Annotated in this window: 50 protein-coding genes, 7 tRNA genes and 1 pseudogene (2 of these 58 only partly in view); 40 read left to right on the top strand and 18 right to left on the bottom strand. The window is 44.9% G+C overall.

The window, feature by feature from the left end; genetic code table 11:
* The 17 genes from I2F54_RS05315 to nhaA all read left to right on the top strand — a co-directional run.
* A protein-coding gene (locus tag I2F54_RS05315) for a lipopolysaccharide biosynthesis protein (RefSeq protein WP_195500662.1) crosses the window boundary here: on the top strand, positions 1-1,223 show its 3' portion. It extends 196 nt beyond the left edge of the window; the window shows 1,223 of its 1,419 coding nt (coding positions 197-1,419); its start codon lies beyond the left edge, outside the window; its stop codon occupies positions 1,221-1,223.
* 1 nt (position 1,224) lies between these two features.
* Complete coding sequence (locus tag I2F54_RS05310; protein WP_195500661.1) at positions 1,225-2,757, top strand: hypothetical protein; 1,533 nt, start codon at positions 1,225-1,227, stop codon at positions 2,755-2,757.
* A gap of 124 nt (positions 2,758-2,881) precedes the next feature.
* On the top strand, positions 2,882-3,940 hold the full coding sequence (locus I2F54_RS05305; protein WP_195500660.1) for an O-antigen ligase family protein: 1,059 nt from the start codon (positions 2,882-2,884) through the stop codon (positions 3,938-3,940).
* A 559-nt stretch (positions 3,941-4,499) separates the two neighbouring features.
* The gene (locus I2F54_RS05300) at positions 4,500-5,324 is read left to right on the top strand and encodes a glycosyltransferase family 2 protein (protein ID WP_195500659.1); all 825 of its coding nucleotides are present in this window, start codon (positions 4,500-4,502) and stop codon (positions 5,322-5,324) included.
* Between the two features lie 378 nt (positions 5,325-5,702).
* On the top strand, positions 5,703-6,518 hold the full coding sequence (locus I2F54_RS05295; protein ID WP_195500658.1) for a glycosyltransferase: 816 nt from the start codon (positions 5,703-5,705) through the stop codon (positions 6,516-6,518).
* 831 nt (positions 6,519-7,349) lie between these two features.
* Complete coding sequence (locus I2F54_RS05290; RefSeq protein WP_195500657.1) at positions 7,350-7,583, top strand: hypothetical protein; 234 nt, start codon at positions 7,350-7,352, stop codon at positions 7,581-7,583.
* Positions 7,584-7,735: 152 nt separating this feature from the next.
* A complete protein-coding gene (pheT, locus tag I2F54_RS05285; RefSeq protein ID WP_195500656.1) occupies positions 7,736-10,198 on the top strand; it encodes a phenylalanine--tRNA ligase subunit beta in 2,463 nt (820 codons plus the stop codon).
* A gap of 167 nt (positions 10,199-10,365) precedes the next feature.
* Complete coding sequence (locus tag I2F54_RS05280; protein ID WP_009121148.1) at positions 10,366-11,103, top strand: YebC/PmpR family DNA-binding transcriptional regulator; 738 nt, start codon at positions 10,366-10,368, stop codon at positions 11,101-11,103.
* Positions 11,103-11,348 carry a TIGR03905 family TSCPD domain-containing protein gene (locus I2F54_RS05275; protein WP_195500655.1) on the top strand — a complete coding sequence of 82 codons (246 nt, stop codon included), beginning with the start codon at positions 11,103-11,105 and terminating at the stop codon, positions 11,346-11,348. The genes I2F54_RS05280 and I2F54_RS05275 overlap by 1 nt, the downstream gene beginning before the upstream one ends.
* Positions 11,349-11,610: 262 nt before the next feature.
* The gene (locus I2F54_RS05270; RefSeq protein WP_009121146.1) at positions 11,611-12,870 is read left to right on the top strand and encodes an Nramp family divalent metal transporter; all 1,260 of its coding nucleotides are present in this window, start codon (positions 11,611-11,613) and stop codon (positions 12,868-12,870) included.
* Complete coding sequence (locus tag I2F54_RS05265) at positions 12,870-13,457, top strand: methylated-DNA--[protein]-cysteine S-methyltransferase (RefSeq protein ID WP_087411862.1); 588 nt, start codon at positions 12,870-12,872, stop codon at positions 13,455-13,457. Before I2F54_RS05270 ends, I2F54_RS05265 begins: the two co-directional genes overlap by 1 nt.
* Before the next feature lie 22 nt (positions 13,458-13,479).
* Complete coding sequence (locus I2F54_RS05260) at positions 13,480-14,244, top strand: exodeoxyribonuclease III (protein WP_195500654.1); 765 nt, start codon at positions 13,480-13,482, stop codon at positions 14,242-14,244.
* A gap of 6 nt (positions 14,245-14,250) precedes the next feature.
* Positions 14,251-14,709, top strand: coding sequence for a C-GCAxxG-C-C family protein (locus I2F54_RS05255; RefSeq protein ID WP_009121143.1), 459 nt, complete (start codon positions 14,251-14,253; stop codon positions 14,707-14,709).
* Positions 14,710-14,867: 158 nt separating this feature from the next.
* On the top strand, positions 14,868-15,068 hold the full coding sequence (locus I2F54_RS05250; RefSeq protein ID WP_009121142.1) for a winged helix-turn-helix domain-containing protein: 201 nt from the start codon (positions 14,868-14,870) through the stop codon (positions 15,066-15,068).
* Positions 15,069-15,180: 112 nt separating this feature from the next.
* Complete coding sequence (gene lepA, locus I2F54_RS05245; protein ID WP_022218169.1) at positions 15,181-16,965, top strand: translation elongation factor 4; 1,785 nt, start codon at positions 15,181-15,183, stop codon at positions 16,963-16,965.
* 80 nt (positions 16,966-17,045) lie between these two features.
* Positions 17,046-18,233 (top strand): cation:proton antiporter, encoded by a 1,188-nt coding sequence (locus I2F54_RS05240; RefSeq protein ID WP_195500653.1) that lies wholly within the window; start codon positions 17,046-17,048, stop codon positions 18,231-18,233.
* 55 nt (positions 18,234-18,288) lie between these two features.
* On the top strand, positions 18,289-19,611 hold the full coding sequence (gene nhaA / locus I2F54_RS05235; protein ID WP_195500652.1) for a Na+/H+ antiporter NhaA: 1,323 nt from the start codon (positions 18,289-18,291) through the stop codon (positions 19,609-19,611).
* Between the two features lie 51 nt (positions 19,612-19,662).
* Here nhaA and I2F54_RS05230 read toward each other — a convergent pair whose 3' ends face one another.
* The 5 genes from I2F54_RS05230 to I2F54_RS05210 all read right to left on the bottom strand — a co-directional run bounded on the left by I2F54_RS05230 (position 19,663) and on the right by I2F54_RS05210 (position 24,735).
* Positions 19,663-20,982 (bottom strand): nucleobase:cation symporter-2 family protein, encoded by a 1,320-nt coding sequence (locus tag I2F54_RS05230; protein ID WP_009121138.1) that lies wholly within the window; start codon positions 20,980-20,982, stop codon positions 19,663-19,665.
* 9 nt (positions 20,983-20,991) lie between these two features.
* Complete coding sequence (xpt, locus tag I2F54_RS05225; RefSeq protein ID WP_195500651.1) at positions 20,992-21,558, bottom strand: xanthine phosphoribosyltransferase; 567 nt, start codon at positions 21,556-21,558, stop codon at positions 20,992-20,994.
* A 25-nt stretch (positions 21,559-21,583) separates the two neighbouring features.
* Positions 21,584-23,032, bottom strand: a complete 1,449-nt coding sequence (locus tag I2F54_RS05220) for a DNA recombination protein RmuC (RefSeq protein ID WP_195500650.1) — start codon at positions 23,030-23,032, stop codon at positions 21,584-21,586.
* A 172-nt stretch (positions 23,033-23,204) separates the two neighbouring features.
* Complete coding sequence (map, locus tag I2F54_RS05215; protein ID WP_009121135.1) at positions 23,205-24,059, bottom strand: type I methionyl aminopeptidase; 855 nt, start codon at positions 24,057-24,059, stop codon at positions 23,205-23,207.
* A gap of 163 nt (positions 24,060-24,222) precedes the next feature.
* A complete protein-coding gene (locus tag I2F54_RS05210) occupies positions 24,223-24,735 on the bottom strand; it encodes an outer membrane beta-barrel protein (protein ID WP_022218173.1) in 513 nt (170 codons plus the stop codon).
* A 245-nt stretch (positions 24,736-24,980) separates the two neighbouring features.
* Here I2F54_RS05210 and araJ point away from each other — a divergent pair, with 245 nt between their 5' ends.
* From araJ to I2F54_RS05195, 3 genes are read left to right on the top strand one after another with little or no spacing between them, the layout of a single operon-like run.
* Positions 24,981-26,123: an MFS transporter AraJ gene (gene araJ, locus I2F54_RS05205; RefSeq protein WP_087425989.1), complete on the top strand. Its 1,143-nt coding sequence runs from the start codon at positions 24,981-24,983 to the stop codon at positions 26,121-26,123.
* 56 nt (positions 26,124-26,179) lie between these two features.
* A complete protein-coding gene (locus tag I2F54_RS05200; protein WP_022218175.1) occupies positions 26,180-26,620 on the top strand; it encodes a hypothetical protein in 441 nt (146 codons plus the stop codon).
* 12 nt (positions 26,621-26,632) lie between these two features.
* Entirely contained in the window at positions 26,633-27,046 is a 414-nt protein-coding gene (locus I2F54_RS05195; protein ID WP_022218176.1) for a hypothetical protein, read from the top strand.
* Between the two features lie 119 nt (positions 27,047-27,165).
* Here the strand turns inward: I2F54_RS05195 and I2F54_RS05190 are convergent, their stop codons facing one another.
* Positions 27,166-28,077 carry an RluA family pseudouridine synthase gene (locus I2F54_RS05190; RefSeq protein ID WP_022218177.1) on the bottom strand — a complete coding sequence of 304 codons (912 nt, stop codon included), beginning with the start codon at positions 28,075-28,077 and terminating at the stop codon, positions 27,166-27,168.
* 54 nt (positions 28,078-28,131) lie between these two features.
* Complete coding sequence (gene rlmD / locus I2F54_RS05185; protein ID WP_195500649.1) at positions 28,132-29,559, bottom strand: 23S rRNA (uracil(1939)-C(5))-methyltransferase RlmD; 1,428 nt, start codon at positions 29,557-29,559, stop codon at positions 28,132-28,134.
* A gap of 207 nt (positions 29,560-29,766) precedes the next feature.
* On the opposite strand from rlmD, the gene ppdK reads away from it, so the two are divergent.
* Positions 29,767-32,487, top strand: coding sequence for a pyruvate, phosphate dikinase (gene ppdK, locus I2F54_RS05180; RefSeq protein WP_022218179.1), 2,721 nt, complete (start codon positions 29,767-29,769; stop codon positions 32,485-32,487).
* Positions 32,488-32,693: 206 nt separating this feature from the next.
* On the opposite strand, the gene I2F54_RS05175 is transcribed toward ppdK, so the two are convergent.
* Positions 32,694-33,314 carry a superoxide dismutase gene (locus I2F54_RS05175; protein WP_022218180.1) on the bottom strand — a complete coding sequence of 207 codons (621 nt, stop codon included), beginning with the start codon at positions 33,312-33,314 and terminating at the stop codon, positions 32,694-32,696.
* A gap of 123 nt (positions 33,315-33,437) precedes the next feature.
* Here I2F54_RS05175 and I2F54_RS05170 point away from each other — a divergent pair, with 123 nt between their 5' ends.
* From I2F54_RS05170 to I2F54_RS05135, 8 genes are all read left to right on the top strand, one after another.
* Entirely contained in the window at positions 33,438-35,783 is a 2,346-nt protein-coding gene (locus I2F54_RS05170; protein ID WP_195500648.1) for an ATP-dependent helicase, read from the top strand.
* A gap of 32 nt (positions 35,784-35,815) precedes the next feature.
* Positions 35,816-36,961, top strand: a complete 1,146-nt coding sequence (gene nspC / locus I2F54_RS05165; RefSeq protein WP_195500647.1) for a carboxynorspermidine decarboxylase — start codon at positions 35,816-35,818, stop codon at positions 36,959-36,961.
* Between the two features lie 110 nt (positions 36,962-37,071).
* Positions 37,072-37,144 (top strand) — tRNA-Gly (locus I2F54_RS05160).
* Between the two features lie 33 nt (positions 37,145-37,177).
* Positions 37,178-37,259, top strand: a tRNA-Leu gene (locus I2F54_RS05155).
* A gap of 42 nt (positions 37,260-37,301) precedes the next feature.
* Positions 37,302-37,385, top strand: a tRNA-Leu gene (locus I2F54_RS05150).
* 11 nt (positions 37,386-37,396) lie between these two features.
* Positions 37,397-37,469, top strand: a tRNA-Gly gene (locus tag I2F54_RS05145).
* A gap of 20 nt (positions 37,470-37,489) precedes the next feature.
* A tRNA-Leu gene (locus I2F54_RS05140) sits at positions 37,490-37,571 on the top strand.
* 26 nt (positions 37,572-37,597) lie between these two features.
* Positions 37,598-37,670 (top strand) — tRNA-Gly (locus I2F54_RS05135).
* Between the two features lie 83 nt (positions 37,671-37,753).
* On the opposite strand, the gene I2F54_RS05130 is transcribed toward I2F54_RS05135, so the two are convergent.
* Both I2F54_RS05130 and yihA read right to left on the bottom strand, forming a co-directional pair.
* Positions 37,754-38,350 (bottom strand): DUF4923 family protein, encoded by a 597-nt coding sequence (locus I2F54_RS05130; protein WP_009121122.1) that lies wholly within the window; start codon positions 38,348-38,350, stop codon positions 37,754-37,756.
* Positions 38,351-38,364: 14 nt separating this feature from the next.
* Positions 38,365-38,973 (bottom strand): ribosome biogenesis GTP-binding protein YihA/YsxC, encoded by a 609-nt coding sequence (gene yihA / locus I2F54_RS05125; RefSeq protein ID WP_195500646.1) that lies wholly within the window; start codon positions 38,971-38,973, stop codon positions 38,365-38,367.
* A 115-nt stretch (positions 38,974-39,088) separates the two neighbouring features.
* Between yihA and recR the strand changes: the two genes are divergently transcribed.
* The 3 genes from recR to I2F54_RS05110 are packed head-to-tail and all read left to right on the top strand — an operon-like array spanning position 39,089 to position 40,731.
* A complete protein-coding gene (gene recR, locus I2F54_RS05120) occupies positions 39,089-39,706 on the top strand; it encodes a recombination mediator RecR (RefSeq protein WP_009121120.1) in 618 nt (205 codons plus the stop codon).
* Positions 39,707-39,727: 21 nt separating this feature from the next.
* Positions 39,728-40,177 (top strand): hypothetical protein, encoded by a 450-nt coding sequence (locus I2F54_RS05115; protein WP_195500645.1) that lies wholly within the window; start codon positions 39,728-39,730, stop codon positions 40,175-40,177.
* Positions 40,177-40,731 (top strand): GNAT family N-acetyltransferase, encoded by a 555-nt coding sequence (locus I2F54_RS05110; RefSeq protein WP_022218787.1) that lies wholly within the window; start codon positions 40,177-40,179, stop codon positions 40,729-40,731. Before I2F54_RS05115 ends, I2F54_RS05110 begins: the two co-directional genes overlap by 1 nt.
* 26 nt (positions 40,732-40,757) lie before the next feature.
* On the opposite strand, the gene I2F54_RS05105 is transcribed toward I2F54_RS05110, so the two are convergent.
* Together I2F54_RS05105 and I2F54_RS05100 are read right to left on the bottom strand one after the other, a co-directional pair.
* On the bottom strand, positions 40,758-41,351 hold the full coding sequence (locus tag I2F54_RS05105; protein WP_009121117.1) for a YqgE/AlgH family protein: 594 nt from the start codon (positions 41,349-41,351) through the stop codon (positions 40,758-40,760).
* Positions 41,352-41,502: 151 nt separating this feature from the next.
* Positions 41,503-42,819, bottom strand: a complete 1,317-nt coding sequence (locus I2F54_RS05100) for a pyridoxal phosphate-dependent aminotransferase (protein WP_195500644.1) — start codon at positions 42,817-42,819, stop codon at positions 41,503-41,505.
* A gap of 163 nt (positions 42,820-42,982) precedes the next feature.
* On the opposite strand from I2F54_RS05100, the gene I2F54_RS05095 reads away from it, so the two are divergent.
* The 7 genes and pseudogenes from I2F54_RS05095 to I2F54_RS05065 all read left to right on the top strand — a co-directional run bounded on the left by I2F54_RS05095 (position 42,983) and on the right by I2F54_RS05065 (position 50,109).
* Positions 42,983-43,056 (top strand) — tRNA-Asp (locus I2F54_RS05095).
* Positions 43,057-43,603: 547 nt separating this feature from the next.
* Positions 43,604-44,734, top strand: coding sequence for an aldo/keto reductase (locus I2F54_RS05090; protein ID WP_195500643.1), 1,131 nt, complete (start codon positions 43,604-43,606; stop codon positions 44,732-44,734).
* A gap of 10 nt (positions 44,735-44,744) precedes the next feature.
* Entirely contained in the window at positions 44,745-45,740 is a 996-nt protein-coding gene (locus I2F54_RS05085; protein WP_118468327.1) for a flavin reductase, read from the top strand.
* Between the two features lie 7 nt (positions 45,741-45,747).
* Positions 45,748-46,788, top strand: a complete 1,041-nt coding sequence (locus I2F54_RS05080) for a cyclophilin-like fold protein (protein WP_195500642.1) — start codon at positions 45,748-45,750, stop codon at positions 46,786-46,788.
* Between the two features lie 78 nt (positions 46,789-46,866).
* Positions 46,867-47,733, top strand: a complete 867-nt coding sequence (locus tag I2F54_RS05075) for a DUF3737 family protein (RefSeq protein WP_195500641.1) — start codon at positions 46,867-46,869, stop codon at positions 47,731-47,733.
* Between the two features lie 31 nt (positions 47,734-47,764).
* The gene (locus tag I2F54_RS05070) at positions 47,765-48,928 is read left to right on the top strand and encodes a MalY/PatB family protein (protein WP_195500640.1); all 1,164 of its coding nucleotides are present in this window, start codon (positions 47,765-47,767) and stop codon (positions 48,926-48,928) included.
* An 81-nt stretch (positions 48,929-49,009) separates the two neighbouring features.
* A pseudogene (locus I2F54_RS05065) lies at positions 49,010-50,109 on the top strand (aldo/keto reductase).
* 108 nt (positions 50,110-50,217) lie between these two features.
* Here the strand turns inward: I2F54_RS05065 and I2F54_RS05060 are convergent.
* The gene (locus I2F54_RS05060; RefSeq protein ID WP_087426018.1) at positions 50,218-50,769 is read right to left on the bottom strand and encodes a hypothetical protein; all 552 of its coding nucleotides are present in this window, start codon (positions 50,767-50,769) and stop codon (positions 50,218-50,220) included.
* A gap of 250 nt (positions 50,770-51,019) precedes the next feature.
* Here I2F54_RS05060 and I2F54_RS05055 point away from each other — a divergent pair, with 250 nt between their 5' ends.
* A complete protein-coding gene (locus I2F54_RS05055; RefSeq protein WP_195500639.1) occupies positions 51,020-52,234 on the top strand; it encodes a sugar MFS transporter in 1,215 nt (404 codons plus the stop codon).
* An 8-nt stretch (positions 52,235-52,242) separates the two neighbouring features.
* Here I2F54_RS05055 and I2F54_RS05050 read toward each other — a convergent pair whose 3' ends face one another.
* The 5 genes from I2F54_RS05050 to I2F54_RS05030 form a co-directional block, all read right to left on the bottom strand.
* Entirely contained in the window at positions 52,243-52,767 is a 525-nt protein-coding gene (locus I2F54_RS05050) for a chromate transporter (RefSeq protein WP_009121074.1), read from the bottom strand.
* Positions 52,764-53,315 carry a chromate transporter gene (locus I2F54_RS05045; RefSeq protein WP_195500638.1) on the bottom strand — a complete coding sequence of 184 codons (552 nt, stop codon included), beginning with the start codon at positions 53,313-53,315 and terminating at the stop codon, positions 52,764-52,766. The genes I2F54_RS05050 and I2F54_RS05045 overlap by 4 nt, the downstream gene beginning before the upstream one ends.
* An 89-nt stretch (positions 53,316-53,404) precedes the next feature.
* The gene (locus I2F54_RS05040) at positions 53,405-54,847 is read right to left on the bottom strand and encodes a DUF3868 domain-containing protein (RefSeq protein WP_195500637.1); all 1,443 of its coding nucleotides are present in this window, start codon (positions 54,845-54,847) and stop codon (positions 53,405-53,407) included.
* A gap of 25 nt (positions 54,848-54,872) precedes the next feature.
* Positions 54,873-56,447 (bottom strand): DUF5723 family protein, encoded by a 1,575-nt coding sequence (locus I2F54_RS05035; RefSeq protein WP_022218804.1) that lies wholly within the window; start codon positions 56,445-56,447, stop codon positions 54,873-54,875.
* Between the two features lie 14 nt (positions 56,448-56,461).
* Positions 56,462-57,671 carry the 3' portion of a hypothetical protein gene (locus tag I2F54_RS05030; protein WP_195500636.1) on the bottom strand. 608 nt of this gene lie beyond the right edge of the window, so the window shows 1,210 of its 1,818 coding nt (coding positions 609-1,818); the start codon falls outside the window, past its right edge — the gene reads right to left on this strand; it ends in the stop codon at positions 56,462-56,464.

Genomic DNA, 57,671 nt, shown 5'->3' with positions numbered 1-57,671 from the left:
ATAATTCGTATTATGAATATGGTGACAAATATAGGGTTGTTTGGGGACGTATATTATATTTATTGCTTTTGTTATCAACTCTTTTTTCTTGTATTTTATTCTTTATTATTTGGAAGACGTTTGATGATTTAGATTTTGATAATCGCATTATATTAGCTGTATTGTCTGTATTTAGTTTACAGTTTAATGCTAATAATCTGATAGGTCAATGTTTATATACATTGCGTGGGACTCCGGTTCCATTTGTTTCAAGGACTCTGATGGGCGGTTTAATAGGAGTTACAACAGCTTTTATTTCTATTCGATATTTTAAAATTGGTTATTTGGGATTTGTTCTTGGATCTGCTTTTAATTATCTGTTTTGTTTTTTTTCTTTTATCTATCCTTTATGGTTGAAAGAGAAACTTTATCCAAGAATAGAAATATCAGGAATAAGAATTTTGAGATTACTGAAGATATCGTTACCTGTTGTTCCTCATGCTTTGGGGTTTATATTATTATCTTCTTCAAGTAGAATAATTATGGATTTATATGGAGTACCAATAGCTGACATTGGCATATATTCTAATGGCTATATTTTAGGTGATTATATTACGATTGTGACAACGGCTTTGGCTTCTGCACTTACCCCTTACATGCAGACTACTTTTAGAAATGAAAATTATCAGAGTTATCGTTTCTTATTTATTTTGTGTCAATCTATAGCATTAATATCTATTTTTATTTTTTGTTTGTGGATGCCGGAAATATATAGTGTTTTGATAAAAAATAAAAGTTTACAGGAAAGTATGATGATTTCTCAAATATCATGTTTTGCTAATTGTATATTCCCATTATATATTTTTATGTCAAATGTGTGTTTTATTCGTAAAAACACTGTACAATTACTTTGGTTGGTTTTTATACCTGGTATTTTGAATATTATTTTACTTTTGATTTTTATTCCATTATTGGGTTATAAAATAGCTGTGGTTACAACTTTGATTTCTTATTGGGTTCAAATATTTATTCCATTTTTTATTAAGTATTATAAAGAGCAGATTTCCTTATGGTTAGGTAGTAGAGATAAATTGATTATATTATTTCTAGTATCTGCTTTAGCATTAGTGATTTCTATTGTATTCTCTCAATTTTTTGTGATGAAGTTTTTGTTGACCTTACTAATCTTGCTAATTATAATTTGTAATATAAATAAAATTTCGTATAAACTCAAATTTTTGTAGAATGAAATATTTATTTTATGGAGGATCTTCTATAACAATGCCTCATATGGGAGTATTGTTAAACGAAGCCTTAGCTTTAAATGACAGAGGTGATGAAATTATATGGGTATATTGTAATGCTAAATGTCAATCTTGTATTTCAAATATGAACTCTAACCCTGTAGTTTGTAGAAATTGTGTAAATAGGACACATCGAATTTTAAATAAATATTCAAAAAAAATGATTCTTATCCCTTTGTTTAATAAAAAAGAGAGTATAAGGATTGATAAAAAGGAATATTTATTCAGTAATATAGATGAGGTGAAAGGTTTTACATACTTGAACTGTAATTTGGGATATTCTATAGCGTCGGCATATATCTCAGCAACAAGAAATGCTATAATGTCCTTTTCTGAGCGACATAAACAGTATTATTCAAAATTAGTTTCGCAAACGATTGAAAGATTTATTTGTTTTGAGAAGATTGTAAAGGAATGTAGACCAGATTGTATCATAGTTTTTAACGGGCGTTATTTTGATACGGGGGTATGTGTTGAAGTAGCAAAAAAATATAGTATTGACTATCAGATAAAGGAAGTATTGGACGGCCCTAGATGTGGGAAACCTTTTTTTATTGAAACTTTTTTTAATTGTAGCGCATTTGACATTAATAATAAAACAGAAAGAATTCATGATACATGGCGCAAATCTTTACTCTCTGAAATAGAGAAAAATAAAATAGGAATTCAATTTTATGAGCGGAAAAGAAGAGGAGAGAGTGTAGGTGATAAGTCTTATGTTGAAAATCAGCAAGTTGGATTGTTACCTGTAAAATGGGATATGCAAAAAAAAAATATTGTAATCTTTAACTCTTCGGATGATGAACTAGCTTCCGTTGGAGCTGATTATGACAGTTATTCTTTGTTTCAATCTCAATATGTAGGTATTTGTTCTATTTTAGATCATTTCAAAGAGGAAACGAATATGCATTTTTATTTGCGTATGCATCCTAATTTATCAAAACTAGATAATCCTTTTGTGAATGATTTATTAGGATTGAATGATAAATTTGATAATGTTACAGTCATTGCACCTGCTGCAAAAATAAGTACTTATTCACTATTAGATGCTGCTGATAAGATTATTTCTTTTGGATCTACTATGGGAGTAGAGGCGAATTATTGGGGGAAAATATCTATACTTTTATCTGCTAGTGAATATTATAATTTAGGAGTATGCTATGTTCCTACCAATGTGCAAGAATTGTATGAACTGATAAAATCAGATTTACAACCCTTAAACAAGGATGGAGCTATAAAATATGCATTTTATTTACTGGATAGAGAGGTAAGGTGTCATAAATCAAGCTTTGTTGATATATCATTTGTCAAGTGGTATATATTTTATAAAACAATATATACATTCTCTTATGATAAGTTACTTCACTCATCCTTTTTGTCAAGGTTGGAATCTTTGATTTATCGTAAGATTTTTGCAAAATTTGTTTCTGGTAGAAATAAAATTCCAGAACAAATATTCTTAGATAATATTTAGTAAGATTATAATGTTATCTGAGCGTAAAATTTATTATTGGATACCTTTATTGGTAGAAATATGTGCACTCTATAATAGTGTACTTATTAAATATGGAATACGATATTTGTATCTTTTCTTTTTAATGTTAGGGTTATTTCTTTTGTTTAGAAGAAAAATCTTGTGTAAGTCTAAACTTTATTTTTTTTCCATTGCTATATATATAGTTAGCGTTATATTATCTTCGATTTTATTTTTATTATCCCAAGCAACTATATCTATAATTCTGGGGATGATTATTTATATATCGCCATTACTTTATTGGTTGTTATATGATGAAAGAAAAATAGCTGTATATTTTCCACAACTTATTGTGGGCTTGAAGTATCCGGTGCTGTTAATTGCTGTATTAGGAATAGTTCAGTTTTATATTTCACCAGGATTATTTGGATTAATAAATTTGAATGGACCTGTTGATCCATATGTTTTGAAAGCAGCCTCTGATGCATTTCCTAATTGGATGATTTATTTAAGAGCAACTTCGGTTTTAGCTTCACCTCAGGTTTTTGGTTTGTTCTTGATATTATATGGAGTTTCTTTTTGGTTTTATGCTCCAAAGAGCGTTGTAAATCTAAGTTTAATATTTGTTTATCTTTTTGCGGGAGCCCATTCTGGAAATAAGTCTTTTTTTTTGATACTTTTGTTATTTGGAGGATATTATATTTGGAGAACGGGCGGACTGAAAAGAAAAATATTTGCTGTTTGTGTTGCTGTTTTGTTACTTTCTGTGGTCACTTATTTTTCAGAAGAGGTTTCTTTTTTATCTAGAATTGTTAGCTTGGAAAATATAGCAAACGAAGAAAAGGAAGGTAGGCTAAGTATATATAAGGAATTGCTTGAAGAAGTTTCTTTTATTGGAGAAGGTGCTGGTACGCATCAAACATTGAGTGGAGAGCTAAGTGATGAACCTGCTGAGAGTTATTTCTTGCAGATACTAATAGAACTTGGAATAATTCCGTTTATATGTTTTTTGTTAATATTCTTGTTCCGTTATATTGAGGACGCTAGAAAAATAAACATAATGCTCTTCTTTATAGCTTTATCAATGATATTTGTTCATTGTTTCAATGCATTTGTCTTCTTCATAATGTGGGGATGGTTCTTTGTATCACCTCCATCAATAAGCGGTAATGGAAAATTATAATCCTATTATTTTATTTGCGGCTCTCTTTTTGATATTTTCTAAACAAACAGAATATTACTTATGGCTACTACTAATCAATAAACGTAAGTATCCAAAAATTATTGCCCCTTATCTTAAATAGCCTAACCTTTGCTGCTGTTATCAATTCTAATAATAACATATATAACAGCAATGCTTTTGAGCGTCTGCCCATTCGTTATAAGTCGGAGGCAGTTCTTCGAGGGGGAGTCCCTTTAGGATTTTTGTTTAGGTCATAAGGTTCCTTACAATTTTTTCCATAAATGCTACAAGGATACTCGTCATCTAAAGGTGTTGTTCAATGAAATCGTCAGAGGTCGCAGGGAACTATGCAAATCTGTTACCAATGACTATTGAGATCAATACTAATAGTATTTAAGATACAAGTTCACTTTTTGAATTATTTAAGAGGAAAATGCTTATACGAGGTGTTCCCTAGATAATACGTCAAAATTGGATGTTTACACTAGTTTAAATTTATTAAAACTATAATATGACTTATGACTTGATTTTTATGACTACATGTATTGATAATCGGTACATGGAAAAATTGTTATATTCTATTGCGTTGAACAACAATGTGCTGTCAGTTTGTGTCATTGTATTATTGCAAAATAATGTAACTGCAGATTATGCTGCTTATAAAACTAAAAATACGAATATTATTTTGCTTTATGAATCACAAAAACTGAACTTGTCAGTAGCTCGTAATATACTTGTTAAGTATGTGAGGGATGAAGGAATACTTGCTAATTATGTTATGTTTCCTGATGATGATAGTTCTTTTGATTCTTATTTTTTTAGAAATTTTTCAAGAATAATAGTAGGGAACTCTTTAATAAATGTTTTTTGCACTGGTACAAGAAATATTTATCAGGCTGCCTTTCGGAAAAAAATAAAAGAAGGACAAACATCTGATTTTAAATTAGCTATGTCGGTAAATATGGTACTAACTTATCAAACGTTTATGGAAGTAGGATACTTTGATGAAAATATGGGAGTAGGAGCATTGTATGGAGCTGGAGAAGATGGAGATTATTTTATCAGAGCTTGTCAAAGTTCTGGTACTCCATTTAAGATTGTATATGATTTATGGAATTTTCATCCTGCTTCTAAGGATAAATATAAATTAATGAGTCTGCGTACTCTGATAAAACGATATCGTAGTTATGGGGAAGGGGTTATTTATTTGTGTTATAAACATAAATTATATTCCCAAGCTATGTTATGTATATTTTCAGGTATTGTAGGAGCGTTTGTCGCTTTGCTTAGTCTGAATTTTAAATTATTAGTGGCAAGAGCTAATGGGACATATTGTCGTCTTTCTCTTTTTTTGCATTTGTGCTTTAGTCGAAAATGTATATAATTACTTAATCAACTTTTCATGAGCATTCCCACTATATCAATACTTTTGATAATCTGATAGTAGCTAAAGGATTAATAGGATTTTATGTTCAGTAGCTTGATAAGGTAGGGATTTTTTTACTTGTAGGTATAAATCATATTACACGAAACTACTTTTTATTTATAGTGAGGTCTAGATTATTGCTGTTGAATCATGTGGAAATGTGGAGTATTATAGGGCTTTTTATAAAAAATATATACTAGTTTATAATGGTAGTAATTGCCATTTTGGGTTTTTATGATTATGTGTATAATTTTCTATGCATATGCGTATTTTATTTACGTATAAAGCGAGTCTGAACTGTTCCGTGTTGTAAATTATTTTAGATAATAAAGTTTTATGGTTACTGCATCTATCGTTACTTATCATACTGCTGCCAATGAATTACTCCGTGTTATTAATTGTGCCGTTCATTCTACCATTGAAATTCTTTATATAATAGATAACTCTTCTAATGACAGTTTGCGGGAGTTGAAAGACGTGTCAGAAAAAATAGTATATATACATAGTGACAATTTGGGTTATGGAAGCGGGCATAACATCGGCATAAGAAAGGCTGTGGAAAAAGGAGCGACTTATCATGTGGTGTTGAATCCAGATATTTACTGGAATGATTCCGCCATAGAGACATTATCACGATTTATGGACTCGTATCCCGATTGTGGTTTGGTGATGCCTCAGATTCTTTATCCTAATGGAAATATTCAGTATTTATGCAAACTACTGCCTACTCCAATGGATTTATTTGGAAGGCGTTTTATTCCAATAAGGAAATATCAGGAAAAGAGTGCGGATAGATATGAATTACATTTTACAGGATATGATAAGGTAATGGAGGTTCCGTCGTTATCCGGTTGCTTTATGTTTATGAGAGTAAATATTCTAAAAAAAGTTAGTGGCTTTGATGAACGTTTTTTTATGTATGCAGAAGATTTAGATTTGTGCCGTAGGATAGGAGAAATATCTAAAACAATGTTTTATCCTATGGTCGTTGTATACCATGAATATGAAAAAGGTTCGTATAAGAATTGGAAATTATTAAAATATCATCTCTGCTCTGTAATTAAATATTTTAATAAGTGGGGATGGATATTTGATAAAAAGAGGATGCAGAGAAATAAAGATTGTTTGGCTGCTTTGTTGCAGAAAAGGTAGAAAAAGAAAATAATAATCTTGGTTATTGGGATAATAACTGTATCTTTGTGAAAAAGCCCTAGAACAATGAGTGAAGCGAATCCCATATAAAGAAACAAGAAGCATCGGAAGAATAAGTAGGCCGGTTTATGATAGTGGGATACTCTACGGTGACGGAAAATGTAAGCTATTTGAGTGGTAATATTCTTGTGAATGCTGTATAAAGATACGCAAATAGTTCGTGAGAAGGGGCGTATGATTTCGAATAAGGAAGTGTATAGGGCAGAAAGGATGGGATGGAAGTTATCTGTTCTGATTAGGCTCTTACATGACTTTTAGATATTCTACAATATATTTGGTCCTTTTGAAGAAAGAAAAATAGCAGATAAAGTTGTTTCAGGATTATATCTTTTGTTGCCTTATTGGGAACTTTTCTGTATTTGGGAGACGGTTGGATTATTCAGCCTCATATGGTGAAATAATATGCATTTTTATAAGTAAAATCATAATTATTATCAAATAATAGTTGAAAAATTAAAATAGTAATGTAAGACGGTTGTTAAGAATCACACCATTTACAAAATCTTGTGATTAGCTTTCTCATTAAATAACAGAAAACCTCATAAAACTAGGGAGCCTTTTTTAAGCTTCCCATATTCCTTCACTGCATTAAAGCAAAAACATTCTTTTATTAAGTTCAAGCCATGATACTCCATTATCAAAGCTTATAGAAAAATAGTTTCAGTGCGTGTAGCAGAGTCACTAATGATATGTTGTTGCGGAAATGGCTACATAGAATAGTAAGTAAACTTTAAATCGTATCATTACAGTAAAAAATGAAAGGATAAATTTATGACTATGGATTACAAAGCACTTGACACGCGAAAAATCAGAGATTATATAGACGCCTCGGATGGGATGGTGGCTGTGGATGATATTATCCGCAATTCCGGCGCCGACAAGTTGCGGGTATATCCCGCACTGTTTGAGCTGGAACAAGACGGATATATCGAGGTGGCGGAGCGGGAAGAGCTTGGAGCGCCCATCGCCATTTGCAGAAAAAGAGGCTTGATAAACGACAGGTAACAGCGGTTATTTTGTTTTAGGCGCAGCCGGAATTGCTTTGTTTAGCGGTTCCGGCTGTTTTTGTTTTATTTTCTTCTCTGATAATTCCCTGCCAACCAAAAAATCTTATTAACTTTGCGGGTCACTTTTGGAAACAATAAAAAAATAATGATATGAATATCTCTTATAATTGGTTGAAAGAGTATGTCGATTTCGATTTGACACCGGATGAAGTCGCCGCTGCGCTGACTTCCATTGGATTGGAAACAGGAAGCGTAGAAGAGGTGCAAACCATTAAAGGTGGACTGGAAGGTCTGGTCATCGGAGAAGTGCTGACATGCGAAGCTCATCCTAATTCAGACCACATGCACATCACTACCGTAAATCTGGGACAGGGCGAACCTGTGCAGATTGTATGCGGTGCGCCTAACGTGGCTGTCGGACAGAAAGTGGTAGTAGCTACTTTGGGTGCGAAACTTTACGATGGTGATGAATGTTTTACAATCAAGAAATCAAAGCTCCGCGGCGTAGAGTCCAACGGTATGATTTGCGCGGAAGATGAAATAGGTATCGGTACAGACCATGCGGGTATCATCGTATTGCCGGAAACGGCTGTGCCGGGTACGCTTGCCAAGGATTATTATAACATCAAGAGCGATTACGTGCTGGAAGTGGATATTACTCCCAACCGTGCCGATGCGTGCTCACACTACGGTGTGGCTCGCGATTTGTACGCTTATCTGGTACAGAACGGCCTGCCGGCTTCTTTGAAGAAGCCGTCTGTGGACGCTTTTGCCGTTGAGAACCACGACTTGGACATCAAGGTTACGGTGGAAAACGGCGAGGCTTGTCCGCGTTATGCCGGAGTAACCGTAAAAGGCGTAACCGTAAAGGAGAGCCCGGAATGGTTGCAAAACAAGCTCCGTATCATCGGCCTACGTCCTATTAACAATGTGGTGGACATTACGAACTACATCGTTCATGCGTTCGGCCAGCCGCTTCATTGCTTCGATGCCGACAAGATTAAAGGCGGTGAGGTGCTCGTAAAGACCATGCCCGAAGGTACTCCCTTTGTTACTTTGGACGGTGTGGAACGCAAATTGAGCGAACGCGACTTGATGATTTGCAACCGGGAAGAGGCCATGTGTATTGCCGGAGTATTCGGCGGATTGGATTCCGGTTCTACGGAAACTACGAAAGATGTATTCCTTGAAAGCGCTTATTTTCATCCTACCTGGGTGCGCAAGACCGCCCGTCGTCATGGCTTGAATACGGATGCTTCTTTCCGCTTTGAAAGAGGTATCGACCCGAATGCCACCCTTTACTGCCTGAAACTGGCGGCATTGATGGTGAAGGAACTTGCCGGCGGTACCATATCTTCCGATATAAAGGATGTATGCGCTGCTCCTGCCCAAGATTTCAGAGTGGAACTTTCTTATGAGAAGGTACATTCGCTGATTGGCAAGGTTATTCCGGTAGAAACCATAAAGAGTATCGTGACAAGTCTGGAAATGAAGATTGTCGGTGAAACGGCCGAGGGACTGACGCTGGACGTTCCGCCTTACCGTGTGGATGTACAGCGCGACTGCGATGTAATAGAAGATATTCTCCGTATTTACGGATATAATAATGTGGAGATTCCTACGGCTTTGAAGTCCAGCCTGACAACGAAAGGCGAATGGGACAAGTCCAACAGATTGCAGAATTTGATTGCCGAGCAATTGGTAGGCTGCGGTTTCAATGAGATTTTGAATAACTCGCTGACACGCGCCGCATATTATGACGGATTGGAATCTTATCCCGCTAAAAACCTCGTAATGCTGATGAACCCGCTTAGCGCGGACTTGAACGCCATGCGCCAGTCTTTGCTCTTTGGCGGACTGGAGAGCATCTCTCACAATGCCAACCGCAAGAACGCCGATTTGAGATTCTTTGAATTCGGTAATTGCTATTACTTCAACGAAGAGAAGCGCAATCCTGAAAAGGCGCTTGCTCCTTACTCGGAAGATTATCATCTGGGCTTGTGGGTTACCGGCAAGAGAGTTTCCAATTCATGGGCGCACCAAGACGAGGATAGCTCCGTATACGAACTGAAGGCGTATGTTGAAAATATATTCGCCCGTCTCGGATTGCAGATGCACGATTTGGTAGTCGGCAATCTTACGGACGACATTTATGCTGCGGCCTTGTCCGTACAGACAAGAGGCGGTAAGCGTCTGGCTACTTTCGGTGTGGTGACAAGAAAGCTCCTGAAAGCGTTTGACATCGACAACGAGGTGTACTATGCCGACCTGAATTGGAAAGAGCTGATGAAAGCCGTCAAAAACGTGAAAGTAAACTATACCGAGATTTCCAAATTCCCGGCTGTGAAACGCGATCTCGCCCTGCTGCTCGACAAGAAGGTGCAGTTTGCGGAAATCGAGAAGATTGCCTATGAAACAGAGAAGAAATTGTTGAAGGAAGTGTCTCTCTTTGATGTCTATGAAGGCAAGAATCTGGAAGCCGGAAAGAAATCCTACGCCGTAAGTTTCTTGTTGCAGGACGAAAACCAGACGTTGAACGATAAAATGATTGATAAAATCATGTCCAAGCTGGTGAGAAATCTGGAAGACAAGCTGGGGGCGAAACTTCGTTAAAAAAGGGAATAAAGATGTGTAAAACTTTTTTAGGCACGGATTTTACGGAAAACATACATGAAAATCCGTGTGATTCCGTGAAATCCGTGCCTAAAAGAAATAAATAAGTCTGTTTTTACACATTCTCATATAACTCATAACTTATAACTCATAAATATTTAGTTCCAATGGGAAGAGCGTTTGAATATAGAAAAGCTGCCAAATTAAAAAGATGGGGTCACATGGCTAAGACCTTTACAAGACTGGGTAAACAAATTGCTATTGCAGTGAAAGCCGGCGGACCCGAACCGGAAAACAATCCGACATTGCGTTCCGTTATCGCTACTTGCAAGCGTGAAAACATGCCGAAGGATAACATTGAACGTGCTATCAAAAATGCGATGGGTAAAGACCAGAGCGACTACAAGAGCATGACTTATGAAGGATACGGTCCTCATGGCGTAGCCGTATTTGTTGATACTTTGACCGACAATCCTACCCGTACGGTAGCGGATGTGCGCAGCGTATTCAACAAGTTTGGCGGAAACCTGGGTACAATGGGCTCATTGGCCTTCCTGTTCGACCATAAATGCGTGTTCACTTTCAAGAAGAAAGACGGCATGGATATGGAAGAATTCATTCTCGATATGATTGACTTCGACATTGACGAAGATTATGAAGAGGATGAAGAAGAAGGCACAATCACTATCTACGGTGATCCGAAAAGTTATGCGGCTATCCAGAAACACTTGGAAGAAGGCGGTTTTGAAGATGTCGGCGGTGAGTTTACCTACATCGCGAATGACCTGAAGGATGTTGAGCCGGAACATCGTGAAACTATCGACAAAATGGTGGAACGTCTGGAAGAGTTTGACGACGTACAGACGGTTTATACCAATATGAAGCCGGAAGAAAGCGAAGAATAATGACTTATACTTACAAGACGAAAGGTACGTGCAGTAGCAATATCGAGCTTGAGGTAGAAGACGGAATCGTAAAGGACATCGTGTTCTGGGGTGGCTGTAACGGCAATTTGCAAGGCTTGTCCCGTTTGGTTGCCGGGATGCAGGTAAAAGAGGTGATTTCCCGTCTGGAAGGTATCCGCTGCGGCGGACGTCCGACTTCTTGTCCGGACCAGTTGTGTAAAGCATTGCACGAAATGGGATATTAACCCTGCTCTGATTTAAAAAGGGGGAATTTTAAAAGAGGGTGTGTCAAAACGAATTTCAAGTATTGTTTTGTCATTAGCTTCGCTCAAAACATCTTCTGATTTTTACATTGATGTATAGTCTGAACGGAGTGAAGAAGAGAGTGTGCAAAACTGTGATAGCTGAAATTCGTTTTGGCACGTCCTTTTTGCTTTTGAACCAAGTTATAGTGTATTTGTTTTTTTTATTTGAGTACTTTTACACCCTCAAAATAAGAACAACACAATGAAGAATATTTTTAAAGATTTACAACGGAAAGACCACAAACGCTATCTGGGTGGTTTGGATGTATTCAAATATATCGGTCCGGGGCTATTGGTTACGGTCGGTTTTATCGACCCGGGAAACTGGGCGTCGAACTTTGCGGCGGGTTCTGAATTCGGCTATTCGTTGTTGTGGGTAGTGACGCTTTCCACCGTTATGCTGATAATTTTGCAGCATAATGTGGCGCACTTGGGCATCGTAACCGGATTGTGCTTGTCGGAAGCTGCCACGCAATACACTCCCAAATGGGTGTCGCGCCCCATATTGGGGACGGCTGTGCTGGCATCCATATCTACTTCGCTGGCCGAAATATTAGGCGGAGCCATTGCGCTGCAAATGTTGCTGGATATTCCGATTATATGGGGCTCGGTACTGACTACGGTTTTTGTATCGGTAATGCTTTTCACCAATTCCTATAAGAAGATTGAAAGGGCTATCATCGCGTTCGTGTCCGTTATAGGGCTTTCGTTCATCTACGAACTTTTCCTTGTCAGGATTGATTGGCCTGTGGCCGCGCAAGGCTGGGTGACCCCTTCGTTTCCCGAAGGAAGCATGCTTATTATCATGAGTGTGCTCGGCGCTGTGGTGATGCCTCATAATCTGTTTCTCCATTCGGAAGTGATACAGAGCCATGAGTACAACAAGCAGGACGATGCTTCCATCCGTAAGGTATTGAAGTATGAACTGTTCGACACGCTGTTTTCCATGATTGTGGGATGGGCCATTAACAGCGCGATGATATTGCTGGCAGCCGCCACTTTCTTTAAGAGCGGGATTCAGGTGGAAGAATTGCAACAGGCAAAATCACTGTTGGACCCGCTGTTGGGAAGCAGCGCCGGCGTGGTGTTTGCGCTGGCATTGCTGATGGCGGGTATCTCTTCGACTATTACGAGCGGTATGGCGGCAGGCTCTATTTTTGCCGGTATATTCGGCGAGTCGTATCACATTAAGGACAGCCATTCGCAGGTGGGAGTAATTCTTTCCTTGGGTATCGCATTGCTATTGATTTGCTTTATCGGAGACCCGTTCAAAGGGCTGCTGATTTCACAGATGATATTGAGTGTCCAGTTGCCGTTTACCGTGTTCCTGCAAGTGAGCCTTACCTCGTCCCGTAAAGTAATGGGACAATATGTAAACAGCAAATGGAGTACGTTCGTGCTCTATACGATTGCTGCTATTGTGACAGTATTAAACATTATGTTATTAATATCAAGTTTATAATGAAACGTCACTTATTAAATGAAAAGTTCGTGACAATCGAACAGTTGGCCGATGGCGGATATGCCCATAAACTCCCGGGAGTGACCGTGGAATATTCTTTTGCAGAGACATTTCTGGGAGAAATGTTGGTTGCATCTACGCCCAAAGGTGTATGCTATATGGCATTTGTAACCGGAAACAGAGATGTTTCATTGATTGAAATGGTCAGCAGGTTTCCCGGAGCTCACTTTGAGGAACGTACGGACGAGTACCAGCGCAAGGCATTGGCTGCTTTATCCGCGGATGAGGAAAACGTGGAAACGGTACCTTTGCATTTGAAGGGAACCGAATTTCAGTTGCGCGTGTGGAAAGAGCTGTTGAACATCCCGTTCGGCGAAACAACCACCTACAAGGACATTGCCGCCGCGCTGCAAACTCCCAAGGCTTTCCGGGCAGTAGGCTCCGCCATCGGCGAGAATCCGGTTTCGGTATTGATTCCCTGTCACCGGGTGCTGCGTACGGACGGAGCTCTCGGCGGTTACCATTGGGGGCTGGAGCGTAAAGTCCGACTGCTGGAGTGGGAGAAACAGCATAAGGAAGCCGAATAGATAAACTTAAAAACATACAGACATGAAGATTATAACCTACAACGTAAATGGTTTGCGCGCTGCCGTAACCAAAGGTTTTCCCGGATGGCTGGCAAATGAACAACCGGACGTGCTGTGTCTGCAGGAAACCAAATTGCAGCCGGAGCAGTATCCGGCGGAAGCGTTGGATGCATCGGGATACAAGCATTACCTGTATTCCGCCCGAAAGAAAGGGTATAGCGGAGTAGCCATTCTGACGAAACGCGAACCGGATCATGTGGAATATGGTATGGGTATTGAAGAGTACGATAATGAAGGCCGTTTTATCCGCGCCGATTACGGAGACCTGTCCATTGTGAGTGTTTATCATCCTTCGGGAACAAGCGGCGATGAGCGCCAGGCTTTTAAAATGGTATGGTTGGAAAAGTTTCAGCAATATGTGGTGGAGTTGCAGCGCACCCGTCCGAAGCTGATTCTTTGCGGAGATTATAATATCTGTCATGAAGCGATAGACATTCACGACCCTGTCCGCAATGCTACAAACAGCGGTTTCCTGCCGGAAGAAAGAGAGTGGATGACCCGTTTTCTGAATGCGGGCTTCATAGATACTTTCCGTCTGTTGCATCCCGACAAGCAGGAATATACTTGGTGGAGTTACCGTTTCAACTCGCGGGCGAAGAATAAAGGCTGGCGTATAGATTATTGCATGGTGAACGAGCCGGTACGTCCGATGCTGAAAGAAGCGCGCATTCTGAACGATGCGGTACATTCGGACCATTGTCCTATGATGTTGGAAATTGCAGATTAAAAGACGATGATGAAAGACAGAATAGAGAAAGCCGTTGAGCTGTTCAAGAGCGGTTATAACTGTTCGCAATCGGTGGTAGCCGCCTTTGCCGACATGTACGGTTTTACGGAAGAACAGGCTTTGCGCATGTCCGCCTCTTTTGGCGGCGGTATAGGGCGGATGCGTCAGACTTGCGGCGCTGCCTGCGGCATGTTTTTGTTGGCGGGGCTGGAAAAAGGCGCCGTCGACGGTAAAGACCGTGAGGGCAAAGCCGCTAATTATGCGCTGGTGCAGGCACTTGCGGAAGAATTCAAGAAACGTAACGGCTCGATGATTTGCGCCGAGTTGCTGGGACTGAAGAAGCCCGAAGGCTCTTCCGTTCCCGAAGCCCGTACGGAGCAATACTATGCCAAACGTCCTTGCGCGAAAATGGTGGAAGAAGCCGCGACGATATGGGCTGAGTACTTGGAAAAACAGCGGAAATAAGCCGGCAACAGCCGTTTTTTATGACAGATAAGCGAAAAAAAAGAGAGTTAATGTGTTATGTAACATAAAAATAACTATCTTTGCCGCCGAAATAAAATCTGATTATTCCGTTTTGGGAAGCGGATTTTTAAGCATGTCTAACTAAAAACAAAGAGAAAATGTTAAAAGAAAAAGCTGGTGAAACTGCAGGAAAAATTTGGAGCGCACTGAATGAAACTGAAGGTTTAACTGCTAAACAAATCAAGAAAGCTACAAAATTGGTAGATAAGGATTTGTTCTTGGGTCTTGGCTGGTTATTGAGAGAAGACAAAATTTCTACTCAAGAAGTTGAAGGCGAACTGTTTGTAAAGCTGAACTAAGAAAGAGATTAGAATGTTATAAAAAATGCGTTGATACATTTGATATGTTATCAACGCATTTTTTTTTGTCTTCTCCTTTTTGTATCTTTGCGCACCAAAATTTTAGAAACAAATGAAAAAGAATATACGTAACTTTTGTATCATCGCTCATATCGATCACGGTAAATCAACTTTGGCCGACCGTCTGTTGGAGTTCACCAATACTATCCAAGTAACCGAAGGCCAGATGCTGGATGATATGGATTTGGAAAAGGAGAGAGGTATCACCATCAAAAGCCATGCTATCCAGATGGAGTATATGTACAAAGGCGAGAAGTATGTTCTGAACCTGATTGACACTCCGGGGCACGTGGACTTTTCCTACGAGGTGTCCCGCTCCATTGCCGCCTGCGAAGGTGCGTTGCTCATAGTGGACGCTTCACAGGGCGTGCAGGCGCAGACCATCTCCAACCTGTATATGGCTATTGAGCATGACTTGGAAATTATTCCGGTTATCAACAAATGCGATATGGCGAGCGCCATGCCCGAAGAGGTAGAGGATGAAATCGTGGAACTGCTCGGTTGCAAGCGTGAAGAGATAATCCGCGCTTCCGGTAAGACGGGAATGGGCGTCGAGGAAATCCTTGCGGCAGTCGTCGAGCGTATTCCTCATCCCGAAGGCGATGAAGAAGCGCCTCTGCAGGCTTTGATATTCGACTCCGTATTCAATTCTTTCCGCGGTATCATCGCTTATTTCAAGATTGTGAACGGTGTGATACGTAAAGGAGACAAAGTGAAATTCTTCAATACGGGCAAGGAGTACGATGCGGATGAAATCGGTGTGCTGAAGATGGATATGGTTGCCCGTCAGGAATTGCGTACGGGCGACGTAGGCTATATTATCTCGGGTATCAAGACTTCCAAAGAGGTAAAGGTGGGCGATACGATTACGCACATAGCCCGTCCGTGCAAGGAAGCTATTGCCGGTTTCGAGGAAGTGAAGCCGATGGTATTTGCCGGTGTATATCCCATTGAGGCGGAAGACTTTGAGGACTTGCGCTCATCATTGGAGAAGTTGCAGCTGAATGACGCTTCGCTGACTTTCCAGCCCGAATCTTCATTGGCGCTGGGCTTCGGTTTCCGTTGCGGATTCCTGGGATTGCTTCACATGGAGATTGTACAGGAACGTCTGGACCGCGAATTCGATATGAATGTGATTACCACCGTGCCGAACGTATCTTACAATATCTACGATAAGCAAGGACACATGACCGAGGTGCACAATCCCGGCAGCATGCCCGATCCCACTTTGATAGACCGCATTGAAGAGCCCTATATCCGTGCGTCCGTGATTACCACCACAGACTATATCGGCCCTATCATGACACTCTGTCTGGGCAAGCGCGGCGAACTGGTGAAGCAGGAATATATTTCCGGTAACCGTGTGGAGATATACTATGATATGCCGTTGGGCGAAATCGTTATCGACTTTTACGACAAGCTGAAAAGTATTTCCAAGGGATATGCCTCTTTCGACTATCACGCGAACGGTTTCCGTCCGTCCAAACTGGTGAAGCTGGATATCCTTCTGAACGGCGAACCGGTGGATGCCCTCTCTACCTTGACGCACTTTGACAATGCGTACGAGCTGGGACGCCGTATGTGCGAGAAGTTGAAAGACCTGATTCCGAGACAGCAGTTTGACATTGCCATTCAGGCGGCTATCGGCGCCAAGATTATTTCCCGCGAAACAATCAAGGCAGTCCGTAAGGACGTTACGGCCAAGTGTTATGGCGGTGACGTGAGCCGTAAGCGTAAATTGCTTGAAAAGCAGAAGCGGGGTAAGAAAAGAATGAAACAGATTGGTAATGTGGAAGTGCCGCAGAAAGCGTTCTTGGCTGTGCTGAAATTGGATTAGTTGCTAAACAATTCATATGACACAGGGGTTGTTCTCTTTCCGTAGGGCTATCTTGACAACCCCTTTTAAATTTAAACCGAATGAGAAAAGTTCTATCGTTTTCGGCCTTCCTGATGGCAGGCCTGTTCGTTTCCCAATATCTCCCTGTGTGGGCGGGCGGAAACTATAATGCGGTAAAGGCCGTATCGAATGTATTGCTCTATGTCTGCTTGAGTTTTATAATGATTAATGTGGGACGTGAGTTTGAAGTCGATAAATCACGTTGGCAGACATACGCGAAAGATTATGGCGTTGCAATGGCTACCGCCGCCATGCCTTGGTTCCTGATTGCTATTTATTATGTTTTTGTCCTGCTTCCGCCCGAATACTGGAATAGTTGGGAAGCGTGGAAAGAGAATCTCCTGTTGAGCCGTTTTGCGGCTCCCACTTCCGCCGGTATTTTGTTTACCATGCTGGCCGCCATCGGCTTAAAGACAAGCTGGGTTTACAAGAAAATTCAAGTGCTGGCTATCTTTGATGATTTGGATACCATCCTTCTGATGATTCCGCTTCAGATTATGATGATCGGCCTGCGCTGGCAGCTTCTGGTGATTGTTTTCATTGTATTTCTTTTGCTCTCTTTCGGTTGGAAACAACTGGGAAAATACGACTGGTGGCAGGATTGGAAAGCCATTCTGGTATATTCGGCCGTAGTGTTTGCGTGTACGCAGGCTGTATATCTCATCAGCAAGCATTTGTATGGTGAGGCAGGCAGTATTCATATAGAGGTATTGCTGCCCGCTTTCGTCTTGGGAATGGTGATGAAGCACAAGGAGCATGACACACCGGCGGAACGTAAAGTTTCCACGGGGATTTCTTTCCTCTTTATGTTTCTGGTTGGAATGAGCATGCCACGGTTTCTGGGTGTGGATTTTGCGGAGGCGTCGTTGGGACAGCACTCGGTTACGGGTTCGCAGGAGATGATGTCGTGGGGAATGATTATGCTTCATGTACTGATAGTGTCGTTATTGTCTAATATCGGTAAGCTGTTTCCGGTATTCTTTTACAAAGACCGTAAGTTCAGCGAGCGTCTGGCGCTCTCTATCGGTATGTTTACCCGCGGTGAAGTAGGGGCGGGGGTAATCTTTATCGCTCTTGGATATAGTTTGGGCGGCCCGGCATTGATAATTTCCGTATTAACCACAGTGCTTAATTTAATTTTAACGGGTATCTTTGTTCTGTGGGTAAAGAAGCTGGCGTTGTTGAGTTATGGAAGTGTGACGGAATGAAATGTCGGCTACGCTTCCTTTCCCGAAGAAAGATGAAACCTTCAATCAAATACTTATGATTATTCTACGTACCGTGAAAAACATTTCGTCGCTGAACATAGTGGCGAGTATTCTTTTATTTCTCACCGCTATCCTGGCTGCTGTCGTGGCCAATTCGTCTTTATCGCCGATATACCAGGACTTTCTGCTTCAGGAACTTCATTTGCGCATCGGGAATTTCAATCTGCTCTCTCACGGCGGGCATCCGTTGAAGATGATAGAGTTCATAAACGACTGCCTGATGACTGTTTTCTTTCTGGCAGTGGGGTTGGAGATAAAGCGTGAATTGCTGGTAGGCGAACTGTCTTCCGTCCGAAAGGCGGCTTTGCCTTTTATCGCGGCATGCGGCGGTATGCTGGTTCCGGTGGTCATCTACTCGCTTCTGGTGGTTTCCGGTACTCCCGAAACGCGCGGCATGGCTATTCCTATGGCTACGGACATCGCTTTTTCTTTGGGAGTGCTCAGCTTGCTGGGTAAGCGTGTGCCGTTGAGCCTGAAGGTATTTCTGACGGCGTTCGCTGTGGTGGACGATATTGGCGGGATATTGGTTATCGCACTGTTTTATAGTGTTGACGTGGCATACGGGTATTTGATAGTGGCGGCTGTTCTGTATGTATTCCTCTACTACATGGGCAAGTTTGGAGTGACGCAGAAGATATTCTTTCTGTTCTTCGGTATAATAATCTGGTATTTGTTCCTGCAATCGGGCATACATAGTACAATCTCGGGCGTGATACTGGCGTTTGTGATACCGGCGCGTCCCCGTTTGGACGCGGGTAAATATATCAAGCGCATCCGTGACGTCATAGGGGAGTTTCCGGTTTCCAAATCAGATAATATCGTGCTGACCAATGCGCAGATTGCTACGCTGAAGCAGGTGGAGCAGGCGTCCGATTATGTTATCAGTCCGTTGCAGTCGTTGGAAGACAATCTGCATGGAGCTGTAAACTTCGTGATTCTGCCGTTGTTTGCCTTTGCCAATGCGGGTGTGGTCTTCAGCGGTAGCGGCAGTATCGTGGGAGATGTGAGCGTGGCTGTGGCCGCAGGGTTGCTGTCAGGTAAATTCCTGGGGATATATCTGCTTACGTGGCTGGCGATAAAGAGCGGTTTGGCCTTGATGCCTGCGGGTATGAACTGGAAGAATATAGCCGGTGTTTCCTTGTTGGGCGGTATCGGCTTTACCGTATCTTTGTTCATCGCCAATCTTTCCTTTGCGGGCGAATATCCGGAATTGCTGAATCAGGCGAAGTTCGGTGTGCTTGTAGGGACGGTGCTTGCCGGGGTATTGGGATATGCGGTGCTGAATACGGTGCTGCCGAAAACCACGAAAACAAAGTAGCTTATTTCAGGAAGATATGCTTCGGAAAGAGCGGGTTCCCGCTCCCGGACTTTACTCCTTGATATGAATCAGCATATTTGCCAGAATTGCCGTAACTCCCCCCGTCGTGATGCCGGATGAGAAGATATTCCGTAGCGTTTCCGGCAGTTGGCACAGTATCTCGGGAACCAGTTCCACGCTCAAGCCGAGGGAGAAACTGACGGCCATGACAAGAGTAGCCTTTCGGTTGATTTCTTGCGCCGCGATGATGCGGATACCGGCTGCGGCTACCGTACCGAACATCAGCAGCGTAGCGCCGCCCAATACCGGTTCGGGCATCAGCGAAAATACCAGTCCCACGGCGGGAAACAGGCCGAGCAGTACAAGAAAGGCCGCAATGTAATATCCCACATACCGGCTGGCAACCCCCGTCAGTTGTATCATCCCGTTGTTTTGCGCAAAAACGGAGTTCGGGAAAGAATTGAGCGCACCCGCCAGCATGGAGTTGAAGCCGTCGGCGAGGATGCCGCCCGAAGCGCGTTTCACGAATGTTTCTCCTTCTACCGGTTCGCCGGAGATAAGGGAATTGGCTGTAATGTCGCCATACGCCTCAATGGCGGTAATCATAAAAATCAGTCCCAACGCGATAATGGTGGATAAGTCGAAAGCCAGCCCGTAGCGGAAAGGCATCGGCAGATTGAAACCGCCGTAGCTTTGTATTGAGGAGAAATCGACAATCCCCATGCACCACGCCACGATGTAGCCTATTACTAATCCGATGACAATGGAGCTCATGCGCAGGTACCGGTTGGAACTCCGGTTGAAGGCGATGATAAGCAACAGAACCAATGCGGCAAGCCCCACATGGCGGAAACTGCCGAAGCTGCCGTCGGCTTGTGCGATGGCTCCGCCGCCGCAAGCGGTAATTCCCACTTTTATCAGGCTCATGCCGATAAGGGTAACTACAATGCCGGATATCAGCGGCGTAATAATCTTCTTGGTGTACTTCAGCACCCGGCTTATCAGCATCTCCACGCTTGAAGCCGCCATACAGGAACCGAAAATCAGCGGAAGCCCACCCGCCATGCCGGCGGAAATGATGGGGCCGATGAACGAGAAGCTGGTTCCCTGAATGCACAGCAGCCCGGTACCTAACCCGCCGAACCTGCGGCATTGGATAAACGTGGATATGCCGGATGCAAACAGCGCCATGGAAACCAGGTAACCGGTTGTTTCCGTATCGAGCTTCAGCGCTCCCGCAATGATGAGCGGCGGGGTGATGATGGCTACGAATATGGCCAGCAGATGTTGCAACGCGGCAAAGAAGGCTTCCTTGAAGGGCGGCTTGTCGTTCAAGCCGTAAATCAGTCCGTTTTCCTGTTGTTTTTCCATTGCTCCGGGTTATCTGATTTTGATTTCGCAGTTGTCGAGGCTTTCGATGATGGCCAGAGATTCTACATGAATACCTTGGCTGCGCAGCTCGTCGCCTCCGTGCTGAAAGGCTTTCTCTATGATGAATCCCATGCCTACCAGCTCCGCGCCGGCTTGCTTCGCCAAGTCCATAATGCCTTTGGCGGCGTTTCCGTTGGCGAGGAAGTCATCGATGAAAAGCACCTGGTCGCCGGGAGTGAGGAAATCTTTGCTGACGCATACGTCGTACGAACGTTGTTTGGTGAATGAGTATACGGAAGTAATCAGCATATTGTCCATGGTGCTCGGCTTCTTTTTCTTGGCGAACACTACGGGAAGTTCCAGCAGATAGCCTACCATAATGGCAGGGGCGATGCCGCTGGCCTCGACGGTGATAATCTTGTTGATATTGGTAGAAGCGAAGCGTCTGACGAACTCCACGCCGATGGATTTCATCAGAATCGGGTCCATTTGATGATTGATGAAGTTATCTACTTTCAATATACCTCCCGGATAGCATTTTCCGTCTTTCAGAATACGGTCTTTTAAAATTCTCATAATATAACAGGTCTTGTCTTTAGATTTATTCTTTGTCTTCTTGTTCTGTTTCTTCTTGCGCCTCTTCTCTGGGCAGCAGTCTTGCCGAGATGCGTTTCTTCGGAGTAAGGCTCATGTCTTTCAGCATTTCCGCTTGACGGACTACGCTGCCGTTGCCTTCGGACAGTTGGTTGAGCGCTTTGTCGTAGTCTTTTTGCAGGCTTGTCATGCGGTCGCCAAGGGTGAGGAAAGTGTCGGTGAAACCTACAATCTTTTCGTATAAGGCCGTGCCGCGCTTGATGATGGCCTGCACGTTTTTCACTTGGTTTTCCCGCTTCCACAGGTCGAGCGAGAGACGCAGGGCGCTGATGAGGTTCGTAGGGTTCATCAGTACGACTTTCTTGTTGTAGGCGTACTCCCAAAGGTTGGCGTCGCTTTGTATGGCAAGCAGGTAAGCGCCCTCTGTGGGGATAAACATCATGACGAAATCCGGCGACTTGATGTCGTAGTGCGAATAGTCTTTTCGGCTGAGCTCGTCGATGTGGTTGCGGACGGACTGCAGATGCGCTTTGAGCCAGCGCGCCTGTTCTTCGCGGTCTTCGGCGGATGTATAGGCGGCGTAGGCGGTGAGGGAGACTTTGGAGTCTATTATCATCTCGCGCTCATCGGGGTACTTGATGAGGATGTCGGGTTGCATCTTTTGGCCGCTTTCTTCGCTGACAATCACTTCGCCGCGTTCGTCTTTCAGGAACTCCTGGCGGAAATAGTGCTCGCCTTCAATCAGGCCGGACGCTTGCAACAGACGTTCCAGAATCATTTCACCCCAGTTGCCTTGCATCTTGGAATCGCCTTTCAAGGCGCGTGTCAGGTTGTTGGCGTCTTCACTGAGGCGGTTGTTCAGTTCCACCAGTTCCTTGATGCGTTCTCCCAGAGAGAAGCGTTCTTTGGCTTCGGTACTGTATACTTGCTCCACCTTTTCCTTGAAGTCTTTTATCTTCTCGTCCAGCGGGCGCAGAAGATTGCCCAGATGCTCGGCGTTCAGCTTGGTGAAATCTTCCGTCTTGCTTTGGAAGATGCGGTTTGAAAGGTTCTCAAACTCGGTGTTCATACGCTTGTGCAAGGCTTCGGCTTCTTCTTTCTGTTCGGCGAGGCGTTGTTCCCATTGCCGTTGCTGCTGGGTGATGCGCTCGCCAAAGGAACGTTCCTGCTCGGCGAGGCGTTCGTTGAAGCCGCGTGCCTGTTCGGAAATGCGTTCGGCAAACAGCCGTTCTTGTGTGCTAAGGCGTTCCGCTGCTTGGCGGCCGGCTTCCTGCAAGCGTTCTTCGGCAACGGAGCGCTCGCGGGCGATACGCTCTTCGGCAGTGCGGTTCAGTAACGCTTCACGCGCTTCGGCGGCCTCTACTTGTGTTTTTAGGGCGGCGGCTTTTCTGCCGGCCATCAGATAGCCGATGACGGCTCCTGCGATAATTCCAACGAGTAATAGTATGATATTCATAATTGCGTATGGGGAAATAAAGTTTCAATGGGCTGAACATTCGGTGTCAAAGGGTGGTATCCGCCGTACCAACGGTTGGTACAAGCAATACCAAAGCGTGGTACGAGGAATACCAACGGTTGGTACGGAGAGTACCACACCGGGGAATGTCTTGCAGCCTGCGGGCTTATGCCTATTGCGTCAGTATCTCGTTTCCGTTTTCGGTAATGAGAATCATGCTTTCCCATTGGGCGGAAGGCAGACCGTCGTCGGTGCATACTGTCCAGCCGTCGGCTTCGTCGATGAAGACCTCGTATGTGCCCATGTTAATCATCGGCTCGATGGTGAACGTCATGCCCGGTACTATCAGCATGCCCGTACCGCGCTTGCCGAAGTGCTCTACGTCCGGTTCTTCGTGGAACTTGATGCCTACGCCATGTCCGCAAAGGTCGCGCACTACGCTGTAACCGTTCTTCTCGGCATGCTCCTGGATGGCGGCTCCCACATCGCCCAATCGAGCCCAGGGCTGTGCGGCCTGTATGCCGATGTCACGGCACTCTTTGGTCACCTGCACCAGACGTTGCATCTCGGGACGGACGTCACCAATCATGTACATGCGCGATGCGTCGGAGAAATATCCTTTATATATGGTGGATACATCCACGTTTACAATATCTCCGCTGCGCAGGAACTCTTTGGTGCTGGGGATGCCATGACACACCACATCGTTGATGCTGACGCATACGCTCTTGGGAAAGCCCTCGTACAGGAAAGGGGCGGGGATGGCATCGTGGTCGGTCGTGAAACAGTATACCAGATGGTCTATCTCTGCCGTAGACATTCCCTCACGGATATTCTCAGAGATGTAATCGAGCAATGCGGTGTTTATCTTTGCGCTTTCGCGTATGCCGGCCAGTTGCTCTTCTGTGCGCAGCAAGTGGCGTGACGGCAATTTATATCCTTCTCTTTTATAATGTTGAATCTTGGCTTCTACTTCGTCGGAATAGTTTTTAGGAGCAAACCGGACTCCTTTTACGGACTTCTTCATTATTGCATATTTTATAAACGATGTGCAAAAATACGAATAATTTAAGTGTGAGTATTTATAATGTTTGAATAATTAGAAACTAATCCGTACTTATTCTATGAGAATAATAAAAAAGGGATGCTTCGGAAAGCATCCCTTTTGCGTATACATCGGTTTGTATTGATTAGAATTCGTAGTGGAAACCGAATGAGAGGTCTTCGCTTTTGAGGTTGAAACCGTAACCGCTGCCGGCGTTCATATAGTCGTCCCTGTAACCCAGGAAACCGCATTTGGCAAGTACGCTGAACTTGTCGTTCAGTTTGATGGCGATGCCCGGTTTGAAACCAATTTCAAAACCGTTTACGGCATCGGCGCCTTTCACCTTTTGAGTGGAGAAGCCCAGACCGCCATCGATGAACAGGCGGACAACCTTGTTTTCATAATAAGAGTAACGTGCGTATGGAGCAAGGCCGAAAGCATTGTATTTTCCTTCGTCCAGTTTGCTGTGCGAGAATGTCAATATACCGCCGACAGCCCATTTTTCATTCAGGTTGTATCCTACTTCCGGATTCAGCGTGAAAGTCGTTGCGTCGACATCGTCGTTGTGCCATAAAGATACTGTTCCGCCAACATACACTTGTGCTTTTGCTGATAAAGCAGCCATTGCGACAAATAATAAGATTACAAACTTTTTCATTTTCTTCTTACCTTTTAGTTATACAAATTGTTATTGAACCGTGAATAAGAATATATCCGAACTCCGACCGGCAGAATGGTTGAAGTTCTTGTTGACATGTTCTTTATTCGGGGTGCAAAAGTATAGGTTACATTCGTATGAGACAAATTTTTAGTTACTTTTTTATAAAATAAAGAATCGGGAACGGTACAATGCATTACTTTTGCAGCGGTAAAAAGTTTGTTTTACAGGTTGTATTTTTTCAAATGAAGAAGAGTCTTATTGCGTTAGCGTTCGGCACCTTAGGATTGGGTATCGCCGAATTTACGATGATGGGCATTTTGCCCTATGTTGCCGCTGATTTGAATATCAGTATTCCCGTTGCGGGACATTTTATTTCCGCCTATGCGCTGGGTGTATGCGCCGGTGCTCCCATGTTGATTTTGGCGCGTAAACGTCCGTTGAAACATATCCTGCTGGCATTGATGGCTTTGATGCTGGTAGGAAATCTGGGGGCTGCGGTGGCTCCCGATTATTGGTCGTTGCTGGCGGCGCGTTTCATTTCGGGCTTGCCGCATGGGGCATACTTCGGAGTTGCTTCCATTGTGGCGGGTAAGCTGGCTGACGAGGGTAGAAGTTCCGAAGCCGTATCCATTATGATAGCGGGTATGACGGTCGCCAATCTGTTTGGCGTTCCGCTGGGCACTTCCTTGAGCCACATGCTCTCGTGGCGCGTTACATTCTTGCTGGTGGGTTGCTGGGGCTTGATAGTTCTTTATTATATATGGCGCTGGGTACCTGTGGTAGAGGGGCTGAAAGATACCGGATTCAAGGGACAATTCCGTTTCCTGAAGACACCCGCTCCCTGGTTGATATTGGGGGCGACGGCTTTGGGCAATGGCGGCGTATTCTGCTGGTATAGCTATATCACGCCGTTGCTGACGAACGTTTCGGGTTTCAGCCCCGAGAGTGTGACGGCGTTAATGGTTCTGGCGGGATTTGGTATGGTGGTCGGTAATCTGGTGAGCGGACGGCTTTCCGATAAATATACTCCGGGCAAGGTTGGCATGGTGGTGCAGGGCATGATTTGCATTGTGCTGTTGATGCTGTTTTTCCTGTCGCCCAATCCGTGGTGCTCCGCCATATTGATGGCTCTTTGTACGGCGGGGCTGTTTGCGGTGTCGAGCCCCGAACAGGTATTGATTATCCGCGTAGCTCCCGGCGGGGAAATGCTGGGCGGCGCCTGTGTGCAAATGGCATTCAATCTGGGCAATGCCATCGGAGCATACGTAGGTGGCCTGGCTCTTAGTGGCGGATACCGTTATCCGGCTTTGGCAGGCGTGCCTTTTGCGCTGACAGGTTTCATCTTATTCGTTATCTTCTATAAGAAATTTCAGTCTAAATATTAAGCATCTCATTATTTTTATGTATGTTTGCCCGTAAATATTAACTAAACTTGATAATTATGAAGATTTTGAACTTAGTGAAGATAGTGTTGTTATGCGTAATGACTATCGGGCTGGCTTCTTGCGGGGATGATAACTACTATACCATACAGAATACCGATGAGAAGTTATGCAGCGATGCTTGGATGGAAGATTATACGACCGACGAGGGAGAATGCAGACATATATTGGAATTCACAAAGGGAAAGCAGAATGGCAAGGAAGTTCTTTCCGGAAAAGAAACGCTGATAGTCTATGAAGTCGGTAAGATGAAGACTACGGAGAGTGATTTCACATGGCGGTGGATAGATAACTCGAGAGAGGGACTTGTTCTGAATTACGGAGCCGGTGAGATAAAGTACTTTGAGAATGTTTGGGTACGCGACCATTACCTTTCCGGAAAATTGGATGGAGAAATCATAATGTTGACCGCCTCCAAGTCTATGACTAACCGGAATTAGAAATAAAAGATAATGAGAAAATATTTAAATATATTGTTTCTGTGTACTTTAGTCTTGGGACTGAGTTCATGTGAAACGGACGATGGAGATGATTTCTACATCTATGATACTTTGGTGGGTGGCATCTGGTTAGGAGACTTGGGGTTCGCCGATAATTATAACTCTGCATTGGAAAGCGGACTTTATTTTGAAGGTAACGGTCTGGGAAGAGATGAACAGGCATATTACAATGATCCGTACGGAGAAGTTATGTTCAGCCTGCCTTTCCGTTGGGATGTGCACGGCAGAATCTTAAGACTGGATTATGGTTACGACTATCCTCTGCTGGAAATCTATGATGTATATGTTTCAGGAAACAGGCTGTCCGGCGTTCTGTACGTGGACGGGCATATGGATGGTCCTGTGATGTTGGAAAGGCGGTATTAAGAGTGTCCGCAAACCCGTTATGGTTATTTAGAACGGGTCAGAGGCTATAAATAAAAGGGTGTATATCAAAGTGAATCTCAACTTTCATTCTGATATACACCCTTTTACTTGGATATACCTTATTGTTTCTTTAGGAATAATTTCTTGAAGTCTCCCGGATAAGGCGTTTCAAACTGCATCAACTCTCCGGTCACAGGATGATAGAAGCAGAGCTTGAAAGCGTGTAATGCCAATCGTCCGATAGGATTTACCTCTTCCAATCCATACCGTCCGTCACCTATGATGGGATGTCCCAAATCCTGCATGTGCACACGAATCTGATTCTTGCGTCCCGTCTCCAGATTCAACTCTACGAGTGAGAACCCGTTGGCGCGTTTAATGGTGCGGTAGTGGGTGATTGCTTCTTTTCCGCCATCGTCTGTCGGGTTGGAATATACGTACAGCTTGCGGTCGGTGAGCCAAGACCTTACCATGCCGGCATTGTTTTCCATTTCGCCCGCAACGACGGCTACATAACGCCTGTCGGTCACAATGTCATGCCAGTTGTCGCGCAATGTGTTCTGCGTCTTTTCGTCTTTGGCAAACATCATCAATCCCGAAGTATCACGGTCCAGGCGATGGACGATATACACACGGTGCTGTCTGCCCGACCGCTGAACATATTCGTTCAATATGGTATAGGCAGTGCGTTCTTTCTGTCTTTCCGTATTGACGGACAACAGACCCTGCATCTTCTCGACGACAATGATATATGCATCCTCATATACAATCTTCAACAGTTTGTTGCTGAACTCTTTACGTCCTTTCTCGCGGCTGATTTGCACTTTCATGCCCGGTTTCAAAGGGAAATTGTACTGCGTTGTGATAACACTGTCCACATATACAATTCGTTTGCTCAATAATGATTTCAACTTGGTACGGCTGGCATCCGGCATTTTGGCAGCCAGGAATTCCATCAGTTCCATCGGCTCTTTTACCATGTAGTCCGTATATTGCGTGCGGGCTCTTGCCATGTTTCTTTCTTTTGCCACGAGTATAATAATTTGTAATTAATGATTCGTTTCAATTCTCAAGCCTTTCAACTCTTAAACTTCTGCTTTCAGTTCAAGCAGTACCACGTTCTCCACATGGTGCGTATGCGGGAACATGTCTACCGGCTGTACGGCTTTTACTTTGTATTTTGCATCGAGCAACTGCAAGTCCCTTGCCTGCGTGGCAGGATTACAACTCACATACACGATGCGTTTCGGCTCGGCAAACAAGATAACATCCACCACATCCTGATGCATACCGGCACGGGGGGGATCGGTGATGATTACATCCGGACGGCCGTATTCGTTGATGAAATCCTGCGTCAGCATATCCTTCATATCGCCGGCAAAGAACAGCGTATTCTTGATGCCGTTGATTTCCGCATTGACCTTGGCGTCTTCGATGGCTTCGGGCACGTATTCGATTCCGATAACCTGACGCGCCTGCTTGGATACGAAGTTGGCAATGGTTCCCGTGCCCGTATAAAGGTCGTATACCAGTTCGTTGCCTGTGAGTCCTGCGAAATTGCGGGCTACTTTATATAGATTGTATGCCTGTTCGGAGTTCGTCTGATAGAACGATTTGGGGCCTACCTTGAAACGCAGGCCTTCCATTTCCTCAAAGATATGGTCTTTGCCTTTGAACGTATGCACGTCGAGGTCTGTAATGGTATCGTTGCACTTATTATTAATAATGTATAATAACGACGTGATTTCGGGGAAAGTATCCGCTACATACTGCAACAGCTGTTTGAACAAAGCCATTTCCTCGTCTTTCTCAATCTTGCAGATAAGGATTACCATCAGCTCGCCGGTACTGGACGTGCGCACAATCATATTGCGCAACATCCCTTCCTGCGTACGCAGATTGATGAACGAGTAATCGTGCTCGTAGGCATAGTCGCGTACCGCATTGCGGATACGGTTGGATATATCATCCTGCAGCCAGCATTTCTCTATGGCCAATACCTTGTCGAAGGCGTTGGGAATGTGAAAACCTACCGCGTTCATTTGCTCGTACACCACGTTTTGCCGGACTTCTTCCGCAGTCAGCCAGCGTTTGTTGGAAAAAGTGTATTCGAGTTTATTCCGATAGAACTCCGTTTTTTCGGAGCCGAGTATCGGCGATATTTCCGGAAGCTCTACTTTTCCGATGCGGGTAAGGTTGTCCGTTACTTGTTTTTGCTTGTATTTTATTTGCTCTGAATAGGGGAGCACCTGCCATTTGCAACCGCCACATATACCGTAATGTTGACAAAACGGGACTGCTCTTACCGGTGAGTATTGGTGGAACTTCACCGCTTCCGCTTCTGCGTAATGATGCTTTTTTCTCTTGATTTGTAGGTCTACCACGTCACCCGGAACGACGTATGGTACGAAAATTACCAAATCATTGACCTTTGCGATGGCTTTTCCTTCGGCAGCCACATCCGTAATCTCCACCTTTTCTAACAGGGGAAGTTCTTTTCTCTTTCTTGCCACTTTTACACCAGTATAATAAATTCAGTGGCAAAAATAGGTATTTTTTCGGGATTTCTCTCTATGAATCGGAATATTAAATTTTGCAATGTCGAAATTGCATTTTGCCTTAAAGTTTTTTCTTAAAAAGTTTTCTAGTCTGCGAAATATACTTAGATTTGCGAACAGAAAAATGAAAAAAATCACAATCAAGAACTTTAAATTTATATTATGGACAAAAAAAGAGTTTATACCTTTGGTAACGGCCAGGCGGAAGGAAAAGCCGGCATGAGAAACCTTTTGGGAGGTAAGGGAGCTAACTTGGCAGAGATGAACCTTATCGGAGTTCCGGTTCCTCCGGGCTTTACAATTACGACAGAAGTTTGTACAGAATATTATGAAATGGGGCAGGACAAGGTTGTTGCTCTGTTGAAACAGGAAGTGGAAAACGCCATCGCACACGTAGAAACGCTGATGCGTTCTAAATTCGGCGATGTGGAGAACCCGTTGTTGGTTTCCGTACGTTCGGGCGCGCGCGCTTCCATGCCGGGTATGATGGATACGATTCTTAACCTCGGTTTGAACGATGAAGTGGTGGAAGGCCTGATTCGCAAGACGGGCAACGCTCGCTTTGCATGGGACTCTTACCGCCGTTTTGTACAGATGTACGGTGATGTTGTATTGGGAATGAAGCCGGTAAACAAAGAAGATGTAGACCCCTTCGAAGCTATTATAGAAGATGTGAAACATGCCAAAGGCGTGAAGCTGGATAATGAACTGGAAGTGGAAGACCTCAAGGAACTCGTGAAGAGATTCAAGGCTGCCGTTAAGGAACAGACCGGAAAAGATTTCCCGACTTGTGCTTACGAACAGTTGTGGGGAGCTGTCTGCGCCGTGTTCAACTCATGGATGAATGAACGCGCTATCCTTTATCGTAAAATGGAAGGAATTCCCGACGAGTGGGGTACTGCCGTAAGCGTTCAGGCAATGGTGTTCGGTAATATGGGCGACACTTCCGCTACGGGAGTTTGCTTCAGCCGTGACGCCGCTACGGGCGAAGACCTTTTCAACGGCGAATATCTGATTAACGCGCAAGGTGAAGACGTTGTGGCTGGTATCCGTACTCCGCAGCAGATTACCATCGTCGGTTCCAAGCGTTGGGCTGAACTTGCCGGCGTAAGCGAAGAAGAGCGTGCCGCCAAATATCCTTCCATGGAAGAGGCGATGCCCGAAATCTATAAGGAATTGGATGCTTTGCAAACCAAATTGGAAAATCATTATAGAGATATGCAGGATATGGAGTTCACCGTACAGGAAGGTAAGCTCTGGTTCCTTCAGACACGCAACGGTAAGCGTACCGGTGCCGCTATGGTAAAGATTGCCACCGACTTGCTGCATCAAGGCATGATTGACGAAAAAACGGCCTTGTTGCGTTGTGAACCCAATAAGCTGGACGAATTGCTTCACCCCGTATTCGATAAGACGGCTTTGAAGCAGGCTAAAGTGCTTACCCGCGGTCTTCCGGCTTCTCCGGGTGCGGCTTGCGGTCAGATTGTGTTCTTTGCCGAAGACGCTGCCGAATGGCATGCCGGCGGTAAGCGTGTGGTGATGGTGCGTATCGAGACTTCTCCGGAAGATTTGGCCGGTATGGCCGTTGCCGAAGGCATCCTGACGGCACGTGGCGGTATGACTTCACACGCTGCCGTTGTGGCCCGCGGTATGGGTAAATGTTGTGTATCCGGTGCAGGCGCATTGAATATCGACTACAAAGCCCGTACGGTAGAGGTAGATGGCGTTGTGTTGAAAGAAGGCGACTTCATTTCTTTGAACGGTAGCACCGGTGAGGTTTACAAAGGAAAGGTAGAAACAAAAGCAGCCGAATTGTCCGGTGATTTTGCCGAATTGATGCAGTTGGCTGATAAATATACGAAATTGCAGGTACGTACCAATGCCGATACTCCGCACGATGCAGAGGTCGCACGTAATTTCGGAGCGGTGGGTATCGGTCTTTGCCGTACGGAACACATGTTCTTCGAAGGTGAGAAAATCAAGGCTATGCGCGAGATGATTCTGGCGGAAGACGCGGAAGGACGCCGCAAGGCACTGGCTAAGATTCTGCCGTACCAGCAGGCTGACTTTAAGGGTATCTTCAAGGCGATGGCCGGTTGTCCGGTAACCGTTCGTTTGCTCGACCCGCCTTTGCACGAATTCGTTCCCCACGATTTGAAGGGACAGCAGGAAATGGCGGATACCATGGGCGTAAGCTTGCAGTATATCCAGCAGCGTGTGGAAGCGCTTTGCGAACATAACCCGATGTTGGGTCACCGTGGTTGCCGTTTGGGTAATACTTATCCCGAAATCACGCAGATGCAGACACGGGCTATCCTCGGCGCCGCTTTGGAATTGAAAAAAGAGGGCGTTGAGACACATCCTGAAATCATGGTTCCACTGACGGGTATCTTGTACGAGTTCAAGCAGCAGGAAGAGGTTATCCGCGCCGAAGCGGCCAAGTTGTTTGCCGAAGTTGGCGACAGCATCGATTTCAAAGTAGGTACGATGATTGAAATTCCGCGTGCGGCTCTTACTGCAGACCGTATCGCTTCTTCTGCGGAATTCTTCTCATTCGGTACGAATGACTTGACGCAGATGACTTTCGGCTATTCACGTGATGATATCGCTTCTTTCTTGCCTATCTATCTGGAGAAGAAGATTCTGAAGGTAGACCCGTTCCAAGTGCTCGACCAGAATGGAGTAGGACAGTTGGTACGTATGGCTACCGAAAAAGGCCGTGCCATTCGTCCGGACTTGAAGTGCGGTATTTGCGGTGAGCATGGTGGTGAGCCTTCTTCTGTGAAATTCTGCCACAAGGTAGGTTTGAACTATGTCAGCTGTTCTCCGTTCCGCGTGCCTATCGCAAGACTTGCAGCCGCGCAAGCAGCCATAGAAGATTAAGAAATGACAAGAACGCCGTAAGGCGAACTGGATAGGGCAATCAGGCCGTAACTCTCATTTGCATGGGATTACGGCCTGATTTATTTGTAAAGCACGGGGTCTGTTCCTGCTTCTGTTCCTGTACGTTGCAAATAAGCAATAAAAAACGCATCTGTGGCTTTTTACAGCTTACAGATGCGTTGCAACAGGGTTTTATAAGGGGTTGCTTATTTCATTCGTTTTCCTACTGTATCCCAGTCCACGATGCTCCAAAGAGCGTTGACATGGTCGGCGCGTTTATTCTGATAATCCAGGTAGTAAGCATGTTCCCAAACGTCGAAGCCCAGCAGCGGGGTCAGTCCCGAACGTACGGGATTGCTTCCGTTGGCTTCTTTGGTGATATGCAGTTTACCGTTCTTGTCTACCGACAGCCATGCCCAGCCCGAGCCGAATAATCCGACTGCCGCTGCATTAAACTCTTTCTTGAAGTTCTCGAAACTGCCGAAATCACGTTTGATAGCTTCCGCCAGCTTCCCGGTGGGTTCGCTTTGAGACGGTTTCGGAGAGAATTGCAGGAAGTATAATGTGTGGTTCAGCACTTGTCCGGCATTATTAAAAATAGCGCCGTCGGGTGCGGTAGCTACGATAGTAACCAAATCTTTGTTTTCATACTCCGTACCCGGAACAAGATTGTTCAGATTGTTCACGTACGTTTGCAGGTGTTTACCGTAATGGTAATCTATTGTTTGCTGACTGATTACAGGTTCCAGCGCGTTGTTTGCGTAAGGAAGTTTTGGCATTTCATGTGTCATAATCATTATCATTAAAGACATTAATAACGTATTCATAAGTTCAATTATTTAGTTTTGAAACTTTACTATACTAACGTGATAACCTATGGAATTGTTCGCTGGTGTCCGAACCTTTTTTTATCTTTGTGCCCGAACTTTACCCGTTAGATGATTAGGAATATGTCCGATTATATACAAGAATTGAATGAGGGACAGCGAGCCGCGGTGCTCTACAATGACGGCCCGTCACTGGTGATAGCCGGTGCGGGTTCGGGAAAAACCCGTGTGCTAACCTACAAAATAGCTTATCTGTTGGAGAACGGTTATCAGCCCTGGAACATTCTCGCGCTTACCTTTACCAATAAGGCAGCCCGTGAGATGAAAGAGCGTATTGCCCGGCAAGTAGGTATAGAACGTGCGCGCCATCTTTGGATGGGGACATTCCATTCCATATTTTTGCGCATTCTGCATGCGGAAGCCGCACGGATAGGATTTACCTCGAAGTTCACCATTTATGATACGGCGGACAGCAAAAGCCTGTTGCGTTCTATCATCAAGGAAATGGGACTGGATGAAAAGGTGTACAAGCCGGGTATGGTGCAGTCTCGTATCTCTAACGCTAAGAACCACTTGGTGTCTCCTGCGGGCTATGCCAACAACAAAGAAGCCTACGAAGGCGATTGCGCCGCCAAGATGCCCGCCCTGCGCGATATTTACCGCCGCTATTGGGAACGTTGCCGACAGGCGGATGCTATGGACTTCGATGATTTGCTGTTCTATACTTTCCTGCTTTTCCGCGACCATCCGGATGTGCTTGCCCGCTATCAGTCGCAGTTTCGCTATATTTTGGTGGACGAGTATCAGGACACCAACTTTGCCCAACACAGTATTGTGCTTCAGTTGGCGAAAGAGCATCAGCACGTCTGTGTGGTGGGTGATGATGCGCAAAGTATTTATTCTTTCCGGGGGGCGGATATTGATAACATTCTGTATTTTACAAAGGTATATCCGGGTACGAAAGTTTTTAAGTTGGAACAAAATTATCGTTCCACCCAAACGATTGTTTCTGCCGCCAACAGTCTGATAGAAAAGAATCAGCGGCAAATTCGCAAGGAAGTCTTTTCGGAAAAGGAGAGGGGAGAGGCTATCGGGGTGTATCAGGCATACAGTGATGTGGAAGAGGGCGATATTGTAATCAACAAGATAGCCGAATTGCGCCGGCAGGAGAATTACGCTTATTCCGACTTTGCCATACTCTATCGTACCAACGCGCAGAGCCGCGTCTTCGAGGAAGCCATGCGCAAACGCAGCATGCCGTATCGCATTTACGGCGGACTGTCTTTCTATCAGCGTAAGGAAATAAAAGATGTAATCGCCTATTTCCGTCTGGCAGTCAATCCGAATGATGAAGAAGCCTTCAAACGTATCATCAACTATCCGGCACGCGGAATAGGCGATACGACGGTAAGCAAAATCACTGCCGCCGCCACTGACAACAATGTAAGCCTGTGGACCGTACTCTGCGAACCGCTGACTTATGGAGTGAATATCAACAAAGGGACAGCGGGTAAGCTGCAAGGCTTTCGCGACTTGATAGCCGGATTTATAGAGGGCGTTACCGAAAAGAATGCCTACGAACTCGGTACGGAGATAATCCGTCAGTCCGGTATCATCAATGATGTTTGCCAAGACAATTCTCCAGAAAACCTCAGTCGCAAGGAGAATATCGAAGAACTTGCAAACGGTATGGGCGACTTCTGCGCCCAACGGCAGGAAGAGGGTAACGCCAATATCACACTGAGCGATTTCCTTTCGGAAGTCTCCTTGCTTACCGACCAAGATTCGGACAAGGACGGAGACGATGCAAAGATAACCCTGATGACCGTACATTCCGCCAAAGGGTTGGAATTTAAGAATGTCTTTGTGGTAGGGATGGAAGAAGAGTTGTTCCCCAGCGGTATGGCGGGAGACTCTCCGAAGGCGCTGGAAGAAGAACGCCGTCTGTTCTATGTAGCCATAACCCGTGCGGAAGATCATTGTTTCCTTACTTACGCCAAAAGTCGCTACCGTTATGGAAAAATGGAGTTTGGAAATCCCAGCCGTTTTCTGAAAGATATAGATGTACGTTTCCTTAAATTGCCGCAGGATGCGGGATTGAGCCGCAGAATAGATAAGAATGCCATGTCTTTCCGTCGGGAGAACAGAGAAAATATCTCTTCCGACATGTATGGAAAACGTGAGAAAAGAGTTCGTCCCCGGCAGGAAATCATTGCCCCCACCGTTCCACGTAATTTAAAGCGGGTGACGCCTTCTATGGGAACAGCTTCTGCCGCATCTCATTCATCGGCAGTCGCAGGCGGAAACACGGTGCAGCCGGGGCAACTTATCGAGCATGAACGTTTCGGCCTGGGCGAAGTGATGAAAGTGGAAGGCGAGGGTGATAATGCAAAAGCCACCATTCGTTTTAAGAATGCGGGTGACAAGCAACTTCTTTTGCGTTTCGCGCGTTTTAAAGTGATAGGGTGATATTAATAAGAAAAGTTTATACAACGATAAAAATGACAGACAAAGATTTCGACCTTTTTCCTTCTCCTTGTTATATCATGGAAGAAGAACTGCTGAGGAAGAACCTCACATTGATAAAGAGCGTTGCCGACCGGGCGGGAGTAGAGATTATTCTTGCTTTCAAATCCTTTGCCATGTGGCGTTCATTTCCCATATTCCGTGAATATGTAGAGCATTCTACGGCAAGCTCCGTATATGAGGCACGCTTGGCGTTGGAAGAATTCGGCAGCAAGGCGCATACGTATTCTCCGGCGTATACGGAAGCCGACTTTTCAGAAATCATGCGATGCAGCAGTCATATTACATTCAATTCGTTGGTGCAGTTCAAACGTTTCTATCCCATGATTCAGGCGGACGGACAGAGTATATCCTGCGGCATACGCGTCAACCCGGAGTATTCCGAAGTGGAAACGGAGCTGTATAATCCTTGCGCTCCCGGTACTCGTTTCGGTGTAATGGCCGGACAGTTTCCCGACGTTTTGCCGCAGGGTATTGACGGATTCCACTGCCACTGCCATTGCGAGTCATCCTCATACGAACTGGAACGCACGTTGGAACATCTGGAAGCGAAGTTCTCCCGTTGGTTTCCGCAAATAAAATGGTTGAATCTGGGTGGCGGACATTTGATGACTCGTAAGGACTACGATGTAGAGCATCTGATTCGTCTGCTCAGCGGATTGAAAGAGCGTTATCCTCATTTGAATATTATCTTGGAGCCTGGTTCTGCGTTTACCTGGCAGACGGGGGTGTTGACTTCCGAAGTGGTGGATATCGTAGAGAACCGCGGTATTCGTACCGCTATTCTGAATGTCAGTTTCACCTGCCATATGCCCGATTGTCTGGAAATGCCCTATCAGCCTGCCGTTCGGGGTGCTGAAACGGGTGATGGAGGTGCATATGTCTACCGTTTGGGAGGTAATTCTTGTTTGAGCGGCGACTATATGGGCTTGTGGAGCTTTGACCACGAACTTCATATCGGCGAAAGAATCGTCTTTGAAGATATGATACATTACACCACGGTGAAGACGAATATGTTCAACGGAATTCATCATCCCGCCATTGCCATGTGGACAAAAGAGGGAAAGGCCGATATATTCAAGCTATTTTCTTACGAAGATTATCGTGACCGAATGAGTTGATAATCAAAAGTCTGCTTTCGCTTTGGGTGGAATGTTCAATTTTATGTGTGAAAAAAGTGCGTAGAATGTTTGCAGGTTTAAGGAAAATATCTACCTTTGCAACCGCAAACGCGGAAATAGCTCAGTTGGTAGAGCATAACCTTGCCAAGGTTAGGGTCGCGAGTTCGAGTCTCGTTTTCCGCTCTTTTCTATGATTTAATGATTGCAATTACCTATGCCCAGGTGGCGGAATTGGTAGACGCGCACGTTTCAGGTGCGTGTGTCGAGAGGCATGCAGGTTCGAGTCCTGTTCTGGGCACAAGGGTAGAGGCAATGGTCTATGAAATGTTTGGAATATGTTGGAGAGGTGGCGGAATTGGTAGACGCGCTACTTTGAGGGGGTAGTGACAATTATGTCGTGGGAGTTCGAGTCTCCTTCTCTTCACATAGTATATTGCGGAAATAGCTCAGTTGGTAGAGCATAACCTTGCCAAGGTTAGGGTCGCGAGTTCGAGTCTCGTTTTCCGCTCTTTCTTTGATTTAATGATTGCCCAGGTGGCGGAATTGGTAGACGCGCACGTTTCAGGTGCGTGTGTCGAGAGGCATGCAGGTTCGAGTCCTGTTCTGGGCACGCTCTTTGTAAGAAGGGCATCATTTGCGGAAATAGCTCAGTTGGTAGAGCATAACCTTGCCAAGGTTAGGGTCGCGAGTTCGAGTCTCGTTTTCCGCTCTTTTTATATTTTAAAGAATAAAAATGAAAAAGCCCCGTAAGTATAAAACTTACGGGGCTTTTTCATTTTTCCGTTCCTGGGTTTATTCCTTTTTCAAAGCAAAACCCAGCATCATGCCGTCGTAGCTGTTTGCCAGCGAGCCGATTGTTTTAAGTGTGGTATTATTGCTCTTGCTGGAAATCAGGGTAATCAATTTTAAAAGTTTATCCGAATTAAACAGCAAATCCATATTGGCGGATGTACAGTTGACTTTGGCGCTGAGTGGAATCAGCTTCATGAATTTCAGATTAACGTGCTGTGTGGAAGTGTCGTAGGAGTAAGTGCCTTTTATGCTTTTTGCACCTACTTTGGCTGTAAAAGTACTGTCTGCATTGAAGGTGAAAGACATTTGTCCTTCTTTGATACCCACCTTTGCCAATTGTTCGTTCAACTTGCTTTCGGCAGCGCCGGCGGCTACCGAACCGCCTGCTTTTTGCAGTAAGTTGTCCGATTCAAATTCAATGGCTGAACCGGTATATATCCATGTTCCTTCCATGCTGGCGGTACTTTTGCCGGTTACTGCATTCACTACTTTTTCGATATTTTCCTTGTTTAATAAATCTTTCAGAGATTGTGCCCGGCTGTTGGAAGCCATTAGCAATGCGGCAACGAATATGTGCCAAAAAACAAATCTTTTCATTTCGGTTATAATAATTATGGTTTGGAGTTAATGTCCTTGTTGATTTGTTCGATGTAGCCCAACAGTTCATCGCGTCCCATACGGTTTTCGGAAGATGTGACGAAGTAGGGGGGAAGCTCTTCCCATTGTTCGTGCAGTTTCTCCAGATAGTGGCGGATGTTGCTGTTTATCCTGCCGCCTTTCAGCTTGTCGGCTTTGGTGAAAACGATGGCAAAAGGCACTCCGTTCTCGCCCAGCCACTCTATGAAGGCAAGGTCGATGGTTTGCGGCTCGTGGCGGCTGTCGACGAGGACAAAGAGGTTGGTCATTTGCTCACGTTGCAGGATGTAGGTTTCTATGATGCGCTGAATCTGCTCTTGTCCTTTCTGCCCGCGCTTGGCGTAACCGTAGCCCGGAAGGTCAACGATATACCAACTCTTATTAATCAGGAAATGGTTGATGAGCATGGTCTTTCCCGGAGTTGCGGACGTCATGGCAAGTCCCTTGCGTCCTGTCAGCATATTGATGAGGCTGGATTTTCCAACGTTGGAACGTCCGATGAAGGCGTACTCGGGGAATGTCCCGCCGGGGCATTTGGTTACGTCTGTGTTACTGATGACGAATTCAGCGTTTGTTATCTCCATTTTGTTATCTGTTTTTTAATTGTTTCTTCCTGCAAAGGTAGCACTTATTTCAAAAATCTTTGTTCATAATGAGGAATTCTCTCTATCTTTGCCCGTCAATAGGAGAACTTTAAGTATGAACGGACAATTTCCCTCGATATTACTGGAGAAAGCGGTGAATGAGTTTGCCAAACTGCCGGGTGTGGGCCGGAAGACTGCCATGAGGCTGGTGCTCCATCTGCTGCGGCAGGATACGGCGGTGGTGGAAGCCTTCGGCAATGCCATCGTTACGTTGAAGCATGAAGTGAAATACTGCAAGGTGTGTCATAATATTTCTGATACGGAGACTTGCCGTATCTGCTCCAATCCTCAGCGTGATTCTTCCGTTATTTGCGTGGTGGAGAACATACGCGATGTGATGGCGGTGGAAGCGACACAGCAATTCCGTGGATTGTATCATGTGCTGGGTGGTGTGATTTCGCCAATGGACGGAATTGGTCCCGGTGACTTGGAAATAGAAAGTCTGGTGCAACGGGTGTCTGCCGGGGGAATTAAGGAAGTAGTGCTTGCCCTCAGTACTACCATGGAAGGTGATACAACCAACTTTTATATTTATCGCAAACTGGAAAAACTGGGAGTGAAACTGTCTGTGATAGCACGTGGTATTTCTGTGGGAGATGAACTGGAATATGCGGACGAGGTAACGCTTGGGCGTAGTATTGTAAATCGTACTCCGTTTACGGGTACGGTATGACGTAACTTTAAAACCGATTGCATGGAAGAAAAGATAAAGCGGGTTGCATCCCGCACAAAGATGTTGTTTGTATATTTCTGGATGTTGCCCGTATTTCTCGTGGTATTTGGTGAAATAGGTGGAGAATGGGTTGGTGCCTATGCGGAAGATGTGCGTGCTACATATTTTGCGGAGACTGTTACGATTCTGCTTACGGCTGTATTAGTGCCTGTTTCCCTGAAACTTTTTTCGTGGGTGCTGACTAAGAAAATAGATGTTGTTGCCATTACGGATGCGCTGCGCTTGTATGCGCTGTGGAGTGGGGTGCGCCTGGCTCTGCTTGCCGTGCCGGTATTGGCGGGATTTCTCACCTATTACATGATGCTGAGCAATAAGGGAGTGCTTTGTGCCTTAATTGCTTTGACTGCGTCTCTGTTCTGTCTGCCGGGTGAAAATCGTTTGCGTAAGGAACTGCATATAGATAAAGAATAATGAAATCTTCTTTTTTTATAAGTGAGCGTGTGCGTCTTCGGGCCATGGAGCCGGAAGATTTGGAGATAATGTATGCCATGGAGAATGACCCGCAAACGTGGGATGTCACGAACTTCTCGGTGCCGTATTCCAAGTATGTCCTGAAACAATACATGGAAAACTCGCAATGCGATATGTTTGCCGACCGTCAGCTCCGTATGATGATAGTGCGTCGCGAGGATGATGCCGTGGTGGGCACTATTGACATTACGGACTTTGCACCGATGCATTCCCGCGGTGAGGTGGGGATTGCGGTACGAAAGGAGTATCAGGGGAATGGATATGCTTCCGACGCCTTGAAACTTTTGTGTGACTATGCTTTCGGCTTTTTATTTCTGAAACAACTGATTGTACATGTGGCTGCCGATAATGAGGTGAGTCTGCGTCTGTTCGGCTCTTGTGGTTTTGTACAGTGCGGATTGCTGAAAGAATGGTGGTTTACAGGTGGTAAATTTAAGGATGTTGTTTTGATGCAACGTATTCGTTCCGGGAGTACGGAGTCGGGTAGAGGATAGTCGGTAATCGGATTAGTCGGTTACTGTCAGTTCAGAGTGGGGATTTGCGGAAAACGTGACCACATTTCATATTTTCCGCCGAGCTTGCCAAGCGCGTCTTTCCACAGATTCTTGCTGGCTTTTTCATCCATGAGCGAGGGAATATCCGCTTTGTCCACCAACCAGGTATTTTCTTCTATCTCTTGCTTCAGCTGTCCGGATTCCCAACCGGAGTAGCCGAGGAAGAATCGTATTTTTCCTTTTATTGAATTGCCTTCCGCCATAAATTGCTTGATGGCGGCGAAGTCACCGTTCAGATAGAATCCGTTGGCTATCGGGAGTGAATCTGCTATGTTCTCCAGCGTGTGCAGATAGAAAAGAGTGTCGGTGCTGATGGGGCCGCCTTTATAGATAGGAATATCCTCCCGACAGTCGATTTCACTTAATAAATCATTCAAAAATAGAGGCAACGGTTTGTTCATTACCAATCCCATTGTTCCGTCTTGTGTATGGTCTACTAATAAAATAACAGATCGCCCGAACATATGGTCACACAAAAAAGGTTCAGATATAAGAACTTTTCCTCGTGCAGGAACTATATGGTTAGTTTCTATTTTGAATATGTCTGTATTGATATACATGCCCCCAAATTAAGTATTTTTCTATAAAGGAGCAAATTATATTTCTCTTTTTTATGAGAAAAGTATCTTTCTTGGGAAATTTAAGGTTTTACAGAGAATGAAGCGTCTTCAGGGAGGAGATGCTCATTCTCTGTAACAAGGTATATGCGTCTTATTTTATAGGATGATTTTCTGCAAAGACAGCCATACGTTCGTCCAACTGGGCATATTGATGGTCTTGGATGAATGAGGTGCAAGCGCGTAGTCCTTCTTGATGGCTTCCGGTGGTTACCAATGAAATGGCGCTTACTCCGTAGTACATCAGTTCTTTGGCAAGTTCGCCGCTGCTCATACCCGGATAGCCGATAGTGAAGTAGAATCCGTCGGCTACGGGATCGCCGAGGTCGTTGTCGTATACCAGATGGAAGCCATGGCGCAGGAAAATCTCTTTCAATCGCCGTGCACGTTCACCGTATACCTTTACTTCGTCCAGGAAGTTGTATTTACCTTCGTTGGCAGCTTTCAGCATGGCGGCGAGAGCATATTGCGCCGAGTGGCTGGTTCCGGAAGAAAGAGCGTAAAGAACGCGATGAATGAATACAGTGCCGAATGTACCGCCACCATAACGCTGTGTCAGTCCCGGATATGCCCGGTGATAAAGTTTGTCTGAGATGCAGCTTACTCCGATACGTTGCCCTGCATAGCTGAATGCTTTGGAACCGGATATGAGTAGGACATAATGGTCTGTGTAATGAGCCACGGAAGGTTGATATGGCGCTTGAAACGGTTTGCTTAGGTCTTGGCGGAAATCCATGGCGAAATAGGCAAGGTCTTCCAGAACGATTACATCATATTGAGTGGCGAGTTCGCCGATAATGCGGAGTTCCTCTTCTTTCAGGCATATCCAGCTGGGATTGTTTGGATTGGAGTAAACAATGGCGGAAATATTGCCCTTTTTGAGATAACTTTCCAGCTTATCTTTCAGTTTGTCACCACGGTAATCGTACACATCAAAGGTTTCATATTTCTGTCCCATTACAACTAATTGTTGTTTTTGCACGGGGAAACCGGGGTCGATGAACAGGATGGTATCTTTCTTCCCGTCGCACTGGCTGCATGTGAGAAATGAGGCAAAAGTCCCCTGCATGGAGCCTGTTACCGGTACACATCCTTCCGGCGCTATATCTACGTTGATGAATGCTCTGAGGAAACGGGATGCTTCCTCTTTCAATGCCGGCAAGCCGTTGATGTCCGGATATAGGCTTGCTATCCCTTTTTGCAGAGATTCAATTTCCGCCTTTACACCTACGGCTGAGGGAGGCAGTCCGGGAACTCCCATTTCCATTTTTATAAATTCTACACCGGAATCCGCTTCTGCTTTAGCTGCGATAGCTTTTACTTCGCGAATAGTGGCTTTTGCAAAGTCTGCAATATGAAAATCTTCGATAGTTTCATCGATTAGTTTACGTTCGATAGGGGTATTTTTCATAATTTCTATTTTTTTGTCTATGCAAAGGTAACATAAATCTCTTATAATCAACCAATGTTAAAAAAAAGATGATTTTTTTTCTTTCAAGCTATTGCAGGTTTAAAAAAAACACCTACCTTTGCAACCGCAATCGAGAGAGATAGCAATGATAAAATGAAATTCTGGTGCGTTAGTTCAGTTGGTTAGAATACATGCCTGTCACGCATGGGGTCACGGGTTCGAGTCCCGTACGCACCGCGATAAACATTGAAAATCAATGGTTTACAAAGATAACACCCAGTTTTACACCCACTAATGTAAAACTGGGTGTTTTTAGTTTATTTAAGTTCTCCCGTTCGCCCCTGCCGCTGGTGCAGACTGCATATCAGCCTCTTATAAACCGCAAAACGTTTTGTGATTCTTTTTCAAATCGCTTTGTGAGTGTTTTGTACTTGTTGACACAAAACAAATTGTGATTTTTTATTTATTTTCCAGTACCATTTAAACGGTTCTCAAAAAGGGATTAAAAACACCCCAAACCATTCCCAATTGCTATCTTTGTATAGCTTGGGGAAAGCACACATATAATAAGTAATGGTGATGAAACCACTTTTCTTGTATATTAATTCCACTATCTCATTTAACTTCTTCCGAACAAAAGTAATTCATTTGATTTGAATTATATACGGTCCTATTTCAGAATCAAGGATTCTGGTATAAATATCCGTAAATCGTATACAAGCCGGCTTATTCAATTGCGGTAAATTTGCAATCAGAAAATGAACAATGAAAAACATAGAAGATTATGGATCGCAGAAATTTCTTAAGGACAGCATCGAGTTTTGCACTACTCGCAGCCGGAGCTACAACGGGTGTTTCCCGTGTGTTTGCTGAACTTTCATCCTCTTGGACGAGAAATTCGTCTGATGAAAACACACCGAATACGAACAATGCGATGGAGTATCGCACGCTCGGAGGATTGGATGTATCGGCTATCGGTCTGGGTTGCCTGCCGATGGTGGGTTATTACGGCGGAAAGTACGATAAAAAGGATATGATTACTCTGATTCGCCGGGCATACGACAAAGGTGTCACCTTTTTCGATACGGCGGAGGTCTATGGCCCTTATACCAGTGAAGAGTGGGTCGGCGAGGCACTTGCCCCGTTTCGCAATAAAGTGAAAATCGGAACGAAGTTCGGTTTCGGTGTCGAGGAGAAACAACCGACCGCTATCAACAGTCGTCCCGACCATATCCGCCGGGCGGTGGAAGGTTCTTTGAAACGCCTGCGTACCGACCATATTGACCTCTTGTATCAGCACCGTGTCGATCCGAAAGTACCGATGGAAGATGTGGCCGGAACGGTCAAAGATTTGATGCGGGAGGGAAAAGTTCTGCATTGGGGACTGTCGGAAGCGAGTGCCCGTTCCATTCGTCGGGCGCATGCCGTCTGTCCGCTTTCGGCCGTGCAGAGCGAGTATGCCATCTGGTGGCGGGAGCCTGAAACCAAGATCTTTCCGACATTGGAAGAGCTTGGTATCGGCTTCGTACCTTATTGTCTGCTGGGGCGTGCGTTCCTCACGGGGGTAATCGGCGAGAACAGCCGTTTCTATGAGGGTGACCGCCGTTGGAACCTGCCGCAATTCACCCCCGAAGCTTTGAAGCACAATATGCCGCTTGTAGCTTTAGTCCGTAAATGGGCCGAGCGCAAGGGAGTTACACCTGCACAATTCGCTTTGATATGGATGTTATCTCGCAAATCGTGGATCGCTCCGATACCCGGTACGACCAATCCGGTACACTTGAATGACCTGCTCGGTGCGGGAACCGTCCGTCTCTCTGCTTGGGAAATGGAGGAGTTCGATAAGGAGTATGCCCAAATCGACTTGATGGGGCATCGTGCCGATCCGTTCACCGAAAGTCAAATAGATAAATAAAGAAATCATCATGGTAAAAACAATTTTGGGTGTTCTGTCACTGCTTGTCATGTTATCGTGCAGTACTACCGTGAAAGAGAACACCATACAACCTAATATAATGGAAACAAACAAGAAAAATCTCGGAAATCTGCTGGCACTTTATCCCAAACCGATGACGGTTGTCGGGGCGGAGGTCGAAGGGAAAGTAAACTGGCTCGTGGTAGGACACACGGGAGTCATCGGTCATGACCGGATACTGGTCAGCATGAGTAAAAGTCATTATACGAATCAGGGCATAAAGAAATCCAAGAGATTCTCCGTTAATCTTGTGAGCCGTGAGATGTTGCCGAAGGCCGACTATGTTGGGAGCGTAAGCGGTGTGACGGTAGATAAATCAGAGGTGTTTGCTTACCATATCGGTGAGCATGGTACCCCCGTTATAGATACGTCACCCCTCACAATGGAGTGTGAGGTGGTAGACATCTATGAAACTGAAGGTTTCGACAATTTCATTTGTGCGATAGTCAATACATACGCTGCTTCCGATGTGCTCGACAGTAACGGTAAGCTTGACTATACGAAGCTGAAACCCGTATTGTTTGAATTTCCTACTTACTCCTATCTTGCTACGGGAGAGATTATCGGCAAATGTCTGAATCTGGATAAGCAGCCGGGAATGTGCGCTAAAGAGCCGATGAATGTCGATGGTATCGTAAGGTTGTCGAAAATTGAGGTATATCCGCAGTATCTCGACGAATATATGAAATATGCGACCGAGGTAGGCGAAATCTCCTTACGTACCGAACCGGGCGTACTGACGATGTATGCAGTCGGTGAAACGGAGAATCTCTGTAAGATAACGATCCTCGAAACCTATGCGAGCCGTGAGGCATACGAGAAGCATATCGCTTCAAAACATTTTCAGAAGTACAAGCAGGGAACGCTACATATGGTCAAATCGTTAGTTTTGTCCGACCAGACACCACTCAATCCAGCTAACAAACTCAATAATTTCATGCAATAAAATGAATATGAAAAAGTTATTATTAATTTCACTGTTGCTGCTAACCGCCCTGTCAATGGCAGCCTGCGGCGGCTCCGACCATGAACCGTTTAGTCCCGAACAACCGGAAACCTCCGAACAACCGGAAGGAAATGAGAGTACGCCCGATACGCCGATATCCGGTGGTAACGGCCACTATTTGGTACTGTATGCTTCACGTACGAACAATACGGAACGGGTGGCACGACGGATTCAGACGACACTTGACTGCGATATATTGGCAGTCGAGCCGCAAGTACCTTACGAGGATGACTACAACGCCATGTTGGAACGTTCACAGGAAGAGTTGGCCGCTATCCGACAAGGTAATTATCCTGCTATTAAAACAATGTTGGAAAACTTTGATAATTACGACATAATCTTCATTGGTTATCCTATTTGGTACGGCAGTATGGCGACATCGATGCAGACATTCCTGCACGAACACGCTGCGAAACTCGCCGGCAAACGGATTGCTTTGTTTGCCACTAGCGGTAGTAGCGGAATCTCGACTTCGGTTAGCGAAGCCCGCAGCCTTTGTCCGGATGCAACCATAATTGACCGGACTTTATTATTAACCTCTTCAACTCTCTCTCAAATGGAAAATCGTATTACAGAATGGCTCAATGGGATTGGAGCCGAACGGGAAGAACCCGAAACTCCCGATACATCTTCATTGAATGTAAACATTACAACCGGTAACCGCACTATCACTGCTACAATGGAAGACAATGCCGCTGCACGGGATTTTCTCTCACGCCTGCCCCTTGAGATAACGCTGAACGATTATAACAATACGACGGAAAAGATTTTCTATCCCGATCCGGCTCTGACGACCGAAGGTGTCACATGGGGCTGTACTCCTGCGCCCGGTGATATAACTATCTATGCACCGTGGGGCAATGTAGCGATTTTCTGTAAGAGTTGGTCACATAGTCGTGATTTGATTAAGATTGGTCGTATCGACGGAAATGGTATTGAAGTGTTAAGTGTAGCCGGGGATATATCCGTGAAAATAGAAAGGAGATAAGAGACAAAAACGGATAAATTCAAAGAATATGCAAAAAAGCGTAAGTCTTAATCATAAAATTGAAAACTAAGAAAAATAATGAAAGTAATATCGAATACTGAATTTGGTGGGGAAAGGCCTTTGTTTGAATCGCATGACCTCCGATTGGAGAACGTCGTTATCCGTGCCGGGGAGTCGGCTATTAAGGAGTGTAGTAACATCGAGGCCGTCGATTGCCGGTTCGAGGGAAATTATCCTTTTTGGCACGTGCATGGTTTCGTTATCGACCGTTGTTTTTTCGATGTGGGCGGACGTTCGGCATTGTGGTACTCCGATCATCTGAAAATGACGAACACACGTATCGACGCCCCAAAAATGTTCCGTGAAATGCACGACATTGAAATCGAGAACGTAGAGATGACGGATGCCGACGAAGTGTTCTGGCGTTGCAAGAATCTGGACATCAAAAATCTGAAATTACATGGCGGTACTTATCCGTTCATGTTCAGCAGTAATATCCGCATCGACGGATTGGAAAGTGACAGCAAATACGTTTTCCAGTATGTGAAGAATGTGGAGTTGCGTAATGCCAAAATCACCACGAAAGACGCTTTCTGGGAGGTGGAAAATGTGACGATTTACGATTCCGAGCTCAATGGTGAATACTTAGGTTGGCATTCGCATAACCTTCGGTTGGTGAATTGCCACATTACCGGCGAGCAACCGCTCTGCTATGCCCACGACCTTGTATTGGAGAACTGTACTTTCGGTCCCGACTGCGACCGGGCTTTCGAGTATAGTTCGGTGCAGGCGACCATCAAAGGCGCAATAGGCGGAGTGAAGAATCCGCGAACGGGTTGTATCACTGCCGAGAGCTATGGGGAGATTATTCTCGACGAGAATATCAAGGCTCCCGCCGACTGCAAGCTGAGACTTTGGGACGAGAAGACCTGCTTTACCGATTGACACTTTTGCAAATCACTTAAAAAGATAAGTTATGACATACGATTTCGACATGATTGTCCCACGTCGTGGGACAGGCTCTTATAAGTGGGATACTCCTGAAGAGGAGAATGTGCTGCCTATGTGGGTGGCGGATATGGATTTCCGTACAGCACCGGCTATTATTGAAGCACTGCAAAAACGGGTGGAACATGGTATTTTCGGCTATGCTAAAGTGCCCGAAACCTATTATGATGCGGTCGTCAGATGGTTCGAGAGCCGTCACCGTTGGCGGATTAATCCTCAATGGATAATCTATACGAGCGGCGTAGTACCGGCTCTGTCGGCTGTTATCAAAGCCCTGACCATACCGGGCGACAAAGTAATCGTCCAGACCCCGGCATACAACTGTTTTTATTCGTCGATTCGCAATAACGGATGCGAATTGTCGGTCAATAACCTCATTTACCAAGATGGTCGCTATGCAATGGACTTCAAAGATCTTGAAGCGAAAGCGGCCGACCCGAAGGCGAAAATCCTGCTATTGTGCAATCCCCACAATCCGGTCGGACGGGTCTGGACGCCGGAAGAACTGCGGCGTATCGGTGATATCTGCTTGCGCAACGAGGTGTTTGTTGTGGCGGATGAGATCCATTGCGAATTGACCTATGAGGGACATGACTACACGTCTTTTGCCTCCCTGTCCGAGTGCTTTCTGCAAAACTCTGTAACCTGTGTTTCACCGAGTAAGGCGTTCAATCTTGCCGGACTGCAAATCGCCAATATCATTGCGGCTGACAAGGAGGTACGCCGTCGTATCGACCGCGCCATCAATATCAACGAAGTGTGCGATGTCAATCCGTTCGGCATTATCGCTACGATAGCGGCTTATAACGATAGTGGTCAGTGGCTCGATGCTTTGCGGAAATACCTGTGGGAGAATTACGAATATCTCTGCCACTTTTTCGAGGAGCACTTGCCGCAATATTCTGTGCTACCGCTTGAAGGGACTTATCTGGTTTGGATAGACTGCCGGGCATCCGGTATCGGTTCGGATGCCATAACTCTGCGGTTGCAAAAGGAACAAAAACTGCTGGTTAATTCCGGTACGATGTACGGACCCGGCGGAGAGGGATTCATACGCCTGAATATCGCTTGTCCCCGGATATTACTTGCTGACGGATTGGAACGTATTCTAAAATATATAAGGAGCATATGAGGCTGCTCCCTCATGGTAAAATCAGATAGCTGCTTCCTGAAGCTGTTCGATAATAAGCTGTCTATAGAAAATAAAAACACTATGAAAGAAAAAAATCAAGAAAGAATCAGCCGGCGCGGATTTCTGAAAAGAGCGGCGTTAGTGAGTGCGGCATTGGCCGTACCTTCGTAGCACGTATCAAGGGACATCGTGTATTGGGTACGGGTAAGGCGGCATTGGAGGTTTCCGCACTTGGTTTCGGCATAATGGGCATGACCTACAACCGCAGCCAACATCCGGACAAAAAACAATGTATCCGGCTGTTACATGAAGCGGTGGAGCGCGGGATAACGCTCTTTGATACAGCCATTGTTTACGGACCGCTGACCAACGAGAATTTAGCCGGAGAAGCTTTATCCGAATTCAAAGGGCGGATTAATGTAACGACCAAATTCGGGCATGAAGTCATTGACGGCAAGGCTACGGGACGCCAGGACAGCCGACCGGAGACTATCCGCCGCTATTGCGAGGAGTCACTCCGCCGTTTGCGGCTTGATTCGCTGCCGATGTTCTATCAGCATCGTGCCGACCCGGATACTCCGGCCGAGGAGGTAGCGGCTACCATTGCCGACCTGATCAAGGAGGGAAAAGTACAACGCTGGGGTATGTGCGAAGTCAGTGCCGAGACTATCCGTAAAGCTCACGCTATTTGTCCGCTGACGGCCATTCAAAGCGAGTATCATTTAATGCATCGCTTGGTAGAAGATAACGGAGTGCTGGATGTATGTCGGGAGCTGGGTATCGGTTTTGTTCCGTACAGCCCCCTGAATCGTGGCTTTTTGGGTGGATGTATTAACGAATACACGGTCTTTGATGTAAACAATGATAACCGCCAGACCTTACCGCGCTTCCAACCCGAAGCCATGCGTGCGAATATCCGCATCGTGAATGCGCTGCAAGCTTTCGGTCGCACGCGAGGCATGACCTCGGCACAAGTGGCACTTGGGTGGTTGCTTCAGAAAGCGCCGTGGATTGTGGCTATTCCGGGAACGACAAAACTGTCGCATCTGGAGGAGAACCTGCGTACACTCGATTTCAACATGACTTCCGGAGAATGGAAAGAACTGGAAGATACCGTAGCGGCGATTCCCGTTGTCGGAGACCGTTATAATGCCGAGCAACAACGTCAGGTAGGTCGCTAAAGCACCAGTAAATAAGGTAGTATAATCTGTTATTTATCTCCCGACTGAACAGAAAAGCTACCTTATTTTTGTATTTTGAAAGCGGTTGTTACCACGAACTCTAATTATTTATTTATTCTGTTTGAGCAGTGCTATAAACTCCTCGAATGATATGATGGTTTCATGTTTTGGAGGTAACTCTAAATAGGTCTCTTGCAGTCCTCGTATGTTTCGCTGAATCAGTGGAAATTCTTTCTTACGACAGGCTTCAAAGAATGTTTTGTTTAACATGATAACTCTTATGGCTATATTTCCATTCGGTTTGATTTTTGCAATATGAACAATGACGTGCAACTTGCCTTTGCCTGCTTTTTGTTTGTTGAAAGAGTTTTTGACTTTATCCGGTCTGATCCACAGTGTGTCTTCCGGCTTGACGCTTATATTAGGACCTGTAACTTCTACATACGTATCGGGGATGATTACATATAAATCGGCGTCTCCTTTCGTTAAACCATAGTCTGATGCACTCCCCGATAGAAAATCTTCGCTTCCGGCTCCGAGGCCTACTTCCAGCGTTTTAAAGCCTGTTTTGCTTTCTATCAGTTCTTTCACGAATATCTCTTTCTTGCTGGATATTTCCCAGTATTCTTTATAGGCTTCTTTCCAATAGTTCTTATCCATAATATATAAATTTAAAGCGCATATTTGTTGTTGTCGGAAGTATTAATGCGGGTACCTCTAATCAGTGTCTTACAAATGTAGGATATTTTTTTGTCGGAAAGTAATTTGAGAGATAAATTTATTGGGGAAGACTTATGTTGTAAGATTTTGAGCGCAAAGATACGGTATTATTTATTATGCAGTTCTTTTTATTGCTTATCTTTGCAGCCGCATTTATTGATTGATACAGATTGTCTGAGATTATTATATTATGAAACAGAAACGAATACCGTTAGTAGGGGAACAATATCTTGTTCCTTTTATATTGATAACTTCTCTCTTTTTCCTGTGGGGATTTGCACATGCCATTCTGGACGTGCTGAATAAGCATTTTCAGGAGTTGCTGGATATTACAAAGGCACATTCGGCTTTTATTCAAGCGATGATGTATATGGGTTATTTCGTAATGGCTATTCCTGCGGGATTGTTTATAAGCCGTTTCGGATATCGCAGGGGAGTAGTCTTCGGATTACTGTTATACGGTATCGGGTCGTTGCTGTTTATTCCCGGACAATATTATCTTTCGTTCAATATGTTTCTGTTTGCCCTTTTTGTCATCGGTTGCGGACTGACATTTCTTGAAACGGCCGCCAACCCTTATGCTACGGAATTGGGGGCAAAAGAAACGGCTGCCAGTCGTTTGAACTTTGCTCAGTCGTTCAATGGATTGGGATGTATTTGCGCCCCTGTACTGGCAGGATTGCTTTTGTTTTCGGACGACGGGAGCGGCAGTGCGGGCAATGTGGCGCTACCTTATGTCGGTATGGGGATAGTGGTATTGCTGGTGGCGCTGGTTTTCTCGAAAATTAAGCTGCCCGAAATAGAGCATGGTGTAGAGGTGGATGAGGCCGGGCACAAAATAGGGTTATGGTCGCATAAACTCTTTATCTTTGGCTTATTGGCTCTGTTTGCTTATGAGATAGGTGAAATTTCCATTAATAGCTTTTTTATCAATTATGTAGTGGAACAAGGCTGGATGAATGCCCGTGAAGCTTCATTGGTACTCTCATTCGGCGGACTGGGCTTATTTATGCTGGGACGTTTTGCGGGCAGTTGGATTATGGGGCGTGTACGTGCGGAGAAAATGTTGCTGGTCTGCGCTACGGGAACGGTGGTGACTACTTTGGTGGTATTGCTTGATGTCGGTATGGTGTCATTGATAGCGTTGCTCTGCGGATATGCCTTCGAGGCTATTATGTTCCCCACGATTTTTGCCCTTTCTCTGAGAGGGTTGGGTAACCATACCAAGCGCGCTTCTTCTTTCCTGATGATGTCTCCGGTAGGAGGGGTAGTGGGGCCTTTGTTGATGGGACTTGTAGCAGATTACACAACAATGGTAATGGCATTTACCGTACCTTTGGCGGCTTATTGCGTAGTATGGTGCTATGCGCGCAAGATGTTGTCCGTGGCAGGAAAGGTACGATAAAGAGCTTGTCAATATAAGATATATCCGGCTACTCCTGCAAGTATTATCAGCAGGATAGGATGCATATTCCACTTCCAGGTTACTCCGAAAGCGGCCGCGAAGATTAGGATGCTCTTGTAATCTATGAAATTTTCCTTGTTCATCAGTAACAAGGCGGCAGCGGCAATCAGTGAGACAGACATAGGTAACAGTCCCGACATGGCTGCTTTGATGTATTTGTTATCCCTGCATTTTACGAAGAAATAAGAGATGAGCAGTACCAGTATGAACGAGGGCAGACAGACTGCCACCGTAGCCGCGATAGCTCCCCATATGCTTTGAGTAACGGTATAGCCTACATAAGTGGCGCTGTTGATGCCAATAGGTCCCGGAGTCATTTGTGAGATGGCCACAACATCGGTAAATTGCTGGAGCGTGAGCCAGTGATAATGGTCTACTACTTCATATTGAATTAAGGAAAGCATGGCATAGCCGCCACCGAATCCGAACATTCCGATTTTCAGATATACTAAAATTAATTGCCAGTAAATCATGCTTGTAGTTTTGTCAGTTTATCTTTTAACCATAATGTGTAAATCAGTCCGCCTGCAATTCCTGCCAGTACGATATATACGGGTGACAGACCGCATTGCCAAATAAGCAATGTGGCGATGGCGGGAAGTACCAGTTGTCGGTATTTCAGTTTCAAGGCGCGTGCGGCGGAAATACAGGGAAATACGATTAAAGCGACCACCGCCGGGCGGATGCCATTGAAGACGCGTATCATAGTCTGATTATCCTGAAAGTGCGCAAAGAACATGGCTATCAGCATCATAATGACGAAAGACGGAAGTATGGTAGCCAGGGCGCATACCAGACTGCCTTTTACCTTATGCAGTTTGTAGCCTACAAAGATGGATATGTTTACCGCAAATACTCCCGGTAGCGATTGGGTTAGTGCGAACATCTCCATGAAATCATCTTTAGTCATCCATTTTTTATTTACAATTTCCCGTTCAATAAGGGGTATCATGGCATAGCCGCCACCAATGGTAAACATACCGATTTTGGCAAATGTAAGGAATAGAATCAGGTACTTCATTTTCTTTCTTGTATCTATACTAAAAGAGTTGCAATATAGGGAAAAAATCCCGTTATTGCAACTCTTTCATGTCTTATGTAAAGATGGAATTACTTCATCTTATTAAGGTTCTCCTGTGCTTTGTCCGGTTCTATAGTCAAGGCTTTGGTGAACCATTCCTTTGCTATCTCGGTATCTCCCGACAGCCATGCCAATACGCCCAGGTTATTCCATGCACGGGGATCGTCTTTTACTCTTTCCATGTATTGTTCCGCACGGTCAAAGTCACCATAAACGATGTTGGCGGAAGCTGCGTTGATATTGGCTACAATATCTGCCGGATAGTTGGTAGCGGCTATTTCGTAGACTTCTTTATATTCTTTTGTTCCCGGTTGGAAATTTTTGGCTACACCGTACATTTCCTGCAAGTTCAGCATTTTGGGATTGGTATAAATCAACGTTGCGGCTTCGGAGTTACGTACTTCGCGTATTTCATAGTCGATAGCGATGGACAGACGACGCAGACGAGGATAATATTCATTCATCATGGCACGGTAAGAAGCGGTGCCCAGTCCCGATTTCAGTCTGGCCTCACGCACGTCGGGGTTGGTATATTTATTGATGATTTCCAATGCTTTTTCTGCATATACGGGCTTGTCTTCTTCGAGCATCTTAACAAGGCTCTCCCAATCTTCACCGGCAGAGGTCACGTTCAGTATGCTGTCCGGGAAGTGATAGCTTCCTCTCAGATAAAGAGCAAAAGAATCGGCGCGTTTTGTTGCCACACGGTCGTTGGTCTTGGCAGAGCCGTCGGGTGAAGCGTATCCGCATACGTTGATGGCTTTGAAAGTTACCAAATCGCCTTCGGTCAGCGGATTCAGCGTTTCTTTCAGCTTTTGGAGCTCGGCGGAGTTGTTTTTGAAGTCGGCTTTGAATTCCGTACCGCCTACTGCATATTCTATATACAGGGTATTTTGTTCCGAACGCACTTTCAGAGGTTCTTCCGTCGGAGTAAAGTAGGATACCATGCTCATGCAAGGCTCGCAGATGGAACCTTTTTGTGGCAACGGTTCTTCTTCCACTACAACCACCGGCTCTATTACCTGAATCTCGGGTAAATCCAGCAGACAGCCGTATTTCTTTCTTCCTTCCTGCAATATCCACATATCCGCTTGGCTCATCCATTCTTCGTAGGGAATGCGTACGGTATAGTCCACCAGGTTCCGGCGGTCGGCAGACTTACCTTTGATGACGGTATAAGGCGCGTTGTAATATCCTTTCTTGGCAAGCTTACGGTCTTTGTGACGCATCTTAAACTTGCTCTTTCCGGTCACAACAACGGGCGGCAAGGTCTTGTAGTTCTTTCCGGCAAACAATACCGGAGTAAAAGCGTAAGATTGGGTACTGTTCACTTTTACAGCTTCCATATTAAACTTAAAGTCCAATGTCAGCGTATCGTTTTCCAAGGTCAATGCCGGTTTGGTGACTTTTACTTCACCTGCCATCGCGGCCAATGGCAGCATGGCAAACAGCAGGCAATATATTTTTTTCATATTCTTCTTGTTTTAGTTGATGAATTTAGAGTGATTGGGTTTCTACCGTTTTGTATTTACGCTTGTACTTCGGTCCGAAAGTGAAATTGATACCCAGATTTACGTTGACGGCAGCACGGCTGATAGGAGCGTAGTAGGCCGGTTCGTATTTACACATGGGAACATCTGCGCCGATGAAGAAGTTGAAACCGCGCGGGTGGAAATTCAACATGATGCCGGCGTCGGAACCGAAGTTGGACAGAGCGTAGTTTACCGATGCTTCAAACCAAGAAAGGGGAGCGACATTGGCAGAAACGCGTGCTTCTGTCCACGAGTGCTTACCTTGCATGCGGGTGGTGGAGAGGAAACCGAAGTTCAGACGGTCGTAAGCGGGCAGAGTGTATTGAGCGCCCAGGTGCAGGGTAGCCGCAAGGGCGGTGGTACGCTTCATTCCTTCGCCCACTTTATCGAACTTTGCCAAGTCCGCCAGGTCGTCTACCAGTTCGTCTACTTGGGTATCCAGTTTTTTGTTATTGTTGCTTCCATCGTCTTTTACGGAGATTTCGCTAAAGCCGTCGAACGTAAAGTCTTTGCTCATTGTGCCTTTGGTGGTATTCTTCCATGATATGAAACCGAGGTCGAGCAAGGAAGCGGAGAATGTCCATTCATCGTTCAACTTGTAAGTCGCTCCCAAATCGATAGCCATACCGAAGCCTGTGGGACCGAGGTTGTCTGTATCGAAATCCAAATCATCGTAAGAAATCTGTCCGTCGGTACCTTCTTTCAAAGTTTGTGTTCTGTCTCCGTTGGCATCCAAGATATAGTCGTCTTCCTGATAGTTGCCGGTTTCGCCTTTGGTGGGTACAATGAGACCTTTGGCAGACATATATAGTTCGGCATTCTTCGGAGTGATGGTCCATTTGTCCTGAGAGGCAAGGATGTTCAGCTCGTCGATGTGCATGGTTGCTTTCGCCAATCCCACGAGTGCCTTTACTTTGGCGCCTACTGTCAGGCGTTCGTTGATTTCGCGTGCGTGGCCGAAAGCGATTTCCGCATAGTTGGTAGATATGATATTCAGGTTCTTCACATTGTAGCTGCTTCCTGTTTCGCTGGCTACTCCGTTTTTCATGAACTTAAAGAGTTCATCGGGCATGAAGAAGTTAGTGTTTGACTTAACGGAAATACCGAGCGTATTGAAACCGCCCCAGGCATGAAAACCTAAGGAAAGGATTGATTCGTCTACATTGACGCCTACTTTCAGTCTTTTGGGCAGCCCTTTCAGGAATTCGGCGCTGCTGACTTCTTCGTTCATAAATGTAGTGAGGTCACCGTTGGCTTTCTTGAAGATAAAGTCACCTACACCACCTGTGGATTGCGCTCCGATGGTAAGATTTCCCAAGCCGGGAAGGCTGACATAGCCACGTTCGCCCATGAAGGCGGGATTTAGTTCGTGACGGTAGGTGCTTCCTTCCAGAAAATAGGTTGAACGGCTGTTCTGTGTCTGTGCCATTGCGTCACTGATTGCAAGTGTCGCTACTGCTCCGGACAGTATAATCGCTAAAACATTTGTTTTCATTCGTTTCGTTATATATGATTGTTGAATCTTTTGTTTGTATCGCATGAAATATATTTCTATTAGTTCAAATCAACTTTGATACCGTTAGGTATTTTGAGTTTCATGTCTGTAAGCTGTAACCATTGTGTACTTAATAACTGAACATCGGTTGCTTGTCCCGGTACGGCCGTAACTTTCAGCTTCAGACCGTCCAACTTGCTGATAGCGCCTTCTGCGGTTTCGTTCAAGTTGATATTGAGCGTACTTGAAACTTCGGCTTTACCGTCTTTGCTTTCCGTGATGGTTCCTTCTACGGTCACGTCAATGTCTTTTATTACGTTTCCATTGGCATCCAGTGCGCTTACATTTTCGTTTTTGATTTCCATTGCCAAAGGAATGGTGTTGACAGCGTTGATAGAGAGAATGGCTTTCTTGATGTCTACATCTTCAAGGTCGAGGTCGAAATTGTCGATGGTTTCATCATATACGATTTTCAGGTTGCTGCCGAAGTTGAGGGGGATGTCGATGTCGTAGTTGCCTTCCATCGTATATCCATCTTCTTTAAGTTCTACGGTATAATAATCATCGTTCTTTACAACAGGATTCAGCGTAACATTTACTTCATCGGGTATTTTCTTTATCAAATTATTGATGTCGGATACTTGGATGTTTTGAACCGTAGAAGAGTTCTCCTGATTGCTCTTACCTGTGCGGGAAAGGATGATGATATTGTTGCCAGGGTTCAATTGTATCTTATTGCCGTCTTTGCTGCCGTTGCCGATTTTTACGGTAGAACCTTCTATCATACTACCGTCTGCCTTTTTGCCTAGCATCTCTCCGTTAAGTATGATGGGAGTTTCCAGAGGGTTATTGGCGATAAAGGAGATGGTAGGATTGGTGATGTCGAGTTCTACTTCGTTATCGGACAGGAAATCGGGCAGATTTTCCAATTTCACAATTGTGTTGGTTGGGGTAATCTTGGGTTGGATAACACCTGTGACATTTTGAACATTCATCTCCGCAATCATGATTTGAGGAATGATATACAATTTATCATTACTGGAAACTGTTGGTGTTGTAGTACCTAAAGTTACCTCTGCCGTACCACTGACTTTTACATCATATGTTTCATTTATCTCTTTATTTGTGACAACAAGTCCTTGTCCTGTTCCTGCTTTTTCTGCAAAATAATAAGCTATTAATTGTAAATGAAATTTTCCCTGTTCTTCTGTTGTATTTTTCTTAAGTATGAAGTCATTAAATGATAATTTATGATTATCCTTATCTATT

The sequence above is a fragment of the Bacteroides clarus genome, assembly GCF_015555825.1.
Taxonomy (GTDB): Bacteria; Bacteroidota; Bacteroidia; order Bacteroidales; family Bacteroidaceae; genus Bacteroides; species Bacteroides clarus.
Note: the sequence above shows the minus strand (reverse complement) of the source record. Positions and strands in the feature narration are given on the sequence as shown.

Excerpts from the sequence above, each read along its gene's own strand:
- I2F54_RS05310 (WP_195500661.1), top strand. The coding sequence starts at position 1,225 with ATGAAATATTTATTTTATGGAGGATCTTCTATAACAATGCCTCATATG.
- I2F54_RS05305 (WP_195500660.1), top strand. The coding sequence starts at position 2,882 with ATGTTAGGGTTATTTCTTTTGTTTAGAAGAAAAATCTTGTGTAAGTCT.
- I2F54_RS05300 (WP_195500659.1), top strand. The coding sequence starts at position 4,500 with ATGGAAAAATTGTTATATTCTATTGCGTTGAACAACAATGTGCTGTCA.
- I2F54_RS05295 (WP_195500658.1), top strand. The coding sequence starts at position 5,703 with ATGGTTACTGCATCTATCGTTACTTATCATACTGCTGCCAATGAATTA.
- I2F54_RS05290 (WP_195500657.1), top strand. The coding sequence starts at position 7,350 with ATGACTATGGATTACAAAGCACTTGACACGCGAAAAATCAGAGATTAT.
- pheT (WP_195500656.1), top strand. The coding sequence starts at position 7,736 with ATGAATATCTCTTATAATTGGTTGAAAGAGTATGTCGATTTCGATTTG.
- I2F54_RS05280 (WP_009121148.1), top strand. The coding sequence starts at position 10,366 with ATGGGAAGAGCGTTTGAATATAGAAAAGCTGCCAAATTAAAAAGATGG.
- I2F54_RS05275 (WP_195500655.1), top strand. The coding sequence starts at position 11,103 with ATGACTTATACTTACAAGACGAAAGGTACGTGCAGTAGCAATATCGAG.
- I2F54_RS05270 (WP_009121146.1), top strand. The coding sequence starts at position 11,611 with ATGAAGAATATTTTTAAAGATTTACAACGGAAAGACCACAAACGCTAT.
- I2F54_RS05265 (WP_087411862.1), top strand. The coding sequence starts at position 12,870 with ATGAAACGTCACTTATTAAATGAAAAGTTCGTGACAATCGAACAGTTG.
- I2F54_RS05260 (WP_195500654.1), top strand. The coding sequence starts at position 13,480 with ATGAAGATTATAACCTACAACGTAAATGGTTTGCGCGCTGCCGTAACC.
- I2F54_RS05255 (WP_009121143.1), top strand. The coding sequence starts at position 14,251 with ATGATGAAAGACAGAATAGAGAAAGCCGTTGAGCTGTTCAAGAGCGGT.
- I2F54_RS05250 (WP_009121142.1), top strand. The coding sequence starts at position 14,868 with ATGTTAAAAGAAAAAGCTGGTGAAACTGCAGGAAAAATTTGGAGCGCA.
- lepA (WP_022218169.1), top strand. The coding sequence starts at position 15,181 with ATGAAAAAGAATATACGTAACTTTTGTATCATCGCTCATATCGATCAC.
- I2F54_RS05240 (WP_195500653.1), top strand. The coding sequence starts at position 17,046 with ATGAGAAAAGTTCTATCGTTTTCGGCCTTCCTGATGGCAGGCCTGTTC.
- nhaA (WP_195500652.1), top strand. The coding sequence starts at position 18,289 with ATGATTATTCTACGTACCGTGAAAAACATTTCGTCGCTGAACATAGTG.
- I2F54_RS05230 (WP_009121138.1), bottom strand. The coding sequence starts at position 20,982 with ATGGAAAAACAACAGGAAAACGGACTGATTTACGGCTTGAACGACAAG.
- xpt (WP_195500651.1), bottom strand. The coding sequence starts at position 21,558 with ATGAGAATTTTAAAAGACCGTATTCTGAAAGACGGAAAATGCTATCCG.
- I2F54_RS05220 (WP_195500650.1), bottom strand. The coding sequence starts at position 23,032 with ATGAATATCATACTATTACTCGTTGGAATTATCGCAGGAGCCGTCATC.
- map (WP_009121135.1), bottom strand. The coding sequence starts at position 24,059 with ATGAAGAAGTCCGTAAAAGGAGTCCGGTTTGCTCCTAAAAACTATTCC.
- I2F54_RS05210 (WP_022218173.1), bottom strand. The coding sequence starts at position 24,735 with ATGAAAAAGTTTGTAATCTTATTATTTGTCGCAATGGCTGCTTTATCA.
- araJ (WP_087425989.1), top strand. The coding sequence starts at position 24,981 with ATGAAGAAGAGTCTTATTGCGTTAGCGTTCGGCACCTTAGGATTGGGT.
- I2F54_RS05200 (WP_022218175.1), top strand. The coding sequence starts at position 26,180 with ATGAAGATTTTGAACTTAGTGAAGATAGTGTTGTTATGCGTAATGACT.
- I2F54_RS05195 (WP_022218176.1), top strand. The coding sequence starts at position 26,633 with ATGAGAAAATATTTAAATATATTGTTTCTGTGTACTTTAGTCTTGGGA.
- ppdK (WP_022218179.1), top strand. The coding sequence starts at position 29,767 with ATGGACAAAAAAAGAGTTTATACCTTTGGTAACGGCCAGGCGGAAGGA.
- I2F54_RS05175 (WP_022218180.1), bottom strand. The coding sequence starts at position 33,314 with ATGAATACGTTATTAATGTCTTTAATGATAATGATTATGACACATGAA.
- I2F54_RS05170 (WP_195500648.1), top strand. The coding sequence starts at position 33,438 with ATGTCCGATTATATACAAGAATTGAATGAGGGACAGCGAGCCGCGGTG.
- nspC (WP_195500647.1), top strand. The coding sequence starts at position 35,816 with ATGACAGACAAAGATTTCGACCTTTTTCCTTCTCCTTGTTATATCATG.
- I2F54_RS05130 (WP_009121122.1), bottom strand. The coding sequence starts at position 38,350 with ATGAAAAGATTTGTTTTTTGGCACATATTCGTTGCCGCATTGCTAATG.
- yihA (WP_195500646.1), bottom strand. The coding sequence starts at position 38,973 with ATGGAGATAACAAACGCTGAATTCGTCATCAGTAACACAGACGTAACC.
- recR (WP_009121120.1), top strand. The coding sequence starts at position 39,089 with ATGAACGGACAATTTCCCTCGATATTACTGGAGAAAGCGGTGAATGAG.
- I2F54_RS05115 (WP_195500645.1), top strand. The coding sequence starts at position 39,728 with ATGGAAGAAAAGATAAAGCGGGTTGCATCCCGCACAAAGATGTTGTTT.
- I2F54_RS05110 (WP_022218787.1), top strand. The coding sequence starts at position 40,177 with ATGAAATCTTCTTTTTTTATAAGTGAGCGTGTGCGTCTTCGGGCCATG.
- I2F54_RS05105 (WP_009121117.1), bottom strand. The coding sequence starts at position 41,351 with ATGTATATCAATACAGACATATTCAAAATAGAAACTAACCATATAGTT.
- I2F54_RS05100 (WP_195500644.1), bottom strand. The coding sequence starts at position 42,819 with ATGAAAAATACCCCTATCGAACGTAAACTAATCGATGAAACTATCGAA.
- I2F54_RS05090 (WP_195500643.1), top strand. The coding sequence starts at position 43,604 with ATGGATCGCAGAAATTTCTTAAGGACAGCATCGAGTTTTGCACTACTC.
- I2F54_RS05085 (WP_118468327.1), top strand. The coding sequence starts at position 44,745 with ATGGTAAAAACAATTTTGGGTGTTCTGTCACTGCTTGTCATGTTATCG.
- I2F54_RS05080 (WP_195500642.1), top strand. The coding sequence starts at position 45,748 with ATGAAAAAGTTATTATTAATTTCACTGTTGCTGCTAACCGCCCTGTCA.
- I2F54_RS05075 (WP_195500641.1), top strand. The coding sequence starts at position 46,867 with ATGAAAGTAATATCGAATACTGAATTTGGTGGGGAAAGGCCTTTGTTT.
- I2F54_RS05070 (WP_195500640.1), top strand. The coding sequence starts at position 47,765 with ATGACATACGATTTCGACATGATTGTCCCACGTCGTGGGACAGGCTCT.
- I2F54_RS05060 (WP_087426018.1), bottom strand. The coding sequence starts at position 50,769 with ATGGATAAGAACTATTGGAAAGAAGCCTATAAAGAATACTGGGAAATA.
- I2F54_RS05055 (WP_195500639.1), top strand. The coding sequence starts at position 51,020 with ATGAAACAGAAACGAATACCGTTAGTAGGGGAACAATATCTTGTTCCT.
- I2F54_RS05050 (WP_009121074.1), bottom strand. The coding sequence starts at position 52,767 with ATGATTTACTGGCAATTAATTTTAGTATATCTGAAAATCGGAATGTTC.
- I2F54_RS05045 (WP_195500638.1), bottom strand. The coding sequence starts at position 53,315 with ATGAAGTACCTGATTCTATTCCTTACATTTGCCAAAATCGGTATGTTT.
- I2F54_RS05040 (WP_195500637.1), bottom strand. The coding sequence starts at position 54,847 with ATGAAAAAAATATATTGCCTGCTGTTTGCCATGCTGCCATTGGCCGCG.
- I2F54_RS05035 (WP_022218804.1), bottom strand. The coding sequence starts at position 56,447 with ATGCGATACAAACAAAAGATTCAACAATCATATATAACGAAACGAATG.